Origin of the sequence: Citrobacter sp. Cy070 (assembly GCF_030332245.1) — a bacterium.
Taxonomy (GTDB): Bacteria; Pseudomonadota; Gammaproteobacteria; order Enterobacterales; family Enterobacteriaceae; genus Citrobacter; species Citrobacter youngae.
In genome coordinates this window covers 1-57,671 of record NZ_JAOWIG010000065.1, presented here as the reverse complement: position 1 = coordinate 57,671, position 57,671 = coordinate 1, and the positions used below count along the sequence as shown (strand labels likewise).

Below are 57,671 nucleotides of genomic sequence, written 5' to 3'. Positions count from 1 at the left end.
CAAAATCAAACGTATAGATATTCATCTATAGCCACCATCCCGACGCCAGTTACTCCACAGACCACCGATATGCAGGGTCTTCCTCAACCTGTTTCCCCTATCCCGCCAGCAAAATTTTATATTCCTGCGGTCCAGGCATCGTTTACCACCCCCAGCTAAATACTCGTCTTAAGTATAGCCCTGCCTCAGTGTGCGTAATACGTCAGGAATGAACTGTTCATCGTTTAGACAAAGAGAGATACATCACATTTTTGTGCAATCCTATGACTGCGTTTCGGAAACAGTATGAAACAGGTTGGCCATAACTTTCTGAAAAATAATAGATCCGATATTTATCTGATTTTTTCAATATAAAAATCATATCAATAACCGCATTTATCATATTGGATTTGTAATTGAAGCCTCCACAAAATGCATGCAACTAAATAGTCTCTGGAGTCGATATGTCCATGTCTGTTGTCAACGATACCCCGTATGAAGCGGCTGAAATTCTGCGTTCTGCAAAACCCAATTTTCATCCACGTATCGCTCTGATACTTGGGTCAGGTCTGGGGGCTCTTGCCGATCGCATGGAAAATAAAACCACGCTTTCATATCAACAATTACCTGGGTTTCCGGTCAGCACTGTAATCGGCCATGCCGGGGAAGTGGTGATGGGAACGCTTTATGGTATCGACCTCATCTGCATGAAGGGACGTGGGCATTTTTATGAAGGGCTGGGAATGGGCATCATGACCCATGCCGTACGTACCTTTAAACTGTTGGGCTGCGAATTTTTATTCTGTACCAACGCCGCGGGTTCGCTGAACGTAGATATTCCTGCAGGTAGTCTGGTCGCCCTCAACGATCACATCAACACCATGCCATCTACCCCACTTGTCGGGCCGAACGATGAACGCTTTGGTCCTCGCTTCTTTAGCCTCGCTAACGCATACGATCGCGAACTGCGCCAGCAGCTTCACGGTGCCGCAGAGCAGTTGGGTATCACGCTTCATGAAGGGGTTTTTGTCTCTTATCCTGGACCTAATTTTGAGACGGCTGCGGAGATTCGCATGATGCAGCGTATGGGCGGCGATGTCGTCGGTATGTCGGTGGTACCGGAAGTGATAGCTGCACGCCACTGTGGCCTGAAAGTACTGGCCGTTTCAGCCATCACAAATATGGCTGAAGGTCTCAGTGATGTTGAGCTTTCCCATGAACAAACGCTGAAATGCGCTGCCATGGTAACCGAAGATTTTATTCGTTTGATCAGCCAGTTCCTCAAGCAGTACGCCTGATCGTGGTTCCGTAGACGGACAGGTCGCCCTGCTCCGTCTGGAGAAAAGTTATGCCAGACAATCAGTTTTCTCGCGCAAATCTCAATGCCGTTTCGTACCTGAGCTATTACTTTGTTGGCGCACTGGTGTCGACACTGGGGATTGTGCTTGGGCCACTTTGTGCCGCTTTTCATAAAGACCCCAGCTTTATCGGGCAGGTCTTTACTCTGATGAACATCGGAATGTTTGTGCCTATTATGCTTGGCGGCATTCTGATGAAAAAATGGGGGCTGAAAAAACCATTAGTTATTGCTGCAACGCTCACCGTGATTATCAGCGTAGTACTTTTTATCCAACCAACCTTAACGCTGTTTAGCGTTGCAGTGGCCGGAATTGGTGCCTGCGGGGGCGTGTTTATGACCATCGGCAGTTATCTGGTGGTCCGTATTAATCCCGATGAAAAGAGCCGCTCTTCCAGCCTGATTTTTACCGATTTCTTTTTCAGCTTTGCCGGAGCAACCCTTTCCTTACTGTTAGCCTGGATGTTTAAACTGGGTGCCAGTTGGATTGCGATGTATGGGATTATGGGCGGTCTGGGCGCGTTGATGTTGGCACTTACCCTGCGTTGTCGCTTCCCATCGACAGAGGCTGCGCAGCCGCAGCAACACGAGAAAACGGAAGAGTCAGAACCCTGGGGGATCTCTGTCTATTTGATCTGTTTTACTCTCTTTGCTTTCCTGCTGGCTGAACCCATTTTTACCATGTGGACACCGGGCTACCTGCAATCGCGTTTTACACTTCAGGCGCAGGATGCCGCGCTATTCACTACTGTGTATTGGGTGACGAAAGCCATTGGCCTGTTCCTGAATCAGTTCACCGTGAAATGGATGAAACTGCGCACTTTCCTGCTGATCTGCGCAAGCATTGGTCTGGTCTCTATTGCGCTAATTGCCAACAGCAACAATACCACGCTGATTCTGATAGCGTGCGGCGTGTTTGGTTTCTTTAACTCCGGTTTATTCTCCGGCCTGATGAGCTATGGTTCACTGCAGGTGAGTCGCAGTTCACCAACCTTGATCTCCGCCTTGTTGACGTGCGGCACAGTGGGCACGCTACTGTTTGCCAGCGTCTCCTCCATGGTAAACAGCCACTTTGGTCTGCAGGGGGCGGTGAATACGTCAACTGTCGCCTATTGTGTGTTACTGCTGACGCTGGTTATCGCTGTCACCTGCAGCCAGGCCGAGCGTCTCGCCCGCCCGCCATCCGCTGCGGTTTGACAAGCTTTGGGGAGGACGGCATGATGCCGTTTCTCTCCCTCTCTTACGCGTAATCAGCATGATTGATCTCCAGGCCAATAGCCGAATTCGTCTTCGAACATTGCGTTATTTTCAGGTTCTCGCTGACGAGCTGCACTTTGGCCGGGCCGCGGCCCGGTTAAACATCTCTCAACCGCCGTTGAGTATGCAGATTAAAGAACTGGAAGAGATCCTTGAAACGACGCTATTTGAACGTACCAGCCGTAAAGTGGTTCTCACGCGAGCCGGGCAGGTATTGAAAACGGAAGTCGATCGTATCCTGAGTACCACCGATCAATCCCTCAATTATGTGCGACAGATTGGCCGTAGCGAACATCAGCATTTCAACATTGGGATAGTCGGTAGCGCATTGTGGGGAACGCTGCTGACACGTCTAAAGGACTTTAAGAAGCAACAGCCGTACGTAAACTGGAGTTTGCAGGAGCTTTCCCAACATCAGCAAATTGAAGCCTTGCATGCCCGGACGATTGATATTGCGATTAGCCGGAACGTACTGCCCCAATCCGAGACGAATATTCGTAGCCAATTGATTTCCCGCGAAGCGGTTGCTCTCGCCGTACCTGAACACGATCCTCTCTGCCAACACCAAAGCGTCTCACTGGCGATGCTCGCTGAACGCCCCATCATTTCGCTTTCATTCAATCAAAGCAATTTCGCCCGTCAGGTACATGACCGCTGTGTTGAGGTAGGATTTTATCCTCTGATTACCCACCAGGTTAACGAACCGCAAACAGCGCTGGCGCTGGTTAGCGCAGGAATTGGTCTCTCTTTGCTGCCAGAAACCTGCGGATTGATCCACTGGCCAGGCGTTCGTTTCTTACCGTTGAATGACCCTATTCCAGCCGATCTTTATGCCTACTGGTACGACGAACAGCTCTCCACATTAATGAACGCGTTTATCATGACATTACAGGGGCGGTAAAACTGAAACCGGAAGAGATATCCTCTTCCGGTTAGATGAGTTATGAATTGCTGGTCAGCGCATGCTGGTATTTGTGCAACATTCCCGTGAGTCGTTTCACTGGCTCCGTCACCTGAGGCGGGGCTTCCCAAAGCGTTAATTTTTCCTGGTAGATATCAAGCTCCTCCAGCAACTGACCAAAGTAGCGTCGGCGTTTGTCATCATTGACTGCAGAAATAACTTGATCGGCGGTACGGCGAAGCTGGCGATGAAACGCCGATAAATCGTCGTTTACCGGTACAGGCGCATCACGTAAACGCTGGTGAGCAATAATCATCGTCAGTGCCAGGCGGAACTTTGCCAGATCACCGGGGAATTTGTTCATCAGTAAAAACAGCTGCTGATACAACGCCGGAAGGTGGTTTTCTTTACGGCGCACAACATTGGTGGTCATTGCGGAGACCGCTGCCGACACAAACTGGTTAAGCAACACACGACCTGTTCTGTCACGCGAGTTATCCCGCACCAACAGAATAACGATAAACGCCAATACGCAGCCAACAATCTGCCCCAGTGCACTGTCGAGGAACTGACTAAAGTGGAACGTCATCGGGTTATCAAGCACGATAATGTTAATGGTGCTCGCCAGCGCCCCCATTGAGCCCAGACGCCGCTTCTGCACCTCAATACCCAGAAAGAATCCCAGCACCGCCAGACTCAGACACAGCAACAACATGCTTTGCTGGGTATTGGGGATAATCACCAGAAAATAGAGCGCCCCCAACGGCAATGCTGCCAGTGTGCCATAGATAAAGTCGATGGCCACCATGCGGGGGTTAGGCAAACGCATGGCCAGCGAGGTGACGACTGCTATCATGACCATCGCGCCGCTACCTGATGTCCAGCCGGTCCACAACCAGAATAAGGTTCCCAGCACACAGGACAGCGTAGTACGCCAGAAGTTGACCAGCGCATGGTGATGTTCGGCGGATTCCACCTTCACCACCGGTTCGCCTTGCAGGATCTCTTCTTCAATAGCGCTAATTTTGGTATTGCTGACCACACCGCGTTTCAACAGCAGGTAGCGCGTCGCCGCGCCGGCCCAGCTATAGATCGTCACTGGCGTATCACGCTCACCGGTCCAGACAATCACGCGGCGCATCCGCTTCAATTGTTTATGTACGTCCTGCACCGTTTCAACCGGCGTATCAAACAACTCGCGGAAGGTATCGGTGATCAGTTCTGGTCGGGTGTTCTGAATAAGATAGGTTTCGCAGGATTGCGTGATGAGCGTAAGCGACAGAGTATTCAATGCCTTGAGTCTGCGGTTAGCCCGCACCCAGCGCGAGGATTCCATGTTCAGGTTGCTGCGCATACCTTCCAGCGCCGCCGTACGACGAACTAAAGCGCCCCAGGCCTTGTCCACCTCTTCGCTATCGCCATGCTTTATACACAGCTGCATAAGCTGATATTGCGCCACCAGAAGACTGTCTAACTCGACATCTATCTCCTGTTTCACTGAACGGGGCGAAAAGAGCAGGTCGGCGATGATAGCGCAGACAATCCCCATCACAATCTCGCTGCAGCGTTCAAGCGCAAATTGTGGCGTCAGCAGAGGCTCCGCCTGAATGGTAATGACGATAATCAGAGCCGTGTAACCCGAAAGCCCCCAGGCATAGGAGTTTTCGATCTTTACCAGTGAAGAGATCCAGGTACAAAAACCGGCCCAGATACAACACACCAGGATCATCAATAGCGGGGCGCGGATCATGCTGATGATAATGATCAGTGCGGCAATACAGCCGATAAATGTCCCGACAATACGCAACATGCCGCGATAGCGGATAGCGCCTGAATAAGGTTCTCCGCCAGCGGCAAAGGCCGGGCCTGCCGCCACAATGGCTGCGGTCAGTACCGCCCAGCGAGGGGTCTCAAGCTGGAAGTGAAAGCCAACGAACAGCGCCAGTACAATCGCGCAGGCCAGTTTTACCGCAAAGCGGATATGCTGGTTGGCAATGGAGAAAATACCCATCGCGATTAACCAAACTCGCGCAGGCGATGCGCCATTTTACGGAAGAAAGATTCCTGGCTGGCATCGCGATCCTGCTTGCCGGTAATGACGACGGTCGCCGTCGTCCCGGCAGGCCACAAGGTTCCCTGCTGCTCATCAAGACGAATTCGCACCGGCACGCGCTGCGCCAGACGCACCCATTCAAGATTGGAATCAATGGTCGCCATACCCTTTGCGTCCCGCGTGCTGCTGGCATTCGTTACGCCAGCCGCCACGCTATCAACGGTGCCTTTCAGCACATTATTACTGCCAAGCGGGGTGATTTCAGCGCGATACCCTGGGCGAACGCCTTCCAGTTTGGTCTCTTCCATATACGCCAGTACATAGAATGAGTGCTGTTTTACCAGTGCCACCGCCGTGGAGCCGCGCGTAATAAATTCACCGCTATAGACGTTCAGGTTAGTCACCCATCCGTCTGCAGGCGCACGGATAACGGTACGTTCCAGATCTAATTTTGCCAGGTCGCGGGTCGCTTGTGCTTTCGCAAGCTGGTGTAATACGGTTTGCAGGACGTTGTTTGACTGGTCGATCTCTTCGCGAGACATAGCCTGCACGCCCAGTCGGTTACGACGACCGGCCTCCTGGCGTTTTTCCTGCGCCAGAACCTGATAATAAGCGACGTCAGCTTCGGCCTGCTCAAGGGCTTTCTTATAGCGTGGCTGGTCGATGGTGAACAGGATCTGATCCTTTTTCACCAGTTGGTTATCATGGATGTTAACGTTGGTAATAAGCCCCGCAACATCCGGCGCAATCGCGACGACATCGGCGCTGAAACGCGCATCACGCGTCCACGGCGACTCGGTGTAGAACACCCATGCGCGGAAAATAGCGATGAAGGCCAGAATGACCAGTATCACGGTAATGGCCGTGCGGGAGAGTTTTCTTGTTAGTGTTTTCACTTCAACCTCAAACGAACAGGCGCGTTATTAAATAGAACAGACAGCAATACAGCGCAGTGTTAAACAGAGCCGGATGCCAGACAAAATCATAGATGCCAGTCGGAACAAGCACCCGGCGCACCAGCCAGAAAATCGCCAGTGACAAAAGTAATTCGAAAAAAATCGGTGGGAAGGACAGACCAAACACCACGATAACGGGAAACAGACTCATGTTGACCTTGGTAACGTAAGAGAGTGCAGATGATAGATTTTCTAGCGTATGTCACCGCAGAGAAGGGCAAGGATGAGCCAGGCGAGAGCGACATAGCCGTTATTTGAATAATAATATATTAACGTAACTGTTATGCTGTTATCTATATTATGTGATCTAAATCACTTTTAAGCCAGAGTGAACAATGGAACGATTAAAACGTATGTCGGTGTTCGCCAAAGTTGTCGAACTGGGCTCCTTCACCGCCGCCGCAAGACAGCTACAAATGAGCGTTTCATCGATAAGCCAGACGGTCTCAAAACTGGAAGATGAGCTACAGGTCAAGCTGCTAAACCGCAGCACGCGTAGCATTGGGCTAACTGAAGCCGGTAAAATTTATTATCAGGGCTGCCGCCGGATGCTGCACGAAGCGCAGGATGTTCACGAGCAACTGTATGCTTTTAACAACACGCCCATTGGCACGCTGCGCATTGGTTGTTCTTCAACCATGGCACAAAATGTCCTCGCCGGACTGACCGCAAAAATGCTCAAAGAGTATCCTGGGCTGACGGTAAATCTGGTGACGGGAATACCGGCACCCGACTTGATTGCCGACGGTCTGGACGTGGTTATCCGCGTGGGTGCCCTGCAGGACTCCAGCCTTTTTTCGCGTCGTCTGGGGGCTATGCCGATGGTGGTCTGCGCGGCAAAAAGTTATCTCGCCCAGTTTGGTGTCCCGGAGAAACCCGCCGATCTCAGCAACCACTCGTGGCTGGAATACAGCGTTCGTCCGGATAATGAGTTCGAATTAATTGCCCCGGAGGGGATTTCTACCCGTCTGATCCCAGAGGGACGTTTTGTGACCAACGATCCGATGACGCTGGTGCGCTGGCTGGCGGCAGGCGCGGGCATAGCTTATGTACCGCTGATGTGGGTGATCAACGAGATCAACCGCGGCGAAGTGGAGATCCTGCTCCCCCGCTACCAGTCAGATCCACGTCCGGTGTATGCGTTGTATACCGAAAAGGATAAGCTGCCGCTCAAGGTGCAGGTGGTGATTAACTATCTGACGGATTATTTTGTCGATGTGGCGCAGCTGTTTCAGGGAATGTACGGTCGAGGAAAAGAGAAATAAAAAGAGTCCAGGCCAGATAAGGCGTTGACGCCGCATCTGGCAAGATGCCCGATAGCACTGGTGCTTATCGGGCCTGAATCATGATGTTACGCGGTGCCACCTACGGTCAGGTTATCCACCTTCAGCGTCGGCTGGCCCACGCCAACCGGCAGACTCTGTCCTTCTTTACCGCAAACACCCACGCCGTTATCCAGTTTCAGGTCGTTACCCACCATCGAAATCTGCTGCATTGCTTCGATACCGGAGCCTATCAGCGTCGCGCCTTTCACCGGTTTGGTCACTTTACCGTTTTCAATCAGATACGCTTCGGAGGTAGAGAACACGAATTTCCCGGAGGTGATATCCACCTGGCCACCGCCGAAATTAGGCGCATAAATACCGTATTCAACGGATTCGATGATTTCCTGCGGCGTGGATTTGCCCGGTAGCATATAGGTGTTGGTCATACGCGGCATGGGCAGATGCGCGTAAGATTCACGACGACCGTTACCCGTTGGTGCCACGCCCATCAGGCGCGCATTGAGTTTGTCCTGCATATAGCCTTTCAGAATGCCGTTTTCGATCAGCACGTTGTACTGACCCGGCGTTCCTTCGTCATCAATGGCTACTGAACCACGACGATCCGCCATCGTGCCATCATCAACGACGGTACACAATTCTGACGCCACCAGCTCACCCATGTGACCGCTGAATACCGACGTGCCACGGCGGTTAAAGTCACCTTCCAGACCATGACCGACCGCTTCATGCAGCAGAACGCCCGGCCAGCCAGCGCCGAGTACCACCGGCAGCGTACCGGCAGGCGCGGCTACCGCAGAGAGATTGACCAGCGCCATGCGTACGGCCTCTTTCGCCCATGCGTCAGCACGAACTTCGCCATCAAGGTCGCCAAGGAAATAGTCATAGCCAAAACGACCGCCGCCACCGCTGGCGCCACGCTCGCGTTTGCCATCCTCTTCAACCTGTACGCTTACGGACAAACGCACCAGAGGACGGACGTCAGCGGCCAGCGTACCGTCGGTCGCCGCCACCAGAATCAGTTCATACACACCGGTCAGGCTCGCCGTCACTTCCTGCACACGCTTGTCGGCGGCACGCGCCACGCTGTCTACGCGGCGCAGAATATCCAGCTTCTCTTCGCGGCTCATGCTCTGCAGGGGATCTACTGAGGTATAAAGTGCCTGATGCTCTACCGCCCCCAGCGTTTTTACTTTGCCATCACCGCTGTCGCGCACGATAGTACGCGCGGCATGAGCACTTTGCTCCAGCGCCAGCAGGCTAATCTGGTCTGCATAGGCAAACCCGGTTTTTTCGCCGCTGATGGCGCGCACGCCAACGCCCTGATCGATATTGTAAGAACCATCTTTAATGATGCGGTCTTCTAAAACCCAGGATTCGTGATAGCTCGACTGAAAATAGAGATCGCCGTAATCAAGACGGCGTTCGGCCAGTTGGCCCAGGATGGCAAACAGATCCTGATGTTTCAGGCCATTCGCCGCTAGCAATTGTTCACTTACCAGGTTCAGACTCATCGTTTTGCTACTCATTAGTTACTGTTGTAGGCCTGATAAGACGCGCCAGCGTCGCCATCAGGCGCTTCAATGCCCGGATGGCGGCGTAAACGCCTTATCCGGCCTACGGACTGCGGTAGAAGTTCTATGTTGAGATTGGGGCAATTACTCGCCCCCGTCAAATCATTGCTGGCTTTCTTTGCGCGGCTGGCGCAGAACTTCGTTGATCTGTGGCTTATCGACCGGACCGGTAATGCGATAGCGCAGAATTGAAACTTTGCTCCACAGCGGTCCCAAAACTTTACTGGCGGCAAATACCGCCGCGCCGACAATTGGGTTGACGGCAAACGCCGCGGCCACCCCAACGGTGGCAGAAATTTCAGGTGCGACAACGGCTTCCATATCCAGTTCGCGACGCACCAGATTCACCGAACCTTTCATGGCGATGTCAGCTTCCAGGCCATCCACCAGCGTATCATCAGTGTGCATCACACCGTCTTTGATCCACGCCGTACTGCGGATAGAGTCAAAGTAAAAACCTTCGCTGAACGTATCGCTAAAATCAAAACGCAGTTTACGTAATAGCGCATCAAAGCTCAGCAGACGTAACAGTTGTCCCGCATGTCCGGTGCTAAGTTCAGTCAATTCACCTTTGCCCAAACGGGTACGCAAAATCCCATTCAGTGAAGCTTCATCCGGATCCCAGGGCGGATTACGCCAGTGCAGATCGTACTCGACGTTAAAGGAAGAGTTACGAATCGGGGTAGATACGCCAAAGAAACCCGCGGCTGAATCAATCTTGTTGCCATTCAGCTTTCCTTTCAGTGACGTACGCTCCTTGCCCGGCACATTGACCCATTCGCCATCGGCGGTCAGCCGGGCAAACCCGGTATCCAACAGACCATTGCTCAACGTTAATGTGTCACCTTTTATCGCGACATCGGCATCAATGCGCCCATACTTTTGCCCCCACATCCAGCACTCTTCGCAGCGTATCTGCGCATCCGGCCAGCCACGGAAACTGACGTTACTGATAGCAGAGAACGGCGAGGCTGGCGTTGTATTTGGCGATGACGTTGCAGCGTTCGGGTTGTAATACAGGTACTTGATATTGGCAAGCCACGGAGCATTATTGCGCATAGCCAATGTGGCGTTAATCTCACGCCCCTGTGCCCGTACGCTGGTACCATTAAGCCCAGGTTCAGACACAATGCTCAGGTTATTCCACTGCTGGCCGCCCAGGGATAAAGAAGGCGTGCGCACCGCAATACGCTGCGGGAAGTTCGCATTACTTCCGACGTTATCTGCCGCGCCTTTCTGGAACAATGCCAGCCATTGCGCACCGTCCATGGGCGGAAGATTAAGTTCGATGCCCTGCTGGTCAGGAAGCGCTGGCACGGTACGGCTTTCCGAAGTCCAGATTGCGCGGTCAAGCGTCAGTTTCTGATTCAGCAACCAGTGGCTGTTAAAGTGGTTCTTGCTTCCGGCGTTACCGGTCAGATCGAAGCTGCGCAGGTTACCATCTGCCTTAACATTAACCGGTAGCGACTCACCGGCGACTTTGTTTAACGGAGCAGGTAAGTGACTGCTTACATTTTTCAGGTCGCCTTTCAGCTCAATGTTGTAGGTCGCTCCGGCATGATATGGCAGGTCAATGCCAACCTTACCGTTCCACGCCATACTGCCGCTTAAGGCATCATTCACCTGTGCGGGGAGTATCCCCATGCGAGTTGGCTGCCAGTCACCGTTCAGATTCACAGCAACCTGGTAAGCTTTTGCACCCTCGGTAGTGGAAAAGTCGACGTTCAGCGGCTGATTAAACCAGTTCGCCGTCATCGGCTCACTCTTGAGATCGCCGTTGATAAAGCTGAATTTACCGTTCAAATTCTTCAGCGTGCTGTCGAGCGGCTTGATAAACAGACTGTTATTACGCAGGTTCACGTCGCCTTTGGCCGTAACCAGCGAACCATCTAACGGGATATCAAGATGTAAGCGAGCACTCACATCACCGTCAATTTGCAGCTGTTCCAGCGTGGCACCAAGCGACTCTTTCAGCGGTGTTTCGTCGAAATAAGGCCCAACCGCTTTGCCCGGCCCGTTGATGTCGGCATCAATCAGCAGTTTTTCTTTTGCGTAGTCAGGGATATTTGCCGTCAGGTTAGTGGCTTTTACCCCCCCTAAATTGACGCTATCCGTCTTCATCCACAGGCCATCGTTAATGAAGTTCAGTTCAATATTGAGGTCAGTCAGTGCGGGCCAGTCCGGCTGGAAGGCAAATTTTGCATTACGCAGCGGCACCAGCACCTGGAACTGACCTTCGTTATGCAAATACGGGAACAGATGTGGGTTACCGCCATAAACCAGTGTTGCGTTATCCGCCTCACCGCCCTGAATTGCCCCACTGAGATAATCAACCAGCTCTTTTCCCATCAGATTTTCCGGGAAATAGCGCCAGGCCTGGGAGCCATCGTGAGTGCTAATCCCCGCCAGAATCCCCAGCCACGGTTCATCACCGGTTGGTTGCAGATAACGAAAACCGCCGCGCGCATGTACCGCTTTCGCTTTAACGTCAATATTGCGCCCGTCTAGCTGAAAGCCATTTTCATTCTTCAGCCAACTGAGCGTTGCCACGCCATCTTCTATCTCCAGCGGGGCACGAAAGACGGTTTCATACGGCATTTTTGCCTGCTTCATGGAGGCCGTTAATGCGCCATTTTCCACGCTGCCAGACAATGTACCGGAGAAATGTTCTGCCCCCGGCAGCAGCTTCCACTGTTTCCAGGCCAGATCGGTCCACGAGGACTGGAAACGGGTTTTTTCGGTCGCCTGTAACGGGATATCCAACGCCAACACATTTATCTTGCCGCTCGGTTGCGTGGCCCGCCAGATATCACCCAATGCCGGAGATAACTTAGCGGCCATCGGGCGTAGCCCCTCTAACCCGGCTAGCTCCAGGTTACTGGCGCGAATACGTAATTCGTCACTGCGCTTATTATTGGCACCCCCCACTTCCTGCCCGGGAAACCAGGCCAGCGTTAATGCCCCACTCGGCCAGGGTTTGTCATCCATCGTGATGCGCGTATCCGGGATAGCGAACAACCAACCGGAGTGCTCACGGCTGATATGCGCAGTCAGGTTATCGACGGACAGCGTGTGGATGTTGCTCTCTCCCTTCCAGCTTGCGCCGCCCTTTTTCAACCAGACATCGCCACCAGAGATTTCGCCTTTGTTGAGCGTCATCCAGCCTTCCAGGCTAAAGCGCGCAGTTTGCAGCGCAACATTGTCCTGCATCCATTTTCCCAACCACGGCTTAACGTCGATGTCGTCAGCCTGCAGCCAAACTCGACCATTATTCAGCAGGCCGTCATCATCACGCAGATCCATACGCACCTGCATAACACCGTGCTGCCCGGTCAGGCTGGAGAGGCTGACCTGGCCTTCAGCACGATGCCGGTTTTTACCGTTCAACCAGGTTAGCTGAGGGATCGCCAGTTCCGCACGCTGGCCTGACAGGGTCAAAAAACTAACCTGGCTGTCGCGAAGATCAAAATGATCAAACTGGCGCAGGAACAGATCGCTGATGTGGCTGGTTTCAATCCCGTCGCCGCTATCGCCGCGCTGGATCGGTGTATTGGTGCGCAACTGCAGTTGCCAGAAGGTGAGATCGCGAAACTGCCAGCGCATGTGCAGCAAACTTTGCCAGACATCCAGCGCCAGCGTGACACGCTTTACCGAGAATTCGCCACCGTCTTTCAGCTGTGCATGAATATCGCGAGCTTCGAGCGTAGGGCCAAAATTTTGCCAGTTAGCAGAAAGCTGGCTGGCGGAAACGGGCATACCGGTGGCAGATTCGATCTTGCCCAGAATGGTCGGACGCCAGCTATCGAGATGCGGTAGAGCAAGGCGCAGCCCACTGACCAGCAGCGCTGCGATGACAACGAATGCGGCTCCAGTGAGCAGTAAAATCCCCGGCAATCGCCTCACGCGCCTCTCCTTGTCTGCCAAAAAATGTGACTCACACCCCTTGAGTGAATATTGCCGGATAGCGGCGTTTGTGCCTTATCCGGCCTACATGCGCGGGTGCCACTACACGATTTACATCATTACCACGTCAAACTGCTCCTGGTTATAGAGCGGTTCGACTTGTACTTTGACCTGTTTGCCGACAAAGATTTCCACTTCCGCCAGCGCATGCGACTCTTCCCCTTTCAGGGTTTCAGCCACTGCCGGAGACGCATACACCAGGAAACGATCGGAGTCGTAAGCATGGTGCACGCGGACGATTTCACGCATGATTTCATAACATACGGTTTCGACCGTTTTCACCGTGCCACGTCCGTGGCAGGTTGGGCACTCGTTACACAGCACATGCTCCACGCTTTCACGCGTGCGCTTACGTGTCATCTCTACCAGACCCAGCTGTGAAAAACCGTTAATGCTGGTTTTTACGCGATCCTTGCTCAGCGCCTGCTCCAGAGAGTGCAGCACCCGGCGGCGGTGATCTTCATTATTCATGTCGATAAAATCGATAATGATTATGCCGCCCAGATTACGCAGACGCAGCTGACGTGCGATGGCCTGCGTTGCTTCAATATTAGTATTAAAGATAGTGTCGTCGAGATTACGATGCCCAACAAATGCGCCGGTGTTGATGTCGACGGTAGTCATCGCTTCGGTTTGGTCGATGATCAGATAGCCGCCGGATTTCAGCTCAACCTTGCGCTCCAGCGCGCGTTGGATTTCATTCTCAACGTCGAAGAGATCGAAAATCGGTTGGCGTCCGCTGTAATGTTCCAGTTTGCTGGTCATCTCCGGGATATATTCCGCCGTAAATTCCAGCAACGCTTCATAAGTCAGACGGGAATCAACGCGAATTCGGTCTAACTGAGCATCAGCAAAATCACGCAGAACGCGCTGTGCCAGTGCCAATTCACCATACATCTGGTAGCGCGTTTGTGGCCGCTTCTTACGCTCCATGACCTTCGTCCAGACACGCTTCAGGTAGGCAGCATCCGAAGCCAGATCCTCTTCACAGACGCCTTCAGCCGCCGTACGAATGATGAATCCGCCCTGTTCGTCGCAGTAATCCGCCACCACCTTTTTCAGGCGTTCGCGTTCGGTTTCGCTCTCGATTCGCTGAGAAACCCCCACGTGCGACGCCCCCGGCATAAAGACGAGATAACGGGAAGGTAGCGTGATGTCCGTTGTCAGGCGTGCGCCCTTCGTGCCCAGAGGATCTTTCACCACCTGTACCATCAGGTCTTGCCCCTGACGCACAAGTTCGGAGATATCGCGTACAGTGAACTGTTTTTGTTCTTCACCCGCTACGCATTCGGTATGCGGCATGATGTCTGATGCGTGGAGAAATGCGGCTTTATCCAGCCCAATATCTACAAAAGCCGCCTGCATACCCGGAAGTACACGACTTACACGACCTTTGTAGATATTGCCTACGATTCCGCGTCGCGCCTCACGTTCAATATGAATTTCCTGCAGAATACCGCCATCAATGTACGCCACCCGCGTTTCCGATGGCGTTACGTTTACCAACAATTCAGCCGTCATGTTTATCCCTTTTCTCACGCAGTGCGTTAAAATTGCTCAGCAACTCATACGTTTCTACCAGCGGTAAGCCGACTACGGCGTGATAGCTGCCATTGATCTTCCTGACAAAACAGCCACCCAACCCTTGAATACCGTATGCACCTGCTTTATCCATAGGCTCACCGCTGGCAACATAACCGGCGATGTCCTCATCTGTTAGTGTTCTGAATGTCACTTCCGTCACCACCAGACAGTCCAGGTTGTGCTGGCGATCGGCTAATGCGACAGCCGTCATGACCTGATGCGTTTTGCCTGACAGTTTGTGCAGCATCGCTGCTGCATGGTCGGCATCATGCGGTTTTTCCAGCACTTCGCCATTAAGGATAACAATGGTATCCGCCCCCAGCACAGGTAAATCGCGCACAGCCATTGCTACGCCTGCCTGCGCTTTTTCACGCGCCAGACGAACAACATACTGCTGAGCGCTTTCCTGCAGGTGCCGCTGTTCTTCAATTCCAGGAACCAGCCGTTCAAACGTAACACCAAGCTGAGCGAGCAACTCCTGACGACGTGGAGAACCTGAAGCAAGATACAGAGTATTCATATCAACCTTTATTGCACCGCAAACTGCTGGCGGACTTTACGCATCAGTAAGAATAGCCATGGCCAAAGCACACCATTTACTACACTACTCCAGAACACTTCAGGTCTGAAAGAGACGTTGATCACTAAAAACTCGGCCCAGAAAACAATAATATCCACGACCAGTGACAACAACATAACTACCAGCGCCTGCTGCCAGAGCGCGAGGTTACGGAAGAGCTGAAATTTCAGTGCGACCAGATAAGCAATGATACTCATCGACAATGCCCGCACACCAAGCGTAGAGCCGCTAATGAGATCCAGTATGGCACCCACGATAAATCCTGTGCCCACATTTACGCGATGCGGCAGCGCCAGGATCCAGTACAGCAGAATGAGCAGCACCCAGTTCGGCCGGAAAACGAGGATCTCGTCCGGCCAGGGCATGACTTGCAGCAGAAATGCAATTAGGAACGAGAGCCAAATGACCCAACGTCCCTGGTGACGGATGCTTGCCACTTACTGCCCTCCCGGCTTACGCGGAGCAGGTTGTGACGGCGTGGTTGTTGCAGGAACCGGCGTTACACCTGTCGCCGGAGCAGGAACTGGCGCAGGAGGCCCCATGGCATCCGGTGCCGGCAGGACTTGCGGCATCATTTGCATCAGACGTTCATTAGCTACACGGTGCACTTCTTCTGGCGTCATCGGGTTAGCACCATTACGATCGGCTCCCCACAGCAGCAGCAGATAGCGCAGACGCTGTAAACCCGCCGTCGGGCGCGCCTGAATCACGGTGTATGCGCGCTGGGTATCCAGCTTCACAGAGGAAACGACACCGACTGGATAGCCTTCAGGGAAACGCCCACCCAGACCGGAGGTAACCAGCACATCGCCAACGCGAATGTCAGTATTAGCCGGCAGGTGTTCAAGCTGAAGATCGTCCGTGCAGCCGTTACCGGCAGCGATCACGCGAATATCGTTACGCAATACCTGGATTGGCAGTGCATGCGTCGCGTCACAAATCAGCAGTACGCGGCTGGTCAGTTTGGCCACCGCAACAACCTGGCCCACTACGCCTTTATCGCTGATGACTGGCTGACCTTCATAAACGCCGTTAACACTCCCTTTGTCGATCACCACCTGATCGCTGTAAGGATCGTTAACCGTTGAGATGACCTGCGTCACCATCTTTTGTTCGTCCTGGCGCAGCGGCGATCCCAGCAGTTCACGCAAACGCGCGTTCTCCTGTTTATATTGCCCCAGCATCAGCAGTTCACTGTTTTTCAGCAGCAGTTCCTGACGCAACGCCCGGTTTTCAAGTTCGAGTTGGTCACGAGAAGCCAGCGTTTGCGAGACGCCGTCGAGTAATTCACGGGGACCATTAGAGATAAAGTAGAAAGGACTGACGGCGGTATCCATGTACGTTCGGATTTGACTAAACGTACCCAGGCGGCTGTCGGCAATAATAACGCCGAGCGCCACCAGCACCGCCAGAATAAGGCGAATCTGTAGCGACGGGCCACGGCTAAAAATTGGCTTCATAGTCTATGCGTATTCTCGCATCAGAGCGGAAGAGCAACCCAGGGCTACCCTTCCTGCATCCGATTACTCTTCGCTGAACAAGTCGCCGCCGTGCATATCGATCATTTCCAGTGCTTTACCGCCACCGCGAGCCACACAGGTCAGCGGATCTTCGGCAACAACAACTGGAATACCGGTCTCTTCCATTAACAGACGGTCAAGGTTACGCAGCAGCGCACCGCCGCCGGTCAGGACCATACCGCGTTCTGAGATGTCAGACGCCAGTTCTGGCGGACACTGTTCCAGTGCAACCATCACCGCGCTTACGATACCGGTCAGGGGTTCCTGCAGCGCTTCAAGGATCTCGTTAGAGTTCAGGGTAAAGCCACGTGGAACACCTTCTGCCAGGTTACGACCGCGAACTTCGATCTCGCGTACTTCGTCGCCAGGATAAGCAGAACCGATTTCGTGCTTAATACGTTCCGCGGTAGCTTCACCGATCAGAGAGCCGTAGTTACGGCGAACATAATTAATGATGGCTTCGTCGAAGCGGTCACCACCAATACGCACGGAGGAGGAGTAAACTACGCCGTTCAGAGAGATAACGGCGACTTCTGTGGTACCACCACCGATATCGACAACCATTGAGCCGGTTGCTTCAGAAACTGGCAGGCCCGCACCGATCGCTGCCGCCATCGGCTCTTCGATCAGGAACACTTCACGTGCACCTGCACCCTGAGCGGATTCACGGATGGCACGGCGTTCAACCTGAGTTGCTCCAACCGGTACACACACCAGTACGCGCGGGCTTGGGCGCATGAAGCTATTGCTGTGCACTTGTTTAATAAAGTGCTGGAGCATTTTTTCAGTCACGAAGAAGTCAGCGATAACGCCATCTTTCATTGGGCGAATTGCAGCGATATTGCCCGGCGTACGACCCAGCATCTGCTTCGCATCATGACCTACTGCAGCCACGCTTTTCGGCGAACCGGCACGATCCTGACGAATGGCCACAACGGAAGGCTCATTCAATACGATGCCTTGTCCTTTTACATAAATAAGGGTATTCGCGGTACCCAGGTCAATGGACAGGTCATTGGAAAACATGCCACGAAATTTTTTCAACATACTAAGGGATAATCCTGAAAGCTGGGGCGGAAAACAAAATCCGCTTACTTTACCAACCACACGCAGCAGCGACAAGGCGCAAAAATCATCTGCTACGGTGAAAATTAGTGCAGTTCGTTTCCTTTGTTACAAAACCGGCCTGAGTCCATCAGGGCTGAAAAACTCAGCAGCAGTCCTCGCTTTTGTTTGCAACCTGTCAAAGGTCATTCACCTGCATGTTTGCTGTTACAACCTGGCGAGCAGACAAGCACACCCCCAGAAGGCACAGCGCGCGTTATTCTACGTGAAAACAAATTAAACGGCAGGTTAAACCGAGTATCTTTGCGAATATTTTTTCACGTTTGTGTCAAGTGGCTGTGATGCGGCAAAAAAATCACCCTGCCCACCCGCGACTCCACGTTCTGTCAGGGTATGCCACTCGCTGCGCGAACGTACGCCCGTGGCATAAACCTGCGTTGGCGTTCCGGTACACGTCTCTACCAGGCTTTGAACCAGCAGCTGATTTTCCGTTCGCTTATCAATGTTTCTCACCAGACTGGGATGAAGCTTCAACAATTCGACATTCAGCTCTTTGATCCAACTGGTACTCACCAACGTTAAACCGGCCTGCGTAACGGCAATACGTACGCCAAGCGCATCCATCAATCGGATAACCGGTTGTAACCGGCTGATGTGTTGACAAACATCCGCCTCAGCAAGTTCAATAATTATGCGTTTACGTAGCGATTTTTCGCACTGCATCAGCGTATCTCGCAGCCAACGCTGAAAACGTGGGCGAATGAGCGATTCAACCGTCGTCTGCATCGCCAGGCTTTCCTGCGGCCAGTACCCCAACAACAGGATCAAACGGCTGATTTGCAGACGGTCATACTCTTCCGCCAGACCAAATTGCAGCACCATCGGCATATATTCCGCCGAAATAACCTCTTCGCTGCCATCGAAAATACGGCACATCAGCTCGCGATGGTGCACCCGCCCTTCACGCGTTACGGCAGGTTTTTGATAAATTCGCGGTCCGCCCCGACTGAGCATCTGTTCAATCAGCGTTCGCCAGCGCACATTGCCCCGGCCTTTTTCCGGCAGAGAGTCGTCATACACCGACCAACTGTTCCCGCCTTGTAATACTGAATTCCGGGTGGCGGCTTCAGCGTGATCCATAACTTGTTCAGTCGACTGACCGCTGCGACAGACACAAATGCCAATATGAACCATATCGGCACGATCGATCATTTTGTTAGCCGGAAGTGCATCCACCGCCTTTAAGAGTTGCCCGGCGATACTTTCCGCTTCTTTTAACGTGCGGTGTGGCAGCAGGATGGCAAAATCGCTTCGGTGGTAACGCGCTAACAGTGCGCCCGGATAGCGCATCATAAAGGTAGACAACAAATTGATAAGCGTTGAAATTTGTTCTTCCGCCTGGGTAATGCCCCAGCTCTCGCGTAGCAGCGTAAAGTCCGGCAAACGAACCATCATCACCACACCATGCGAGCCGACTTTTTCCTGATCTTCCAGCAGCGTCGCCAGTTGGTTATCAAAGAACAAGCGGTTGCTCAGCCCCGTTTTTGTATCCTGCGCGACATAGGACCGAATTAGCGTATCCAGCCTGCTGCGCTGCTCACGAGCATTTTGAATTTCGGTCAGTAGCATGTCGAGCGCACTACTGGTACGCGCTGGCCACTCATAGACCGTTCCCCGCACGTTTGGCCCGCGTTCACCGTTGAGGATCCGCGTTGAACGAATCTCCAGTAATTCCTGTCCGGAAAGTTGACGTTGAAGCCAGCGCACCGACAAAAACAGCATCAGGATAATAAAGCCTATCGATAGCGTGAGCGGTGCCGTAGTCATCAACGAATGGAAATAGTTGCCCATCGGATCCTGGTAAACCATACGCAGCGACATCCCCGGATGCTTGACCAATGGCACGGTGAGATTGCGATAAAGGTTATTCGTCCCCGCCGGGCGGTAGCTACTGGTTCGGGAATGGCTATAAACAACGCGGTCATCCTGAAGCAATTCAATACGGACGATATCAACCGAAATCATCAGTTCATCAATTTGCGGCGTTAAGGACACGACATCCCTGGTGACCAGATGGGTATCGATCGCCGTCGCGACGGCATGGACGCGGGTGGTGAACTTATATTGAATAGCGTTATAGAAACTCAGCGAGCAACCTATCAGCGTCACGAAAATCGTTAACCCGGTAAGCAGCGTGACAAAGGCTGAAAATTTCGTCGTTAATCGCATCCTTGTGTTAACTCCGACAGTGATGAATCAGGTGTGAAAGTGAAAAAGCGACACGAAAATGCAAAACTGAACGCGAAATCCGTCAATTTACACAAATAATGTGGGCATACTACCAAATCAGGTATATCTGGCAATTTATTGCGCAGAATCGGCATCATGTTTTAATTAGCGAGTATAGTCTTCACAGATAATTTTCCAATCCACTATATGAATTGAGGACAGGTTATGCAGGCTTTGATCTTAGAACAGCAGGACGGAAAAACCCTCGCATCCGTTCAACCCCTCGACGAAAATCAGCTACCTGAAGGCGATGTGACGGTGGATGTTCACTGGTCGAGCCTGAACTATAAAGATGCCCTCGCCATCACCGGTAAGGGTAAAATTATCCGCAATTTTCCGATGATTCCTGGTATCGATTTCGCCGGAACCGTACGCACAAGTGAAGATCCTCGTTTTCATGCAGGTCAGGAAGTCTTACTGACCGGATGGGGCGTGGGTGAGAATCATTGGGGGGGACTGGCCGAACGCGCTCGTGTGAAAGGCGATTGGCTGGTTGCGCTGCCAAAAGGACTGGACGGTCGCAAATCCATGGTCATCGGTACCGCCGGTTTTACTGCCATGCTGTGCGTCATGGCGCTTGAAGATGCCGGTATCCGCCCGGAAGACGGCGAAATCGTCGTCACTGGTGCCAGCGGTGGCGTAGGCAGTACTGCCGTTGCGCTGCTGCACAAACTGGGTTACCAGGTTGCGGCAGTATCGGGCCGCGAAAGCACCCACGACTACCTGAAAAGCCTGGGAGCCAACCGCATTCTGGGTCGTGATGAGTTTGCTGAATCTCGTCCGCTGGAAAAACAACTGTGGGCGGGTGCCATTGATACCGTTGGCGACAAAGTGCTGGCAAAAGTACTGGCGCAGATGAACTATGGCGGTTGTGTTGCCGCCTGTGGTCTGGCTGGCGGTTTTGCGCTACCCACCACGGTGATGCCGTTTATTCTGCGCAACGTGCGCTTACAGGGCGTCGACTCCGTGATGACGCCTCCGGATCGTCGTGCACAGGCCTGGCAACGTCTGGTTAACGACCTGCCAGAGTCGTTCTTTACCCAGGCAGCGACAGAAATCACGCTTGCCGATGCGCCGAAGTTCGCCGATGCCATCATCAATAACCAGGTGCAGGGCCGTACGCTGGTGAAAGTGAAATAAAACAATTTGCAGATACAAATTTACATTTAATTAACTAAATTTCTCTGCACATTGACGGACTCCCTGCCATAGTAACTACGCGCCAGTATGAGCCTTTGCGCGTATGTCGGGAGTCCGTTATGAAGAAAATACGTCCATTCACTGAAGCCGATGTAACAGCCGAGTCGGCTTTTTTTATGCAGCGCCGCCAGGTGCTGAAAGCGCTGGGTATCAGCGCCGCCGCTTTGTCTTTGCCCTTTTCTGCCGAGGCCGATCTTCTGAGCTGGTTTAAAGGCAATGACCGTCCGCCCGCGCCTGCCGGTAAACCCCTTGATTTCACCAAGCCGGCAGCCTGGCAAAATACACTTCCTTTAACACCAGAAGATAAGGTTTCTGGCTATAACAACTTCTACGAATTCGGCCTCGACAAAGCCGATCCTGCAGCCAATGCCGGCAGTCTGAAAACCGATCCCTGGACGCTGAAAATCAGCGGTGAAGTCGCTAAACCGTTGACGCTCGATCATGATGCCTTAACCACCCGCTTCCCACTGGAAGAGCGTATATATCGAATGCGCTGTGTTGAAGCCTGGTCGATGGTCGTACCGTGGATTGGTTTTCCTTTACATAAACTGTTAGCGCTGGTTGAACCCACCAGCAATGCAAAATATGTCGCGTTCGAAACACGTTATGCCCCTGAAGAGATGCCGGGACAGAAAGATCGCTTTATTGGCGGTGGGTTAAAATATCCTTATGTTGAAGGGCTACGTCTGGATGAGGCCATGCACCCGCTCACGCTGCTTACAGTGGGCGTGTATGGCAAGGCACTTCCACCACAAAATGGTGCCCCTATTCGCTTAACGGTGCCATGGAAATACGGGTTTAAAGGCATTAAGTCGATCGTCAGTATTAAACTGACGCGTGAACGCCCGCCAACCACCTGGAATATGGCTGCGTCCGATGAATACGGTTTTTATGCCAATGTGAATCCTCATGTCGATCATCCCCGCTGGTCACAAGCGACTGAACGCTTCATCGGCGCGGGCGGCATACTGGATGTACAGCGCCAGCCCACGTTGCTGTTTAACGGCTATGCAAAGGAAGTCGCTTCCCTGTACCGAGGTCTCGATCTGCGGGAGAATTTTTAAGTGCGCTTGACTGCAAAACAGATTACCTGGCTGAAAGTTTGCCTGCATCTTACCGGACTTTTACCGTTTCTCTGGCTATTTTGGGCGGTAAATCATGGGGGACTGAGCGCCGATCCGGTCAAAGACATTCAGCACTTTACCGGTCGGACAGCTCTGAAATTCCTACTGGCTACCTTGCTGGTGGCGCCGTTGGCGCGCTACGCTAAACAGCCATTATTGATACGCACTCGTCGCCTGTTAGGGCTATGGTGTTTCGCCTGGGCGACGTTACATTTAACCAGCTATGCGCTACTGGAATTAGGCATTAATAACCTGGCATTGCTGGGGCGGGAACTTACTACTCGACCTTATTTGATGTTGGGTATTTTCAGCTGGGTCATTTTATTCGCCCTCGCCTTGACCTCTACACAGGCAGCCCAGCGAAAACTGGGTAAATATTGGCAGTATCTGCACAACTTCGTCTATCTTGTGGCGATCCTGGCACCCATACATTATTTGTGGTCGGTAAAAATTATCTCTCCACAACCGATTATTTATGCCGCACTTGCAGCGGTGCTGTTAGCCTGCCGCTACAAGAAGTTTCGCCAGTGGTGGCGGTAGTTTCACGATATGTGCAGTACGTTGCAAAACACAGACGAACCCATGTTCTTTACATGCCAGCGGTTGATTATCTTCCCTGATAAGACCAGTATTTAGCTGCCAATTGCTACGAAATAGTTATAATGTGCGCCTTTGCTCTCCCCGGTAGCGTTTTTACAGCGCAGAAAGGGTGACAATCGCATATTGAAGGTATATTTTGTCTTTTACCCGAAAATGGCAGAAGATAGCCGCACAATGACTAACAAGTCTGGCAATCTCATATAATGGCCGCAGCACGCAGTGCAACGCCTGAGATGCGTGGCATCTTGTCACTCACTGTTATAAAAATGCTATACAGACGGCGGTAAAACGCCTGTCACAATCTCACTAAACAAAGAGTACGGAACCCACTCATGGATATTCGTAAGATTAAAAAACTGATCGAGCTGGTTGAAGAATCAGGCATCTCCGAACTGGAAATTTCTGAAGGCGAAGAGTCTGTACGCATCAGCCGTGCAGCGCCAGCGGCAAGTTTTCCAATGATGCAACAGGCTTATGCTGCACCAGTGATGCAGCAGCCAGCTCTGTCTAACGCTGTCGCACAAACTGCCACTCCAAGTATGGAAGCGCCGGCAGCAGCGGAAATCAGTGGTCACATCGTACGCTCCCCAATGGTTGGTACGTTCTACCGCACCCCGAGCCCGGATGCTAAAGCGTTCATCGAAATCGGCCAGAAAGTGAATGCGGGCGATACCCTGTGCATCGTTGAAGCCATGAAAATGATGAACCAGATCGAAGCCGACAAATCCGGCGTAGTGAAAGCGATTCTGGTAGAAAGTGGTCAACCGGTAGAATTTGACGAGCCGCTGGTCGTCATCGAATAACGAGGCGAACATGTTGGATAAAATTGTCATCGCTAACCGCGGCGAGATTGCCTTGCGTATTCTTCGTGCCTGTAAAGAACTGGGCATCAAGACTGTCGCCGTGCACTCAAGCGCGGATCGCGATTTAAAACACGTATTGCTGGCGGATGAGACGGTCTGTATTGGCCCGGCTGCGTCCGTAAAAAGCTATCTGAACATCCCGGCAATCATTAGCGCCGCTGAAATCACCGGCGCAGTGGCAATCCACCCGGGTTATGGCTTCCTCTCTGAGAACGCCAACTTCGCTGAACAGGTAGAACGTTCTGGTTTTATCTTCATCGGCCCGAAAGCCGACACTATCCGCCTGATGGGCGACAAAGTGTCCGCGATCACCGCGATGAAGAAAGCTGGCGTACCGACCGTTCCAGGCTCTGACGGCCCGCTGGGCGATGACATGGACGCTAACCGCGCTCATGCTAAACGTATCGGCTACCCGGTTATCATCAAAGCCTCCGGCGGCGGCGGCGGTCGCGGTATGCGCGTCGTGCGCAGCGATGCCGAACTGGCACAATCCATCTCCATGACCAAAGCGGAAGCGAAAGCGGCTTTCAACAACGACATGGTTTACATGGAGAAGTACCTGGAAAACCCACGCCACATCGAAATTCAGGTGCTGGCTGACGGTCAGGGTAACGCGATTTATCTGGCTGAACGTGACTGCTCCATGCAGCGTCGTCACCAGAAAGTCGTCGAAGAAGCACCTGCGCCGGGTATTACCCCGGAACTGCGTCGCTACATCGGCGAGCGTTGCGCCAAAGCGTGCGTTGATATCGGCTATCGCGGGGCAGGTACTTTCGAGTTCCTGTTCGAAAACGGCGAGTTCTACTTCATTGAGATGAACACCCGTATTCAGGTTGAACACCCGGTAACCGAAATGATCACCGGCGTTGACCTGATCAAAGAGCAGCTGCGTATCGCGGCAGGACAACCGCTGTCCATCAAGCAGGATGAGGTTGTGGTTAAAGGCCATGCGGTAGAATGCCGTATCAACGCCGAAGACCCGAACACCTTCCTGCCAAGCCCGGGTAAAATCACGCGTTTCCACGCGCCGGGTGGCTTTGGTGTGCGCTGGGAGTCTCATATTTACGCAGGCTACACAGTACCTCCGTACTATGACTCAATGATCGGTAAGCTGATTTGCTACGGCGAAAACCGCGACGTAGCGATCGCCCGTATGAAAAACGCATTGCAGGAACTGATCATCGACGGTATCAAAACCAACGTTGATCTGCAGATCCGCATCATGAATGACGAGCACTTCCAGCATGGTGGAACCAATATCCACTATCTGGAGAAAAAACTCGGACTTCAGGAAAAGTAAGCATGTATTAACCGAAAAGGCCGGAAATTCCGGCCTTTTGTTTTTCTCCCCTCCCGAACGCGCCATAAGGTACAATCCCCGCTTTCTTTATCCACAAGGGACAAAAAATGGACGCTCGTTTTGTTCAGGCCCATAAAGAGGCGCGCTGGGCGCTGTGGCTGACCCTTTTATATCTTGCCACATGGTTAGTAACCGCTTACTTACCAGATTCCACGCTCGGTTTTACCGGCTTACCGCACTGGTTCGAAATGGCCTGCCTGCTAACGCCGCTGGTTTTCATCGTACTGTGCTGGGCGATGGTGAAGTTTATCTATCGCGACATTCCGTTGGAGGATGACGATGCAGCTTGAAGTTATTTTGCCGCTGGTCGCCTATCTGTTGGTGGTCTTCGGTCTCTCTGTTTACGCTATGCGTAAGAGATCGACCGGTACTTTCCTGAACGAATATTTCCTCGGCAGCCGCTCGATGGGCGGGGTCGTGTTAGCCATGACGCTAACCGCAACCTACATTAGCGCCAGTTCGTTTATTGGCGGCCCTGGCGCGGCTTATAAATACGGATTGGGATGGGTGCTGCTGGCGATGATACAGTTGCCTGCCGTCTGGCTCTCTTTGGGGATCCTCGGGAAGAAATTCGCCATTCTGGCGCGCCGTTACAACGCCGTAACCCTTAACGACATGCTGTTTGCCCGCTACCAGAGCCGTCTACTGGTGTGGCTGGCAAGTCTTAGCCTGCTGGTCGCGTTTGTCGGAGCAATGACCGTACAGTTTATTGGCGGCGCACGTTTGCTGGAAACGGCTGCGGGTATTCCTTACGAAACCGGTTTGCTGATCTTTGGCGTCAGTATCGCATTGTATACGGCGTTCGGCGGATTTCGCGCCAGCGTACTGAACGACACCATGCAAGGCATGGTAATGCTGATTGGGACTATCGTTCTGCTGGTCGGCGTCGTTCATGCCGCCGGCGGCCTTAGCAATGCGGTAGTAACCCTGCAAACCATCGATCCGAAACTGGTCTCACCGCAGGGCGCGGATGACATTCTGTCACCCACGTTTATGACCTCATTCTGGGTACTGGTGTGTTTTGGCGTGATTGGACTTCCGCATACGGCGGTACGCTGTATCTCCTATAAAGACAGTAAAGCGGTACATCGTGGGATTATCATCGGCACCATCGTGGTGGCGATCCTGATGTTTGGCATGCATCTGGCGGGTGCGTTGGGGCGTGCGGTGATCCCTGACCTGACGGTACCGGATCTGGTGATCCCGACTCTGATGGTCAAAGTGTTGCCACCGGTAGCTGCCGGGATCTTCCTCGCGGCCCCCATGGCCGCGATCATGTCGACGATCAATGCCCAATTGCTGCAAAGTTCCGCTACGATCATTAAGGATCTGTACCTGAACCTTCGTCCGGAACAGTTGAAAAACGAAACCCGGCTGAAGCGCATGTCCGCTGTGATCACCCTACTGCTGGGCGCGTTACTGCTGCTGGCCGCCTGGAAACCGCCAGAGATGATTATCTGGCTCAACCTGCTGGCGTTTGGCGGGTTGGAAGCGGTCTTCCTGTGGCCGCTGGTGCTGGGCCTGTACTGGGAGCGAGCAAACGCGACTGGCGCATTGAGCGCGATGATTGTCGGCGGCGTGTTGTATGCCGTACTTGCTACCTTTAACGTTCAGTACCTGGGCTTCCATCCGATCGTGCCCTCGTTGCTGATAAGTTTGCTGGCTTTCCTGGTCGGAAACCGTTTCGGTTCTACCGTCCCGCAAGCTGCCATATTGACTACTGATAAATAAAGAGTTTTTCCATGCCATGGATCCAACTGAAACTGAACACAACGGGTGCTAACGCAGAAGAGTTAAGCGATGCACTGATGGAAGCGGGCTCCGTTTCCATCACTTTCCAGGATACGCATGATACGCCGGTGTTCGAGCCTCTGCCGGGCGAGACTCGCCTGTGGGGCGATACCGATGTTATCGGCTTGTTCGACGCAGAAACCGACATGAAAGAAGTCGTTGCCATTCTGGAGCAGCATCCGCTGCTGGGTGAAGGCTTCGCGCATAAAATCGAACAGCTTGAAGATAAAGACTGGGAACGCGAATGGATGGATAACTTCCATCCGATGCGCTTTGGCGAACGCCTGTGGATTTGCCCGAGCTGGCGCGATGTCCCGGATGAGAATGCCGTCAATGTAATGCTGGACCCGGGTCTGGCGTTTGGTACTGGTACTCACCCTACTACTTCTCTGTGTCTGCAATGGCTGGACGGTCTCGATCTTAACGGCAAAACGGTTATCGACTTTGGCTGCGGCTCCGGCATTCTGGCCATTGCGGCATTGAAACTGGGCGCAGCGAAAGCCATCGGCGTGGATATCGATCCACAAGCGATTCAGGCCAGCCGTGATAACGCCCAGCGTAATGGCGTTTCTGAGCGTCTGGAGCTTTATCTGCCGAAAGACCAGCCAGAAGCCATGAAAGCCGACGTGGTGGTCGCCAACATCCTCGCGGGCCCATTACGTGAACTGGCGCCGTTAATCAGCGTACTGCCCGTTGAGGGCGGTCTACTGGGGCTTTCTGGCATTCTTGCCAGCCAGGCGGAAAGCGTCTGTGAGGCCTATGCCGATCTCTTTACACTCGATCCGGTCATCGAAAAAGAAGAGTGGTGCCGTATTACCGGTCAGAAAAAATAATCGTCACGCGTTACTATCGCTAACCCCAAAATCGCTTTCGTTTTCGCAAAATGATTTGCGGAAATGAGAGCGAGATCGCATTACAAAGTCACTATTTGTACACAAAAACAGCTTTTTATCCTGATGTCCTGAGCCTGAGCGTAATAAAAAAAGAGAAGTTTTCGGAATTTATAAACGGATGATAAATTAGCGCAACTACGTATCCAAATGATTATTAAAGCTTTTAATTTGAAACTGTGTACTTAGTCAGCAATTCATTGATCCACCTCAGTGGATTGGTCAAAGTTTGGCCTTTCATCTCATGCAAAAAATGCGTAATATACGCCGCCTTGCAGTCACAGTATGGTCATTTCTTAACTCATGCGCATCGGACAATACCAGCTCAGAAATCGCCTGATCGCAGCACCTATGGCTGGCATCACTGACAGACCATTCAGGACGCTGTGCTATGAGATGGGAGCAGGATTGACGGTATCCGAGATGATGTCTTCTAACCCGCAGGTTTGGGAAAGCGACAAATCTCGTTTACGTATGGTGCACGTTGATGAGCCAGGAATTCGCACGGTGCAAATTGCCGGTAGCGATCCTGTTGAGATGGCTGATGCCGCACGTATTAACGTGGAAAGCGGCGCCCAGATTATTGATATCAATATGGGGTGTCCGGCTAAAAAAGTGAATCGCAAGCTCGCAGGTTCAGCCCTCTTGCAGTACCCGGATTTAGTGAAATCGATACTAACCGAGGTCGTCAATGCAGTGGACGTTCCTGTCACACTCAAGATTCGCACCGGCTGGGCTCCGGAACACCGTAACTGCGTAGAGATTGCCCAACTGGCTGAAGACTGTGGCATTCAGGCTCTGACCATTCATGGACGCACCCGCGCCTGTTTGTTCAATGGAGATGCTGAGTACGACAGTATTCGGGCAGTTAAGCAGAAAGTTTCCATTCCGATTATCGCGAATGGCGACATTACTGACCCGCATAAAGCCAGAGCTGTACTCGACTATACGGGGGCGGATGCCCTGATGATAGGACGTGCAGCTCAGGGAAGACCCTGGATCTTTCGGGAAATCCAGCATTATCTGGACACTGGGGAGCTGCTGCCCCCGCTGCCTCTGGCAGAGGTGAAGCGCTTGCTTTGTGCGCATGTTCGGGAATTGCACGACTTTTATGGTCAGGCAAAAGGGTACCGAATTGCGCGTAAACACGTATCCTGGTATCTCCAGGAACACGCTCCGGATGACCAGTTTCGGCGCACATTCAACGCCATTGAAGACTCCAGCGAACAGCTGGCGGCGTTGGAGGCATACTTCGAAAATTTTGCGTAAACAGAAATAAAGAGCTGACAGAACTATGTTCGAACAACGCGTAAATTCTGACGTACTGACCGTTTCTACCGTTAACTCTCAGGATCAGGTAACTCAAAAACCCCTGCGTGACTCGGTTAAACAGGCACTGAAGAACTATTTTGCTCAATTGAATGGTCAGGATGTTAACGATCTCTATGAGCTGGTACTGGCTGAAGTAGAACAGCCCCTGTTGGACATGGTGATGCAATACACCCGCGGTAACCAGACCCGTGCTGCCCTGATGATGGGCATCAACCGTGGTACGCTGCGTAAAAAACTGAAAAAATACGGCATGAACTGATACTAATCAGTTAAATGTTTGTTTTAAAAGGCGCTACTCGGCATGGGGATGCGCCTTTTTTATTATTGTTTATACAGATGTTTATACAGCTTTGGCTGAACAAACAAAAAAGCACCAGAACAATTCTGATGCTTTATGCCTTTAGTAACCAAAGTGTTTAGTACTCAGGAAGGTTTTCTAAGTTATCCTTGGATGTACCATTAGGTCTAGTAGTAATGTAATCAGTACCGTTGACACGGTCCTTAACCACTTTTTGACCTTTCTTCCACTTACCGTCATCACCTTTGAAAATGGTGTAAAAGGTATAGCCGCTATCGATTTTATTCACTACCCACTGCCGTGTTTCTGATGTCCCTTCTCCAACAGTATCGCCATTATCGACATGCACATACACATGGGTAATGTGAGTGTGTTTATCGTTATATCGGACTTTAGAAATAAGGTAATCAGCCCATTTATCAGTCATATTTCACCAGAAGTTTGAGCAGGAAAAGCCCTGCAATACATTTATAAGCAACAAAACAGACTCTTCCTATTCCACGACAGCAATGTAGTGATCTAGAGCAATTTTATATTCCTGATAACCTCAAGATAATTCTGCCTTTACGCTTTATGCTCAAATCCCATTAAATAAAGCCAGTCGCTCTTTGTGACTGTCGCTCATATCGAAAGCAAAATCTTCGTGTTCTGCCTGGAATGTGCCGAACGCCATGAGTGCAGAAACCGCCGGGTCTATCTTGTTGGAGGATTTCTTTTTGTTGGGTTTGATATTGGCGTTGGCGTCGGACTCCATCACCACGTTACCAATCGCCCAAGCCAGAACCGGATCGCCACGATGGCGCACCACCTTGCGGTTAACAAAAACCTCAAAAGATTTCGCTACCGGACTGAATTTCAGATAGGTTTGCGGGAACGGCTCCACATCGAGGCCAGCCCCCTGTAACTGGGTGCGCAAGTGTGTGGCGTTCCATGTATCGAAGCCCACCAGCCTGATATTGAAGGTTTCAGCGTCGCGCAGAATATCGTCACGGATGCGGTCATAGTCGATACAGTCGCCGGGTGTAGTGCGTATCCAGCCCGCTTTCACCCACTGGCGGTAGATGGCGCGGTTTTTGTTGGCGACGTTAAGCAGTTGCGCTTCTGGCAGATAATGACGGGTCAGCAAGCGGATCTCCCTGTCGAACGGGAAAGCGTAGCTCACGCTGGTAATGTCGCTGGTAGAGGACAGGTCAAACCCGGCGTAGCACTCCATTCCGGCCAGATCGTCTTCGGTATAGTCGAGCGCACAGGCATCCCATGCGCCGGCACCCATCCACGGCGTGGAGCCCTGGCACCAGATATTGAAACGCTTGGTCAGCATTTCCACCCATTGCGACGGTATGCCCCGCGCTTTCTGGATGGTGGACTCCAGTTTCGCCGCATCAACGGACACATGCAGGTTGGGGTTAGCCTTGATCCACATTTCCGGATGATCAACCTCGCTTTCGTCGTCCAGCTCGTAGATCAGGACAAACAGCGAATCGTTGCTCTCTTCCCCGGCTAGAATCTGGCAGCAGTAGTCATAATGCTGTTTACAGGCAGAGACAACGTTACTCCCGGCGGTCGTGATGGCGAACAAAATCGCCTCAGGACGTGCGCCCATACCCAGCTCAAGCGCGGAATAAACGCCGTTATCCGGGTGAAGGTGATATTCATCGACAATCGCCAGGCTGGGGTTAGTCCCTTCAATGGTGGCCGCTTTCGCCGCCAGCGGCTTTAACAGGCTGTTGCTCTTCGGGAAAATGACCTTATGCGCCTGAATATTGACGCGCTTTTTCAGCGGTTTTGACAGCAAGCACATCTGGCGGGCATCGTCGAATACGATTCGGGCCTGATCCCGGCTAACCGCCGCCGTGTAGATATCCTGCTGGCCCTTCTCCATCACCAGAAACCAGTTAGCCAGCATGGCGGCTACGGTGGATTTGGCATTCTTGCGCGGCACCTCAATAAAGGCGCTGCTGTACTTGCGGCGGCCTGACTCCCTGACCTTAAAGCCCAGAAGGTTAGCAAAGGCGAACTGCTGCCAAGGCTCCAGCTCGATAGGCTGGCCCCGCAGCGGGCCTTTGACGTGTGGACAGAGCCGGGAGAACGCGATAAACCGCTCTACGGTCGCCGTATCGAACTCATAACGGGGATCATTCAGGTCTGAAAAGTACCTTTCCACGGCCTGTTTTACGCGCTTACAGGCCGGAATTTCGCCAGTTTTTATCGCATTTGCGTACTCATTCCAGACGGTCAAGCTCGTCCTCCTCTTCCGTTTCCACCGGGTTACGGCGACGGCTTACCGGATCAAAGCCCAGCAGCGACGACATTTTAATCATGATTTTTTCAGCATCGGCCTTTGCACTCAGTGCCGGATTTCGGCTCTCTCCACCCTGGCTGTTAACAATGCTAAACCCACGGCTGGCAAGGTCTTCCACTGCTTTGCGGTACATCGAATAGTTGACGCAAAAAAGCTCAAGGTTGTTCCAGTCGGCGGGTGTCAGATCGCCACGCTCGGCCAGTTGCTTCGCTTTCGCTTTCCACTGCTGCGCGGCTAACTCATCAAGGTAAGCTGGCGGTTTTGGTGGTCTTGCCATAAAAATTTCTCGTTTCCATCGCGTTTTATTTTCAAAAAAATCACCGTGCGTAAAAATTTGAGGGGGCGGGCGGTGCCTAGCACCTTGAGGTTTGTCCTGAAAACCTCCCCCACCCCGTCCATGCAGTCCGTCAGCGGTTGCGGAAGCATTCCCGCAACTCCCGGTCACGCTCGCTCGTACCCTGCGCAGGATGGCGCTCTGTGCTTCTGGCTCTACCCTTCATGAACCCATCGCGGCAGCGCATAAGGGATCGGTACAGGTTCACCACCTCTTTCTCACTCATCGCGAGCCTCATACATCCAGTCATTACGCTGTGCTGCACGCTCTTCCTGCTCGCGGTACAGCCCAGCCTTGCGCCTCGCTTTGGTGGTCGGATCCTGCTGTGTGGTCTTCTGGTTGTGATGCGTCTGGCATAACGGCTGGTGGTTCCACTCAGGCCAGAACAGAACATCACCACCGCCGTCGATAGGAATGATGTGATCGACAATCTTTGCAGGAACGTAAAGGCCCAATTTCAGACACTCAACACACAGGGGGTGACGTTTCAGATACTGAGCGCGGTACTTCTCCCATGAGGCGGAGTAACCACGAGCGCGGCGGTGGCCACGCCTGGCATCCTCAGCCCGCCATGCTTCCCGTTTGTGCTCATCGCACTTGCCTGACTTCACCCGCTTATTGCATCCCGGCTCGGTGCACCGACGCATAGGTTTCCACGGCATCAGTACACTCCCACATCACGGTAGACAGACCACAGGGCAGAGATAGCCAAAGGAATTTCGGTACTCTCTACATCACTGATCATCGTGCGATATTCATACAATTGAGATACATACATGAGACAACCCACCTTGATCGCGGGGGTCATCACCAGCCCATCATCAAACCGTTTACCGATATGCTTTTGACAGACTTCGAGGGATGCAGAGATATAGGCCTCAATCAGCACATCTTCATAACTGTAATCATCTTCAATGCGGCAATGCATTTTTGCCTCTGACAGGGTGATTTCATTACTCATTACTAGGCTCCTCCACCTTGCCAGCACCGCTGATCTTCACTTCCTGTTTCCATGCCTGACTGAATTCGTCACCACCTTCACGCGGCGGCATCCCCTCGCGCTCGCGGGCTTCGTTCGGGCTCATGATCCCGTTTTTAATGCCTCGCTCGTAGGTAGCGTAACGTTCGGTTGGCGTGGCGCGGAGAAGGTCAGCGGAGTCAAACTCCACCTGATAGCGGATTCCCGGAACGGGAGAGGCCACCAGCAGCGCAGATTTAATTTGTTGTTCGAAGTTCGCCAGCCACGGGCGCATCGTCATAGTGAGGAAGGCGCGACTCGCTTCGCTGAAATTGCTATAGGTGCTGTTGCTGTATTCCTGCAGGAAGATAGGCGACACGTTGAACATGCGGGCAATGTCTTCAATTGTGAAGCGACGGGAGGCAAGCCATTCGGCATCCTGATTGCTCATGCCCAGCTGCTTGTAGTCCATGCCACCTTCAAGGATCGGCGTTTTCCCGGCATTTTTAGCCCCTTTGTAGCGATCCAGAGCATCCATTGCCTGTTTGCCCTTCACGCTGTCGAGCCATTCAGTCGTAGTGACTACGCCCGCCGCCATCATGCCATCTTTCATAATGCTTGCGCCGTGGCGCTGCTGGGCCAGACCTAACCCCAGCGCTTCACGGCAGATTGTGATCGGCGAGCGCCCCAGAAAACCATCATCGGTCGAGTAACGCAGGTGCAGAATCTCTTCCTGCAAGTAGGTGCGCACCGCCCCGGTAAACGGTTCAGTAACGGTGTATTTATATTTATGCTGGCCGATACGCTCAGGAACAACGCTCCCAGGCGCATACGGGTGCAGGGATTGCGGTTGCCCGTCTCGGCCCCACTGGATCACCGCATAGGCGTTACCGTTCAGCAGACAGTGACGCATCATCGTGCGTTTAAACTGGTAAGGCGTCTGGCAGTCGTTCGGCTGCTCGTTCAGGAGAAAATCTACCGGGTGATTGCTCAGCCATTCCCGCGCCTCACGCCCGTTATCATTACGGACGCGGTAAAGGTAGCAGGGCATTGTTGCCACGGCCTCACTGATAACTGACACGGCATTCATCACCGCAGGCAGAGATTCCGCAGTACCCGCAGACACATATTCGCCTGATCCGGTATTTGGAATCCCTGCCATCGCCAGAAACTCATCAATGGTCATGCTACGCTGCTCAGAGGGTTCAGACTTACGGCCAAATGGCCAGATATTCCACATATCAGAGCCCCGCTAATTCAGCCCAGCGGCGGCGGTTATCGCCAGCGCGGCGCAGTTCAGGATGTTGGGAGAACAGAGAACGGTGCGCGATTTCCACGCCAGACTCAGGATAAGCAGGCATAGAGGTAACGGTGATTTCCCGCAGTTCGGCAGCGGTCACGGTGCGCAGGTATGGAGACTGGCCGATATCCCACGCCTCTTTCAGCGCACGGAAACCGAAGCTCATACCGGAGATATCCCCGCGCTCCACCAGCTCCAACACATCATTCCCAAGCTGGGTGTTCGGCGGGGTCAGCTCGAAGCGCAGCCCGGTATCGTCTTCGGACAGCACCAGCGTGCCGGATTTGGTACGCCCCAGCAGTTGGGTATAGTTATGCTCGTACAGCGCACGCACATCACTACCGGATGCCAGGCTGTCTTTAAACGCCCCCGGCGCGAACTGCTCACGAAATTCATCCCAGATAATTTCTGACAGGCTGTTCCATCGCACGGCATAGCCCACCAGCTTTTTATTGCTGGCGCTCAGATCGGAGGTGCGGATTTCAAAATCTATTGTTTTCATTACTGGACTCCACAGATGGCAAAAAGGGGCCGAAGCCCCTTAAACGTCAGATCAGGAACCGGAGCCGGAAAGCTCAAGCACCTTAATGGCGTTGGAATCCACTACACCGCCGCCCAGGTATTTATCGGTATGCACCTTGTAGAAACCCGGTTCGGTGATGTTGTCAGGACGGGTACGCACGCCAGTGGTGTGATCCACGATGAAGTAACCGCGTTTGAAGTCGCCCACAGCAAGGAATGCTTTACCCGCAGTCGCATCCGGCATGGTTTCCAGATACTGAACCGGACGGCCCAGCAGCGTATCGGGAGAACCGGCAACCAGACGATCGCGCCAGATGTAATCCCCGTTACCGTTTTTCAGCTTTTGCAGCGTGGCGGCGGTGTTGGAGTTCATCACCCATACGGCGTTCTTGCGGTATTTGGCTTTCAGCTTGTACAGCAGGTCGATCAGACCATCAGAGGAAACGTCAGCGGCTTCCATCTTCTCCAGCGTGCCGAACGGACGGGTTTTATCGGCAGTGGCCGCGCGAGGGTAAGACAGGAAGCCTTTGGATTTTTTATCACCGTCGCCGTTCACAAAGTCGCTTTCTTCGGTAGCGGTGAAGGTGTCGGCGATTTCAGAAGACAGCCAGCCCAGAATATCCACCTCGGAGAAGTCGAGAATCTCCTGAGTGGTTTTCGGGTAGGCGTAGATCGGGTTGAGTTTGATATCAACGCGCTCCATCTTCGGCGTGCTGGTTTCGGTACGTGGTTCACCTTCTGTGCCGCGATTAACGGTAGTGCCGCCTACAGATACCAGCTTCTGGTATTCGTTGGTTTTGGTGGTCTTCACCGTTGCGATGGAGCGCATGACGCTATCATCCTGCAACTGGCGCATAATCTCTTTGTCCAGCTCAGGGATAACGGTATAGCCACCGTCAGCCTGCACCAGCGTGGAGAGAGAGCGGGTATCACCGGTCATGATGTAGTGGCGCAGCTCATCGTTGCTTACACCTTTACCTTCAACAGAAGTACCAGGCAAATTGCGCTGATCGTCGGCGACGGCCTCAAGGCGGGTAATTTCAACTTCAAGCGCATCAGCCTGGGCGCGGAGTTCATCGAACTGTTTGCCCTCTTCATCGTTCAGGCTTCGCTTTTCGCTGTCAGCTTTTTCCAGCAAGGAACGCATCTGGGTTTTGAGTGCGGCTTTCTGCTGGCGTAATTCAAGTAATTTCTTCATGGAGTGGTTTCCGTAACAATTAACGTTGAGACGTGAAACCAGCGCTTGGAGGGATGTCCACCTGGAAAGGAAACCGTCGCAGAACGGGAAAAAACCAGGTGGACAGTGGCGGCTCACGTCTGAGTGCCACTCTTCAAGATATACATAATAATCAATGAGTAAACACCTCTATGTTGTCGCAAACAGCAGCGAAAACAGGAGAACAAATAATTTACAAAAGCAGGAATAAACCATATTGTTTTGAGGTTTACTTTTTACTCTGGACGAGGGATTAACATGTCTGACCACAACATCATGCAGGCTCTTTTTAACCAGCAGCGCATTCAGATAATGCATATCGGAAAGCATCACGATGAGTTCAGCAATGCTTACCTGTATGCTTGGGAGTCTGGAGTTTATCCAGCTCTCCATGATACGGACGGTAGCATCCCGCAAAAACCCCATGAACCCTTTGCTGATTTTTTCACTACCTCAAAGGAAAAAACACTTTTTCTTGCCAAGCGACTTGATGATGCATGGATAAAAAAAGAAAGGCTCACCTTCTACGCGCTAGAGGATGAACTTCAGGTTCGATACAAGCCTGAATGGGAACGAGGTGATCTCTTAGGAATTTGCCGATATTTTTACCTCGACCGTCGTTTCGATCAGAAGTTCTGGGAGACGCTGATTACTAACGGAGAATGCCCCTCAGAAGCCCACGGCATTATTGATGTATTCGAACGGGGAGAAGATATTTATTTCATGTAGTCTTGACGGCCTGGAGAAACCAGGCCTTTTTTTGCTAAGCAGGATGATTATTCTTTATCCAGCCCCCACTGATAGAAAGCCCAGCTTGCTGTTGATTGTGCGCTATGGATAGCGTTCTCAAGGCCAGAGGTTGGGTACGACAAATCAGCCGCCATCCTCTGTAGAAGATCGAGGTAAGCGCTGGCGTCTTTCGACAACTCTTGCCCACCTTCTTCCAGCCCAGACTGGTACGATTCCAGATCAAGCTTTTCAGAAGTGACAAACGCACTCAGAGCCAGAAAATCCGTCACTGTAATCTCATCTTTATTTGAAAGCTCATCAACGGCGCTGTAGAGAAACTTAAGATCGCTCATATGCCCGTTATCTTTGCCAATCAGTTTCATTAATGACCTCTTTATTTTTCACGTATATATACAAAACTATGTTAGTTCAGTTGGTTCAGTTGGTTCAATTTGTAAAGATGATTGTTTTATAAGGATTATTTTCCGTTGAGTGAACCAACAAAGCCCCGATTTGAACCAACATTGGGTATTTTCATGTTGGTTCAGTCCATAAGGTTCTAAAATGTTGGTTCAAACTGCCCGTTTGTTGGTTCAAAACTACTATTTGTTGGTTCAGTGTTGGTTCATTTTTTTGAAATTAAATCCATATAAAACAGCCATATGAACATAACAAATAGAGACTGAACCAACTGAACCAACATTAATGCCCCTCACATGTGTAATTTATTCTTCTCCTTCTTCCGCAACCTGGTGAAGCACATAAACGTTGATTTGACGCCCATCAATACGCGGGGATTTCTGCTGGTATCCACGCCCGCTGGACGGCTCAGAAAGCAATCCAGCAGAGGCAAGCACGCGGGCAAACTGCCTGGCGTTAAAGCCCTGAGCTATCTCCTTCTCAAACGTTGCGGGGAACGTATAGAACACCAGCGGCGCATCATCATGGCTGCTTTTGCGCTTTCGATACCCGGCCAGATCGCGAATCGGCATACTGGACGGATCATAGGGCAACGGTGCAAAGCGGCTTAAACCGTAGGCATTCAGGAACGCCTCGCACTGCTCGATGATCTGCTGGTGCTCTTTGTTACCTGTGCCGAACTCTTTCACCCAGGCGTTAAAGCTATGCTGGATAGCGTCACGGCTGGCCTGTTCACCCCATCCGGTGATTGATGCACCAGTTACCAGCGCGGCTTCGAGGATTGCAAAGCGTTCGGCCACGCGGTGTACCTGCTCACCGTAATCCGCCGGGATAAGGCCGCGCCAGCGCGTTTGCGCGTCACGCACCGCCTGTTTAGCCTCCTGCTGGTTAGCCGCCAGCCATTTAACCCACTCACGCCCCGCCGCCCCGTGGTTATCAATCCAGGCTTCTTTCAGTGCGTCAGCATGAGCCTTGCCGTTTGGCAGACCGTTAAAGGCCGTCGATTTCTCCATAGGGATGTTGAGCAAGCGCACCAGTTGGCCCGCTTTCACTTTCAGCCCACCAGCAGCCAGGAAGGTTTCAATATCCATTTCCCCGGTGCTGATCGCCACAGTGCGCCAGCGTTTAAGCTCCCGATTGCCGCCCTCTTTGGCTCCCTGCAACTTTCCGGCACCGTTAAACAGGGTGTAAGCAGACGTGGCAACATCTTTGGCACTGCTGCCCTGTCCTACCTCATCAAGCGGTAACAGGCTGTCGTTATGCGCCTCCGCTTCGTTTGCTATGCCAAGCGCAGTACCGTACCAGGTAAGCCGCAACGCATCAGGCTCACCCCACAGGCTGCTCGCAATATTGGCGGTAGTGGTCTTACCGGCGCTCGACTGCTCGAACAAATGGACGCCGAAACCATCAGCACCCACCAGGCCAATAAGCGGCGCGGATAATGCCGCTGCCACGCCCAGCATCATGGACGGATTGCCCCCGGCCAGACGGGCGACGGAATCCCGCCAGGTGGCAGCAGTACCAGCAATGGCATACCCGGAAGATGCAGCGCTGCGACCGTTAAAGAGAATGGGCGTCTCTGGATCACCAATCACTTCACCATCAGGCATGATATATGCGCCATGATGCCAGCCAGTGGTATGGGTGATAATCCATTCCCGATCAGTGCCGCTTTGCTGCAACCAGTCGGCCAGAATCGCCCGGAAGGTGCTTTTAGTGGTCACATTCACCCCACCAGCTTTAAGTGAGCGCCAGCCGTCGCGCTCACCGATATCAGCACAAGGGATCGCCCTGGTAATATCTTCGTGGCCACGCGGCGAACGCCAGCGCAAAACAAGATAGCGCTCTGCCCCGTCACTACCGGAGCCGACCACCTCAAGAGGCGAGCACAGCCACGTTTCGTTATTGATGATCTCGCCACTATCCTTGTCCACCTTTGGCGTGATCCAGTACAGGCCATCGCTGCGGCTCTCCACGCGGGGTTTAAGTTCATCACCCTGTTCAGGCTTTGGCTCCCGTTTTTTCACAGGCAGGTTCACCACAATACTTTCCCCGCGTTCGGCCTCTTCCTTGAGACGTGGAAGCCTTCCAGTCCAGTCCTCCTTTGGCTGAGGCTCAAACATGCCATTAAACAGCCGGGCTTCTTTCACATCCGCCAGCGCCAGTTTGGTTGCAATAGTGCTAATCTGCATTTCGGAAAGCTCGCCAGCGCGGATCACACGAACACTGCGACGGCCGTTATCAACGATGTTTAACCGTTCCAGTTCCGCAAGTTGCCTTTTACCCAAATAAACAGGCGGTACATCATCCCATGCCCTTTTACCTTCGCTCTCGATCCAGTGCTGCACATGTGAATAGGCATCTTCACCCGCAAAGATAATCGCCTCTGTAAATTTATCTTTCGGCAGGAATTTAATATTCGGGGCATTCTTCATCTTCATCAGTGCAACACCTTATTGGACATATCCGCGCCCAGGTCTTCATGCAGGTACTCAAGGTGGCAGCTTTTCACTATCTGCAACCCCATTTCGTTAATATCGCCATCGTCGGTAAAGCAGGTCAGCAGAATATCGCGCAGCCGGGTTAGTCCTTGATCACGGCCAAACTCTTTAGCACAACCGAAAACCATTGTTTTCGCCAACACGTTATAAGTGGCTACTGGTTCCAACGTGAAGCGATAACGGGCCATATACTTATCGCTTTCCACCAGCAATGTCGCCGAACCGGTCTCCGCTATCTGATGAGCAATAACGCTTTCAGTCAGCTTACTGAACAACGATCCCAGCACTTCAAAAATATCGGTCATTGTGGGATACCTCCGCTCATCTGAAATTTTCCAAGTAATGGGTGATACCAGTACGCCGATCCATATTTGCGCTTCGCGCTTCGCAGAACCTGCCTCGCCACCTCTCTGAATTTGCTATCCGGCGCAATAAAGCCACCAGCTTTCATCCTGACCAGCATCACGCCCGTGTTTTTTGCCAGCTCTTCGGCTTTTTTCGTCGATATGCCGAACTCAGCCGCCAGCGTGGCGACCGGAGCCATACCGGGAGGAATATCTCCCCCCTGGCTTTCGGTGAGTGTGCGCACCTGCTGTTCTAACTCCAGGACGCGGTTAACCAGCAAATCGACACGGTTTTCCAGCTCGTTAAATTTCAAGAGACTGATCATGATTGCTCCCCCGCGTTATTACGCTGGGTACGCACATAATCCGCAGCATCACTACTCTGATTGAGTGCTTGCGCCATTCTGGGAAGGTGACGCAATGCATGGCTTACAAGGATCAAATCACGCCGGGCATCTTCATCGGAATAGTCCTCTGCATTGGTTGCATCAAACGCCAGATTGCCGATCAGTGTGAGCGCACTATTGATGGCAAATGCGCCAGCAGAATATAAATCGCTGGATTCAGCCAAAGCCTCATCAGTGAAGTTTTTAAAATCAGGAGTGCTCTTAACAAGCTGATGGTAAATATCACGCATGGGTCACCTCACTTGCCGCTTTTAGTTCACGAACGCGGGACAACGACATGCTGATCAGATCCATCGCAACGCTGTACTCGGTTTCATCATCAAAATTCATATACAGCGATGTTAAGAGCAACGCTTCCAGGCGGCGCAGTTCATCTTCAATGTCAATTTCCGACCATTTGACCTTACGCATGACGCACCTCCTGAATCGCGGCGCTGTCGAACTCCCACCCGCGGCGGGTGGTGTAATCGAAGAACACAACGCGGCAAGGAGCCTGAGCGCGGATTTTGGCGGCAAAAACTAAATCCCAGCCGGGGAAAGCGGCGCGGGCTTTAGCTTCCGTGTCAGCATCAAAGCGAAGCACTACTGGGGTGCATTCAGGAGTGTGATCTGGGGTTGCCAGGAATAACCATGTAAATTCCGGGCGAGTTTGGGTAGACTGATTGTCAGCCATAACTGTTACCTCACTTAACGGTTTGTGGTCAGAGGCCCGGTTAGTGTTCCTAGCACTTCCGGGCTTCGCACTTGATAGGTGTATGTCACCATCAGCATTCAAACTAGCCCAAAGTGAAATACACTTCAAGCCTTTTTCTTTTATTTTTTTTGCGTATACTGACATACACCTAACATAAGGAGTTTCAGTAATGGCAACAGGTGCGAAGAACGCAAAGTCACAAATGACTACAGTTCGAATCCCCCATGATGTGATGGAAGATATCGAGCTTTTTAAACATGAAGGTGAAAGTACCGCAGGGTTTCTTGTCACTGCTGCGAAAGGCGAAATCAAACGCCGCCAGCGCCAAAAAGCAAAAGAAGAACCAAAAGGCTGAATATAATCAGTGGGCGCAAAATTGTGCTGGCTCATTCTTTGACCACCAGCATTAACCCTGGTATGCTGTTTCTGCTTAAGTTTTTGGTAGTGACATTGGCAGCTCTGCAAAGCTGCCTTTGTTTTATTCAGCGTCAGCATTCGGCACCTCCGGCAATACACCACCAGCGATCAGTTTCTTCGTTAACCACTGCTCACCTTTCCCTGTCAGCATCGTTGTGAATGAGGCTCTTACCTCGCCATTCGTTTCATACGTTCCCTGGCGAACGGCAAAATAACCGCTATCGATAAAACGCTGCATAGGCAGGTTGTGGCGCTGACCGCCGTTGATGAGAATCCCCTGTTGCCTCATCCAGCCGAATAATTTGATGGGGCCAAGCCCTACGGCTTTGGCATAGTTGGGAATGGAAATACCCTTGTTGATCTCCGCCACGCGATCAGCGAAATCAACTTTTGGCGCAGCGGCCACCAGACGGTTTTCAAGTTCGCTTGCCTTTTCGGCCAGATCAGCAGCAAGGCGCAGGGCTTCCGGCAACGTCTGGGGGATATTAGCGGCGGCTTTTGCCTGGCGTTCGCAGTTGATGAAGTAGCGGCGCACCTCCCGCCCTTTTTCGTTGCGCTCAACCATTGCCAACTCTTTACCCATGTCGATGGTGATCAGGTAATCATGTGCAATTTGTTGGCGATATTTTGCGCTCCCCGAAACGGGGGCGCTCAAATTTTCTACCACAGTAAAATCTACGCCAGCAGTAAAACCATACTGGCTGATACGCCCCTTAATCCATGTGGTGAAATCACGCCCAACGCCGAGAAACGCATGGAGTTTTTTAGCACTGACCAGCGATACCGCCACGCCGCCAATATTTCCGGGGTTAACCGGAACCAACTCATTTAATTTTTGCATAGCGCCCCCCTTACGCGGATTTACGGTTGTAAGGGGTGTTGACGTTCTCAACAGCAGGCGGATTGCGAACCCACCAAAGAACATCTGACAAAAGCCAGGCGCAACTATTACGGCCAAAGTGGCAGCGTGGCGGGAATTTACCTTCATTCTCCATATACCAGCGAGTGGAACGGGAAAGGCTGGTTATTTCGAAGCATTCACTTTCACGAATACGACGATCAAACTTAATGCCATATTCTGCGAGAATGTTGCGGCGTTGCTCAGGTGTTGGCGGGTTAAAAATAGTATTTGACATGTTTCCTCCACTTTACGCAATCAGAAGGAGCCTTTCCTGTCTGTTCTTGCGTTGTGGGGGAAGTATTTGTCTAAAGTTAATTAATAAAAATGGCGTCTAAAATTTAAAAAAGTGTGTTTAATTCTAAAAAGGGTAATCTAATGATTAGAACACCCTTTCTAACGTTTAGAAGCTACTACAATTAAAACTTAAAGTGCCTACTTATGTATGACGTAATTGTGTCAACGCTCTTGACCGGGCATTGTCCGTCAGGGAATAAGTGCACTCTGTCGGAAAGTTCTCTGGCCCATGCTGAGAAATTGTAGCTCCCATCTTTTTTCAAGCACTTTTCATTGAAAATATCAGCACTTGTTTCTTTGAATTTTATTGCAGCACTTAAAATTAATAGTTCATTTCGTGCATGTTTTTCTTTTGCACTTTCTGAGCGTTTATTAATACTATTTTTTGAATCAGAGTCTAAATCAGGTCGTTCAATATCATTGAGCATTGGCAGCTTATCGAAATCAAGGCCGCTTTCCATAAGCCGTTTAATATCATAATTAGTAACCCATAAATCATCATACCCGGCTTCAAACTCATAAGGGTCAAAATTAAACCTCTTGCCATTAGCCTGATCGATAAAAGGTTGGGCTGGCAGAATTTGAATTACTGGAGTTTCACCGCCCGTGAGGCACGGGAAAAATCCGGGGAAAAAATTCTTCACAGGTAAAGATGACTCAAACTGATCGGGCATTACCCGCCACAGACCTAATGCAAAGCCATATCCGACAAGGAACCCTTTACTTTCTTGTTCCGTAAAGATGTCTGAACCAGATAATAGTTTATCCGGTTCAAAATAACGGCCATTAGTAAATTCAATAAAAGAGTGATTCGTTATCGCGCGGGTTTGCCCTGACATAGCATTAAAAGTACGAGGAAAATATAGTGATGAATACCAATCCTTTACATCACTAAAATCTTCACGAAGAAGGATTCGGCAGTGAAACCTTTTCAGCATCATGCTTATTTCGATTTTATTTTCAATAGCAAGGTTGATCAAATCTGACGGTTCACCCCCCAGAAATGATGCACCTCTGGACAATCTGCAATATGAAAATGGAATCTTTATTTCTTTTTCTGCCATAACGTTACCCTCAACGCCCCTAATTAACTCGCGAGCCAGGCGGGTAGGGTTTCCCGCTTTTCGGTTGGCCGACCTAGGCTCGCAAGACCAGTTTAATCTCTATTCGCTACAGTTAACAGAACCACATTTTGATGATTACCCGCAAGAAGTTCTAAGCGGTCATACCACTTATTCAGCGCGTCCAGTTTCTCCGGCAGGTACAGACTACGGTTATAAATCGCCATAACCCCTGGCATTGAGTGGCCCAGCAACTGTTCAACAACGTGCGGAGCGATACCCATATTATTCATATGAGTTGCAAGCGTTCGCCGTAGATCATGCAATGTCCAAGGTTCAGAATGCCCCAGTTTTTTATAAACACTACGGCCCCACTGGCTAACCGCTTCGCTATTCTTCACAACCCCAAGAAGGTAGCCGGATGATTTTGTTTCATCGTGGAGCATTTCAATAAATGAACGCATCGCCTCCGGAACTGGACGCACAATCTTTTCACCACCTTTACTATGCGCTTTTGGTACTGTCCACATCCACGCCTCCATATCCCATTCGGCCCACTCTGACAATCTGGCCTCCTGGGTGCGGCAACCAAACAAAGTGGTGATCCTGAGCAAGTTTGTGTAGTAAGGCAGAAAAGTATCGCCGGACGATATAGCAGCCCACAATCCCCCAACCTCTCTATCTTTCAGTACCCGATCTTTTTTCGCCTGCTTTTTACCAACATCGGGAATACTCAAATCCTCAAGGGCGGTACTGACGGCGTAACGGCGAACGCGGCAGAATTTCAGAGCCTGCTTACACATCTGGAATACATAACCCGCAGCAACTGGCGTTTTCTTTTTCATCCTGTCAAAGCAGTCAAGCCAGTATCGGGTTTCGCAGTCAGCGAGCGCCATTTTCCCAATGTAAGGGTAAATATGTTTGCGTAGCTCCGCTTTATGCCGCTCAACGTTTGCACGGTTTTCTTCCGCATATTCGCGTATCCAGTATTCGATAGCTTCCTGCACCGTGACCGGTTTAAGCGTTTCCTGAGTAGTTAGCGCCAACTGGTGCTTTGGGTCTTTACCAGAGGCCAGCCACTGACGACATTTATCACGCGAGGAACGGGCCTCTTTGAGACTCATATCAGGGTAGCGTCCCAGAGTCAGCCGATGCAGCTTCTGCCCGTCGAGTCGGTAAGTAAACACCCAGCTAATGCCACCAGCTTTCGTTACCTTAGCGCTCAACCCAGCACCATCGGCATAAAACTCAATCTTACTGGCCGGGATGCCATGTAATCCCTTTAACTTCCTGTCGCTCAGTTTGTTAAGTTCGCCAGCCATAGACCACCACCCAGCCCAAAGTGTTTATACAAATGTTTATACAGAATTGCTTGCATAATAGCATAAACAACAAAAAGCACTGGAACAATGTACAGTCATAATTTCACATAACTAATTGATTTTAAATAAAATACAAAAACCACCCCAAAGCATGAAAACAGCTAATCTGACAGTACGGCATGAACTGATACTAATCAGCGAAATGTTTGTTTTAAAAGGCGCTACTCGGCATGGGGAAGCGCCTTTTTTATTCGCGTCACACGGAGGCTTTGGTGATGAAAGCGAGATGTGAACCTGTCTACTTTGGTGATGAATCAAAAAAGATAATCCAGGGTGATGCGCTGACTGAACTGAAAAAGCTGCCGTCTGAAAGCATCGATCTGATCTTTGCCGACCCACCTTATAACATCGGGAAAGACTTTGACGGGTTGGTAGAATCCTGGGACGAAGAGAGCTTTCTGGCCTCGCTGTTCGAGTGCATTGATGAATGCCATCGAATATTAAAGCCACAAGGCACCATGTACATCATGAACAGTACGGAGAACATGCCGTACATCGACCTCAAATGTCGACAGCTTTTTACCATCAAGAGCCGTATTGTGTGGGCCTATGATAGCTCAGGGGTACAGGCCAAAAAGTACTTTGGCTCCATGTATGAACCGATCCTGATGATGGTCAAAGACCCAAAAAGTTATACATTTAACCGTGATGATATTTTGGTTGAAGCGAAAACCGGGGCGAAACGCGCGCTAATAGACTACAGAAAAAACCCACCTCAGCCCTACAATCATAAAAAAGTACCCGGTAATGTCTGGGAGTTTCCACGTGTTCGCTACCTGATGGATGAATACGAAAACCACCCCACGCAGAAACCCAAAGCCCTGCTGGAGCGCATCATTCTGGCTTCCTCCAACCCAGATGACAAAGTGCTGGATCCGTTTGCCGGTAGCTTCACAACCGGTGCCACTGCCGTGGAATTAGGTCGCAAGTTTGTCGGGATTGAAATCAATGCCGAATACGTAAAAATGGGGCTCAGAAGATTGAGTATTGGTTCTCATTTTTCAGAGAATGAGCTTGCAAAGGTGAAAAAGCGCAAGACGAAAAACCTGTCTAAAAAGAGTCGATTACCGGAAAAGAGCGGTGGAATTTCAGCAAAGTAAAAGCATTGTAAGTCTGCTTTTCAGCTTTTAGATTTCGTGTATATTCCCTGCACGCTTGGGCATGAATACACAGGATTTGGTAATGATTCGCAAGTATTGGTGGCTGGTTGTTTTTGCTGTCTTTGTTTTTCTTTTTGATGCGCTGCTCATTCAGTGGATAGAGTTGATGACAACAGAGCACGATAAGTGCCGGAATATGAACTCAGTAAACCCCCTCAAGCTGGTCAACTGTATCGACCTCGAATAGTACGTCCGGTGACTTACCGTTCTGCAACTGCCGTCAGTCCATGGCGGCAGAAACTAGCCAGCCTGATCCTCACCCTGAATCAATTGCAGCATGCAGCCATCAGGGCTTAACATTTTTAATACATTATCAACTAATACTGGCGCTTGTTTATAAAGATCATAACTCATTGGATTAATGAGCCAGTTTTTAACAATGCCACTAAAACTCCCATGAAGAATAATTATTATAACGTCTAAATCAAGGCTGGTTGCGATAAGCCCGTCGTCCATACATTTCTGCAAGGCAATGCGCATACCCAGATGGTTGATACCAATTTTTTCACGAATAGTCTGTTCCGATATCATATCATTATGGAATTCACATTTATGATATAAAATCTGCATTAATGCCTGCTGTCGAGGATTCTCAGCAATATATTGCAAACCCACAACTAATCTTTCTTGTAGCCGCTGTAGTGGGTTATCTCCCCAACGGCCCACGAGCCGCTCCTGAATAAGATCGCGCAAGGGCGGCTGCTGTAACCAAAGCTCATTAAAAAGCTGCGTTTTATTTTCGAAATGCCAATAGAGCGCTCCCCGCGTAACGTTGGCCGCGTCCGCAATGTCGTTGAGCGTCGTATTGCTTACGCCGCGCGCGGCAAACTGCGCTATCGCTGTTTCAATCAGGTGCTGCCGCGTTTTGAGAGCATCAGCTTTCGTTCTTCTGGCCATGGTTCCGACTGTCCGGAGTAGAGTGGAGAATGATTAACTTTCTTATCTAATATTTGCTAAACGAAATAAATGTATCACTTAGCGTTTATTTAGACGAGGTCTAAAAGCGTTAATTGCTGACATTGCACACGAATAAACAAAGCATATAAAAACTTTAAATACATTCACCAGCCAAATACTTATTTCAATATGTATTTATGCGCATCATAGTATTGCTATTAACACCATAATAAAACAACAGAGTATTAATCTTTTTTTGTTTTTATGTGCCGTGTGTCGCGCCCATAAATAAGTATTGCTTACATCGCAAGCTAATAATTTGTAGGATAGCCAACTATTATTTTTCTTGTGCGCGTTATCGCCTCTGCGTTACCCGGTTAATAACGAGCGTTCGGTTTTTTAAGGAATAGAAATGACGAAAAATGCCAGGTTTTCACTCCTGCCCTCATTCATCATCATCTCCGCTGCATTACTCGCCGGTTGTAACGATCAGGGAGAAACACAAGCTCATCCCGCAGAGCCGCAGGTGACTGTCCATGTCGTCGAAAAGGCGCCCTTAGCCGTGACGACCGAATTACCCGGGCGCACAACGGCATTTCGTATCGCAGAAGTCCGTCCTCAGGTTAGCGGGATTGTACTTAAACGGAATTTCACTGAGGGAAGCGATGTTGAAGCCGGTCAGTCGCTTTATCAGATCGACCCCGCGACTTACCAGGCTGACTATGACAGCGCCAAAGGCGAGCTGGCAAAGAGTGAAGCGGCGGCAGCTATCGCGCATTTAACGGTAAAACGTTATGTTCCGCTGGTAGGCACTAAGTACATCAGCCAGCAAGAGTACGATCAGGCCATTGCTGATGCCCGCCAGGCCGATGCATCCGTAATCGCAGCAAAAGCCGCGGTCGAAAGCGCACGTATTAACCTGGCCTACACCAAAGTGACATCGCCCATTAGCGGACGGATCGGTAAATCTAACGTCACCGAAGGCGCATTAGTCACGAATGGCCAGGCGACTGAGCTTGCTACCGTTCAACAGCTTGATCCTATTTATGTCGACGTAACACAGTCCAGTAACGACTTTATGCGCCTCAAACAGTCAGTTGAGCAAGGGAGCCTGCATAAAGACAGCGCCAGCAGTACCGTCGAACTGGTAATGGAAAATGGTCAGTCGTACCCGCTGAAAGGCTCTTTGCAATTTTCTGACGTGACGGTTGATGAAAGTACCGGATCCATCACCCTCAGGGCCGTCTTCCCTAACCCGCAGCACACGCTGCTGCCGGGCATGTTCGTGCGTGCGCGCATTGATGAAGGTGTTCAGCCAAATGCCATTCTCGTTCCGCAGCAGGGGGTAACGCGTACGCCTCGCGGCGATGCCACCGTGATGGTCGTTAACGATAAAAGTCAGGTTGAGTCTCGCGCCGTTGTTGCCGCACAAGCCATTGGCGACAAGTGGCTCATCAGCGAAGGTCTGCAACCGGGTGACAAAGTTATCGTGAGCGGCTTACAGAAAGCACGTCCTGGCGTCCAGGTTAAAGCAACTGCCGACACCGAAATCTCTGCCACGAAAGCCCAATAAGGTAACCGGACATGGCTAACTTTTTTATCAGGCGTCCTATCTTTGCCTGGGTACTGGCCATCATTCTGATGATGGCGGGTGCTCTGGCAATCATGCAGCTCCCCGTGGCGCAGTACCCAACCATTGCACCTCCTGCGGTCGCTATTACCGCAACCTATCCAGGTGCGGATGCGCAGACGGTACAAGATACTGTTACGCAGGTTATCGAACAGAATATGAACGGTATCGATAACCTGATGTATATGTCCTCCACCAGCGATTCCGCTGGAAGTGTGACCATCACGCTGACCTTCCAGTCCGGTACCGACCCCGATATCGCCCAGGTTCAGGTGCAAAATAAACTGCAGCTCGCCACACCTTTACTGCCGCAGGAAGTCCAGCAGCAGGGGATCGGCGTTGAGAAATCCAGCAGCAGCTTTTTAATGGTCGCGGGGTTTGTTTCTGATAACCCGCAAACCACACAGGATGATATTTCCGACTACGTTGCCTCTAACGTTAAAGACTCAATCAGTCGTCTTAATGGCGTGGGTGACGTACAGCTGTTTGGTGCACAGTATGCTATGCGCATCTGGCTGGATGCGAGCTTGCTGAACAAGTACCAGCTTACGCCGGTTGATGTGATCAATCAGTTGAAGGTCCAGAACGATCAGATAGCCGCAGGTCAGTTAGGCGGTACGCCAGCATTACCTAACCAGCAGCTTAACGCTTCTATCATTGCGCAAACGCGACTGAAAGATCCTGAAGAGTTCGGCAAAGTCACTTTACGCGTAAACAGCGATGGTTCAGTTGTTCACCTGAAGGACGTTGCACGGATCGAGTTGGGTGGTGAGAACTACAACGTGGTGGCGCGTATTAACGGTAAGCCTGCGTCCGGCCTCGGTATTAAGCTGGCAACCGGGGCAAACGCGCTGGATACCGCTAACGCTATCAAAGCCAAACTGGCTGAGTTGCAACCGTTCTTCCCGCAGGGAATGAAGGTGGTCTATCCGTACGACACCACGCCGTTTGTGACCATCTCCATCCACGAAGTGGTAAAAACGCTGTTTGAGGCGATCGTGCTGGTGTTCCTGGTCATGTATTTGTTCCTGCAGAACATCCGGGCAACGCTCATTCCAACCATCGCTGTCCCCGTCGTATTGTTAGGCACATTTGCCGTACTTGCCGCGTTTGGCTACTCAATAAACACCCTGACGATGTTCGGGATGGTGCTCGCCATCGGTCTATTGGTCGATGATGCGATAGTGGTAGTGGAAAACGTCGAACGTGTGATGATGGAAGATAATATGCCGCCTAAAGAGGCGACGGAAAAATCCATGTCACAAATTCAGGGAGCGCTGGTCGGCATCGCCATGGTGCTGTCTGCGGTCTTTATCCCGATGGCTTTCTTTGGTGGGTCGACAGGTGCTATCTACCGGCAGTTCTCCATCACCATTGTTTCCGCCATGGCGCTTTCTGTTCTGGTCGCGCTGATCCTGACTCCCGCACTTTGCGCAACGCTGCTGAAGCCGGTATCGGCTGAACATCACGAGAAAAAAAGCGGTTTCTTTGGCTGGTTTAATGCCAAATTCGATCACAGCGTCAACCACTACACCAATAGTGTCAGCGGTATTGTGCGTAAAACCGGGCGTTACCTGGTTGTCTACCTGATCATCGTGATCGGAATGGCGGTGCTGTTTATGCGTCTGCCGACCTCCTTCCTGCCGGAAGAAGATCAGGGCGTATTTATGACTATGATTCAGCTCCCGGCGGGGGCAACACAAGAGCGCACCCAGAAAGTGCTGGATCAGGTCACCCAGTATTATCTGAACAATGAGAAAGCTAACGTCGCAAGCGTCTTCACGGTTAACGGCTTTAGCTTCAGCGGTCAGGGACAAAACTCAGGTCTGGCGTTCGTCAGCCTCAAGCCCTGGGATGAGCGTAGCGGAGAGGAAAACAGCGCCGAAGCGGTTATTGCACGCGCCACTCGCGCCTTCAGCCAGATCCGCGATGGTCTGGTCTTCCCCTTCAACATGCCGGCGATTGTTGAATTGGGTACTGCAACCGGCTTCGACTTCGAGCTGATCGATCAGGGCGGTCTGGGACATACAGCATTAACGCAAGCCCGTAACCAACTGCTGGGTATGGTGGCTAAACACCCAGATTTGTTAGTCCGCGTGCGTCCGAACGGCCTGGAAGATACCCCTCAGTTCAAACTGGATGTCGATCAGGAGAAAGCACAAGCACTGGGCGTTTCGCTGTCGGACATTAACGAGACCATCTCTGCATCGTTGGGCGGCTATTACGTCAATGACTTTATTGACCGCGGCCGAGTGAAGAAAGTGTACGTTCAGGCGGATGCTAAATACCGCATGCTGCCAACGGACATCAGTAATCTGTATATCCGCAGTGCCAATGGCGAAATGGTTCCGTTCTCTGCGTTCAGCGCATCGCATTGGGTTTACGGCTCACCGCGCCTGGAGCGTTACAACGGCATGCCATCGATGGAAATACTGGGGGAAGCCGCGCCGGGTCGAAGTACGGGTGAAGCAATGGCACTAATGGAAAGCCTCGCAGAAAAGCTGCCAAACGGTATTGGTCATGACTGGACGGGTATGTCTTATCAGGAACGACTGTCGGGTAACCAGGCACCTGCACTTTATGCCATCTCGCTAATCGTCGTCTTCCTTTGCCTGGCCGCGTTGTATGAGAGTTGGTCGATTCCCTTCTCCGTCATGCTGGTTGTACCGCTCGGTGTGGTAGGCGCACTGTTAGCTGCATCAGTGCGTGGGATGAATAACGACGTCTACTTCCAGGTGGGTCTGTTAACCACTATTGGCCTCTCGGCGAAGAACGCCATCCTGATCGTCGAATTTGCCAAAGACCTGATGGATAAAGAGGGCAAAGGATTGATAGAAGCCACTCTGGAGGCGTCGCGCATGCGTCTTCGTCCAATCCTGATGACATCCCTGGCGTTTATTCTGGGGGTTATGCCTCTGGTTATCAGCCATGGTGCAGGTAGCGGTGCGCAGAATGCTGTTGGTACCGGTGTTATGGGGGGGATGCTCACCGCAACATTGTTAGCGATCTTCTTCGTTCCCGTCTTCTTCGTTGTCGTTAAACGGCGTTTTAGCCGGCACCACGAATAATTTGTAAAATAAAGGCGTCCATAGACGCCTTTTTACATGATGATGAGTTCTTTATTTATTAATGAGATAGACATTTAATTTTGCTGAAGCATTGCAGAACAAACTTTCAGGTGCCCCATTTTATCCATTATTTTTACAATCCACATGAATTGAGATTATTCCTCATGTCAGTCTTTTTTTAAGCAGTGGTAAAATAGCAGTCGAGTTCGCAGATGGCTGAGCGTTTACCTTTGCTCAATTAGCGAAACGCTTATTTTTGAGGTAACACCATGAAAAGATTAATACCCGTTGCACTGCTTACCGCATTACTGGCTGGCTGTGCACACGATTCCCCTTGTGTGCCTGTCTATGACGATCAAGGGCGTCTGGTTCATACCAATACCTGTATGAAAGGCACCACGCAGGATAACTGGGAAACTGCAGGAGCGATAGCCGGTGGTGCAGCCGCTGTTGCCGGCTTGACGCTTGGGATAGTTGCCTTGACGAAATAAAAAATCATAAAAGCGCGGCCGTTACCGCGCTTTTAGCAATACGAATTAAATCTTAATATAAGACAAAATGTTAGTTCATGGCATCATTCATAAAATAAAATTATTATAGATTCGCTTCACATATCCATGAACTCAAATTAGCATTTTCTGTATTCTTCGTTATAACGCACATCCCTTTCATTATTCTCACGCTACGGATATTCACGCCCGAAATCGTTATCATGCGTCCTGTCTTATTTTTAAATTTTTTGCGCCGAAATGTGGCTTACGTTTCAATTTTGCACCACTTCAGGGCGCTGCATTTATTCTTTCCTGTCTACACTCTGCATATTGCGTCGAATAATCGTGCGCAAAAACCTGGCACTACCTTTGCTTAGAAGAGTATGGCCATAGCCACAGACAGGTAAAAGACGTTTTCAGAACGTTTCCATAACAATAATTCCTCCACACAGGATGCTCTATGAAAAAGATGATAATAGCCAGCCTGGCTGCGGCCGGCGTGCTGCTTGCGGTTGCAAATCAGGCACATGCCGGCGCAACTCTCGATGCCGTACAGAAAAAGGGTTTTGTGCAATGTGGTATCAGTGATGGCCTGCCTGGTTTTTCTTACGCTGATGCAAGCGGTAAGTTCTCAGGTATTGATGTCGATGTATGTCGTGGCGTTGCCGCTGCCGTATTTGGTGATGACAGCAAAGTAAAATATACCCCACTCACCGCCAAAGAACGCTTCACCGCGTTACAGTCTGGTGAGGTCGATATGCTTTCCCGTAATACCACATGGACCTCTTCTCGCGATGCCGGAATGGGAATGTCTTTCACTGGCGTAACGTATTACGACGGCATCGGTTTTCTTACCCACAATAAAGCGGGCCTGAAGAGCGCTAAAGAGCTGGATGGCGCAACGGTTTGTATTCAGGCAGGAACAGATACTGAACTGAATGTGGCCGACTACTTTAAAGCCAATAAAATGAAGTATACCCCTGTCACCTTTGACCGTTCTGATGAGTCCGCTAAAGCTCTCGAATCAGGGCGCTGCGATACACTTGCCTCCGACCAGTCTCAGTTGTACGCCCTGCGGATCAAGCTGAGCACCCCCGCAGAATGGATTGTACTGCCAGAAGTTATTTCTAAAGAGCCACTGGGGCCAGTCGTGCGTCGTGGTGACGACGAGTGGTTCTCGATTGTTCGCTGGACGTTGTTCGCTATGCTGAACGCCGAAGAGATGGGGGTTAACTCGAAAAATGTTGACGAAAAAGCGGCAAATCCTGCAACACCGGATATGGCGCACCTGCTAGGTAAAGAGGGGGATTATGGCAAGGATCTGAAACTTGATAACAAATGGGCTTATAACATTATCAAGCAGGTAGGTAACTACTCGGAGATCTTTGAGCGTAACGTTGGATCGGAAAGCCCGCTGAAGATCAAGCGTGGGCAGAACAACCTCTGGAATAACGGTGGCATTCAGTATGCACCACCCGTGCGCTAATGCGCAGTGATGCAACGAGCGCCGCAACTGCGGCGCTCAGCCCAGAGTCATAGTTACCGAGGTTTTCTTATGTCCCATCGCCGCTCAAACGTAAAAGGATCGTTATCCTTTTCTAACCCTGCGGTCCGCGCCTGGTTATTTCAAATACTCGCTGTGATTGCGGTCGTTAGCATTGCGATCTATCTCATTCATAACACCATTAATAACCTGAGCAGTCGCGGTATTACCTCGGGATTTTCTTTTCTCGAACGCAGTGCCGGATTTGGTATCGTCCAGCATCTGATTGATTACGAGCAAGGCGATACATATGGCCGCGTCTTTATCGTCGGTCTGCTTAATACGCTATTAGTCTCTGCGTTGTGCATTGTTTTCGCATCATTTCTCGGCTTTTTTCTCGGGTTGGCACGGCTGTCGGATAACTGGTTACTACGAAAGCTCTCTACGATTTATATCGAAACGTTCCGCAATATCCCGCCATTGCTGCAGATCTTCTTTTGGTATTTTGCCGTATTGCGGAATTTGCCCGGACCGCGGCAGGCTGTTAGTGCCCTGGATCTGGTCTTTCTGAGCAATCGCGGGCTCTACATTCCGGCACCACAGATGGGAGAAGGCCTGATTACCTTCTGTGCCGCAATCATGCTTGCCGTCATCATCACCATTGGGTTATTTCGCTTCAACAAAATGCACCAGACCAAAACAGGCCAGTTGCGCCGAACATGGCCAACAGCCCTGATGCTAATCGTGTTTCTACCGATGATTTCACATTGGATTTTCGGTGCGGCGCTGCACTGGGATATCCCTGAACTACGCGGGTTTAACTTCCGTGGCGGTATGGTGCTTATTCCCGAACTGGCTGCCCTGACGCTGGCGCTTTCGGTGTATACCTCAGCGTTTATTGCTGAAATTATCCGGGCGGGGATTCAGGCTGTTCCTTATGGCCAACATGAAGCAGCACGCTCGCTGGGCCTGCCAAATCCGGTAACGCTGCGCCAGGTGATCATCCCACAGGCGCTGCGCGTCATCATTCCCCCATTGACCAGCCAGTATCTGAATATCGTCAAGAACTCCTCTCTCGCAGCCGCCATTGGCTATCCGGATATGGTGTCATTGTTTGCCGGTACTGTGCTCAATCAAACAGGACAGGCCATCGAAACTATCGCCATCACCATGTCGGTGTACCTGATCATCAGCCTGAGCATTTCTCTGTTGATGAATATTTATAACCGCCGCATCGCACTGATTGAGCGCTAAGGAGCCATGATGACAAAAGCACTGCTGTCTCGCCCCGCGCGCCCGAGCAGTAACCAGGCAAGTCGCATTCTATTTTGGGTACGTAAAAACCTGTTCTCTAGTTGGTCAAACAGCCTGCTCACATTGCTATGCGTGTGGCTTATTTGGTCGTTCCTTCCCCCGCTGTTGAACTGGGCATTCCTGCAGGCCAACTGGGTCGGTTCTAGCCGGGCCGATTGTACAAAAGCAGGGGCTTGCTGGGTTTTCATCCATGAACGCTTCGGGCAATTTATGTATGGACTGTATCCACACAATCAACGCTGGCGCGTCAATCTGGCTCTGATTATTGGTCTGCTTTCCTTCATCCCGATGTTCTTGAAAATCATCCCCCACCGTGGCCGCTATATCGCCGTCTGGGCCGTCATTTATCCAGTGGTGGTTTGGTGGCTGATGTACGGGGGTTTTTTCGGGCTTGAGCGCGTAGAAACTCGCCAGTGGGGTGGGTTAACACTGACGCTTATCATCGCATCCGTGGGTATTGCAGGCGCGCTTCCGTGGGGCATTTTACTGGCGTTAGGCCGCCGTTCTCATATGCCGATCGTGCGTGTTTTATCGGTCATTTTCATTGAGTTCTGGCGTGGTGTGCCGCTTATAACCGTCCTGTTTATGTCCTCAGTCATGCTCCCGCTATTTATGTCGGAGGGTACAACTATCGACAAACTTATTCGGGCACTGGTTGGTGTCATTCTCTTCCAGTCAGCCTATGTTGCTGAAGTGGTACGCGGAGGATTACAGGCCTTACCAAAAGGTCAATATGAAGCGGCTGAATCACTGGCGCTTGGGTACTGGAAAACGCAGGGGTTGGTTATTCTTCCCCAGGCGCTGAAGCTGGTCATTCCCGGCCTGGTCAATACCATCATCGCGCTATTCAAGGATACCAGCCTGGTCATTATCATCGGCCTGTTTGATCTCTTTAGCAGCGTCCAGCAAGCAACTGTCGACCCGGCCTGGCTGGGAATGTCGACAGAAGGATATGTTTTCGCTGCACTGATTTACTGGGTTTTCTGTTTCAGCATGTCGCGTTATAGCCAGCATCTGGAAAAACGTTTTAACACCGGGCGTACACCGCACTGAGGAATTTATGAGCCAACTAGTAATGCCGTCCACTGACGCGATGATTACGCTGGAAAACGTCAACAAATGGTATGGGCAGTTTCATGTCCTGAAAAATATCAACCTGCAGGTAAAACAGGGAGAACGTATCGTATTGTGCGGGCCTTCTGGTTCCGGAAAATCGACGACTATTCGCTGTATTAACCATCTGGAAGAACATCAGCAAGGGCGTATTGTCGTGGATGGAATCGAGCTCAACGAAGATATCCGCAATATCGAACGTGTCAGACAGGAAGTTGGCATGGTCTTTCAGCACTTTAATCTTTTCCCTCATTTAACGGTTCTGCAAAACTGCACACTGGCTCCTATTTGGGTGCAAAAGATGCCGAAGAAAGAAGCCGAAGTGCTGGCAATGCACTACCTTGAGCGGGTCCGCATTGCTGAACATGCACATAAATATCCCGGGCAAATTTCCGGTGGTCAGCAACAGCGTGTCGCTATTGCGCGCTCGCTGTGCATGAAACCCAAAATCATGCTGTTTGACGAACCCACGTCAGCGTTAGATCCCGAAATGGTAAAGGAAGTGCTGGATACGATGATTGGCCTGGCGCAATCGGGAATGACAATGCTGTGTGTAACACATGAAATGGGGTTCGCCCGCACGGTAGCGGATCGGGTGATCTTTATGGATCTTGGAGAGATTGTCGAACAGGCGCCTCCAGATGAATTTTTTGCCCATCCTAAATCCGAACGAACCCGTGCCTTTTTGTCGCAGGTTATACATTAACGCCCAATTGCCTGCACGTATCAGACCGACAGAAATATCAACCTCGTGGGGCCGGATAAAACGTTTACGCGTATCCGGCCTCTTTTCCGTGATACGTTAAAAACGCAAAAAGGCCCAGTCTTTCGACTGGGCCTTTCGCTTTTATTTGATGCCTGGCAGTTCCCTACTCTCGCATGGGGAGACCCCACACTACCATCGGCGCTACGGC

Annotated in this window: 57 protein-coding genes (1 of these 57 running past the window's edge); 25 read left to right on the top strand and 32 right to left on the bottom strand. The window is 51.3% G+C overall.

Annotated features, from left to right (window positions below; translation table 11 throughout):
- Positions 1–25, bottom strand: the start of a protein-coding gene (locus OGY19_RS10860) for a barstar family protein (protein ID WP_048213449.1). Its footprint begins 260 nt before the window's first position; only the first 25 of its 285 coding nucleotides appear in the window; it begins with the start codon at positions 23–25; its stop codon lies off the left edge, out of view.
- Positions 26–443: 418 nt separating this feature from the next.
- Between OGY19_RS10860 and xapA the strand changes: the two genes are divergently transcribed.
- The 3 genes from xapA to OGY19_RS10845 are packed head-to-tail and all read left to right on the top strand — an operon-like array spanning position 444 to position 3,494.
- Complete coding sequence (gene xapA / locus OGY19_RS10855) at positions 444–1,277, top strand: xanthosine phosphorylase (RefSeq protein ID WP_048213450.1); 834 nt, start codon at positions 444–446, stop codon at positions 1,275–1,277.
- 50 nt (positions 1,278–1,327) lie between these two features.
- Positions 1,328–2,533, top strand: coding sequence for an MFS transporter TsgA (gene tsgA, locus OGY19_RS10850; RefSeq protein WP_061068701.1), 1,206 nt, complete (start codon positions 1,328–1,330; stop codon positions 2,531–2,533).
- A 58-nt stretch (positions 2,534–2,591) separates the two neighbouring features.
- Positions 2,592–3,494 (top strand): LysR family transcriptional regulator, encoded by a 903-nt coding sequence (locus OGY19_RS10845; RefSeq protein ID WP_048213452.1) that lies wholly within the window; start codon positions 2,592–2,594, stop codon positions 3,492–3,494.
- A 40-nt stretch (positions 3,495–3,534) separates the two neighbouring features.
- Here OGY19_RS10845 and aaeB read toward each other — a convergent pair whose 3' ends face one another.
- The 3 genes from aaeB to aaeX are packed head-to-tail and all read right to left on the bottom strand — an operon-like array spanning position 3,535 to position 6,654.
- Positions 3,535–5,505, bottom strand: coding sequence for a p-hydroxybenzoic acid efflux pump subunit AaeB (gene aaeB / locus OGY19_RS10840; protein WP_048213453.1), 1,971 nt, complete (start codon positions 5,503–5,505; stop codon positions 3,535–3,537).
- A 5-nt stretch (positions 5,506–5,510) separates the two neighbouring features.
- Entirely contained in the window at positions 5,511–6,443 is a 933-nt protein-coding gene (aaeA, locus tag OGY19_RS10835; RefSeq protein WP_003025174.1) for a p-hydroxybenzoic acid efflux pump subunit AaeA, read from the bottom strand.
- Between the two features lie 7 nt (positions 6,444–6,450).
- Positions 6,451–6,654, bottom strand: a complete 204-nt coding sequence (gene aaeX / locus OGY19_RS10830; protein ID WP_003025177.1) for a p-hydroxybenzoic acid efflux pump operon protein AaeX — start codon at positions 6,652–6,654, stop codon at positions 6,451–6,453.
- A gap of 184 nt (positions 6,655–6,838) precedes the next feature.
- On the opposite strand from aaeX, the gene aaeR reads away from it, so the two are divergent.
- Positions 6,839–7,768: an HTH-type transcriptional activator AaeR gene (gene aaeR, locus OGY19_RS10825; protein ID WP_038634351.1), complete on the top strand. Its 930-nt coding sequence runs from the start codon at positions 6,839–6,841 to the stop codon at positions 7,766–7,768.
- Positions 7,769–7,854: 86 nt separating this feature from the next.
- On the opposite strand, the gene tldD is transcribed toward aaeR, so the two are convergent.
- The 8 genes from tldD to csrD all read right to left on the bottom strand — a co-directional run bounded on the left by tldD (position 7,855) and on the right by csrD (position 20,301).
- Positions 7,855–9,300 carry a metalloprotease TldD gene (gene tldD, locus OGY19_RS10820; RefSeq protein WP_003025183.1) on the bottom strand — a complete coding sequence of 482 codons (1,446 nt, stop codon included), beginning with the start codon at positions 9,298–9,300 and terminating at the stop codon, positions 7,855–7,857.
- 162 nt (positions 9,301–9,462) lie between these two features.
- Complete coding sequence (gene yhdP / locus OGY19_RS10815; RefSeq protein ID WP_116361146.1) at positions 9,463–13,263, bottom strand: AsmA2 domain-containing protein YhdP; 3,801 nt, start codon at positions 13,261–13,263, stop codon at positions 9,463–9,465.
- Positions 13,264–13,374: 111 nt separating this feature from the next.
- Complete coding sequence (rng, locus tag OGY19_RS10810; protein ID WP_003828822.1) at positions 13,375–14,844, bottom strand: ribonuclease G; 1,470 nt, start codon at positions 14,842–14,844, stop codon at positions 13,375–13,377.
- Positions 14,834–15,427, bottom strand: coding sequence for a Maf family protein (locus tag OGY19_RS10805; protein WP_115601386.1), 594 nt, complete (start codon positions 15,425–15,427; stop codon positions 14,834–14,836). The genes rng and OGY19_RS10805 overlap by 11 nt, the downstream gene beginning before the upstream one ends.
- An 8-nt stretch (positions 15,428–15,435) precedes the next feature.
- Positions 15,436–15,924, bottom strand: a complete 489-nt coding sequence (gene mreD / locus OGY19_RS10800; protein WP_040234168.1) for a rod shape-determining protein MreD — start codon at positions 15,922–15,924, stop codon at positions 15,436–15,438.
- The gene (gene mreC / locus OGY19_RS10795) at positions 15,925–16,947 is read right to left on the bottom strand and encodes a rod shape-determining protein MreC (RefSeq protein ID WP_040234170.1); all 1,023 of its coding nucleotides are present in this window, start codon (positions 16,945–16,947) and stop codon (positions 15,925–15,927) included.
- Positions 16,948–17,010: 63 nt separating this feature from the next.
- A complete protein-coding gene (mreB, locus tag OGY19_RS10790) occupies positions 17,011–18,054 on the bottom strand; it encodes a rod shape-determining protein MreB (protein ID WP_000913396.1) in 1,044 nt (347 codons plus the stop codon).
- Between the two features lie 306 nt (positions 18,055–18,360).
- Positions 18,361–20,301: an RNase E specificity factor CsrD gene (gene csrD / locus OGY19_RS10785; RefSeq protein WP_048213458.1), complete on the bottom strand. Its 1,941-nt coding sequence runs from the start codon at positions 20,299–20,301 to the stop codon at positions 18,361–18,363.
- Positions 20,302–20,526: 225 nt separating this feature from the next.
- Between csrD and acuI the strand changes: the two genes are divergently transcribed.
- From acuI to fis, 10 genes are all read left to right on the top strand, one after another.
- On the top strand, positions 20,527–21,501 hold the full coding sequence (gene acuI, locus OGY19_RS10780; protein WP_061068705.1) for an acrylyl-CoA reductase (NADPH): 975 nt from the start codon (positions 20,527–20,529) through the stop codon (positions 21,499–21,501).
- Between the two features lie 119 nt (positions 21,502–21,620).
- On the top strand, positions 21,621–22,625 hold the full coding sequence (gene msrP, locus OGY19_RS10775; protein ID WP_048213460.1) for a protein-methionine-sulfoxide reductase catalytic subunit MsrP: 1,005 nt from the start codon (positions 21,621–21,623) through the stop codon (positions 22,623–22,625).
- Positions 22,626–23,225: a protein-methionine-sulfoxide reductase heme-binding subunit MsrQ gene (msrQ, locus tag OGY19_RS10770; RefSeq protein WP_048213461.1), complete on the top strand. Its 600-nt coding sequence runs from the start codon at positions 22,626–22,628 to the stop codon at positions 23,223–23,225.
- A gap of 392 nt (positions 23,226–23,617) precedes the next feature.
- The gene (gene accB, locus OGY19_RS10765; protein ID WP_005121378.1) at positions 23,618–24,088 is read left to right on the top strand and encodes an acetyl-CoA carboxylase biotin carboxyl carrier protein; all 471 of its coding nucleotides are present in this window, start codon (positions 23,618–23,620) and stop codon (positions 24,086–24,088) included.
- Positions 24,089–24,098: 10 nt separating this feature from the next.
- Complete coding sequence (gene accC, locus OGY19_RS10760; protein WP_003025213.1) at positions 24,099–25,448, top strand: acetyl-CoA carboxylase biotin carboxylase subunit; 1,350 nt, start codon at positions 24,099–24,101, stop codon at positions 25,446–25,448.
- Between the two features lie 107 nt (positions 25,449–25,555).
- Entirely contained in the window at positions 25,556–25,798 is a 243-nt protein-coding gene (locus tag OGY19_RS10755) for a YhdT family protein (RefSeq protein ID WP_048213462.1), read from the top strand.
- Positions 25,788–27,239, top strand: a complete 1,452-nt coding sequence (panF, locus tag OGY19_RS10750; protein WP_048213463.1) for a sodium/pantothenate symporter — start codon at positions 25,788–25,790, stop codon at positions 27,237–27,239. Before OGY19_RS10755 ends, panF begins: the two co-directional genes overlap by 11 nt.
- Before the next feature lie 11 nt (positions 27,240–27,250).
- Positions 27,251–28,132 (top strand): 50S ribosomal protein L11 methyltransferase, encoded by an 882-nt coding sequence (gene prmA, locus OGY19_RS10745; protein WP_003025221.1) that lies wholly within the window; start codon positions 27,251–27,253, stop codon positions 28,130–28,132.
- A 360-nt stretch (positions 28,133–28,492) separates the two neighbouring features.
- Positions 28,493–29,458, top strand: a complete 966-nt coding sequence (gene dusB, locus OGY19_RS10740) for a tRNA dihydrouridine synthase DusB (RefSeq protein WP_003025224.1) — start codon at positions 28,493–28,495, stop codon at positions 29,456–29,458.
- A gap of 25 nt (positions 29,459–29,483) precedes the next feature.
- Entirely contained in the window at positions 29,484–29,780 is a 297-nt protein-coding gene (gene fis / locus OGY19_RS10735; RefSeq protein ID WP_000462905.1) for a DNA-binding transcriptional regulator Fis, read from the top strand.
- A gap of 157 nt (positions 29,781–29,937) precedes the next feature.
- On the opposite strand, the gene OGY19_RS10730 is transcribed toward fis, so the two are convergent.
- The 8 genes from OGY19_RS10730 to OGY19_RS10695 all read right to left on the bottom strand — a co-directional run bounded on the left by OGY19_RS10730 (position 29,938) and on the right by OGY19_RS10695 (position 36,433).
- On the bottom strand, positions 29,938–30,246 hold the full coding sequence (locus tag OGY19_RS10730; protein WP_001547818.1) for a DUF3892 domain-containing protein: 309 nt from the start codon (positions 30,244–30,246) through the stop codon (positions 29,938–29,940).
- A gap of 150 nt (positions 30,247–30,396) precedes the next feature.
- Entirely contained in the window at positions 30,397–32,058 is a 1,662-nt protein-coding gene (locus OGY19_RS10725; protein ID WP_286596473.1) for a terminase large subunit, read from the bottom strand.
- Positions 32,042–32,398, bottom strand: a complete 357-nt coding sequence (locus OGY19_RS10720; protein WP_000113647.1) for a phage terminase small subunit P27 family — start codon at positions 32,396–32,398, stop codon at positions 32,042–32,044. The genes OGY19_RS10725 and OGY19_RS10720 overlap by 17 nt, the downstream gene beginning before the upstream one ends.
- Before the next feature lie 275 nt (positions 32,399–32,673).
- Entirely contained in the window at positions 32,674–33,117 is a 444-nt protein-coding gene (locus OGY19_RS10715) for an HNH endonuclease signature motif containing protein (RefSeq protein ID WP_214574028.1), read from the bottom strand.
- Positions 33,117–33,416 (bottom strand): head-tail connector protein, encoded by a 300-nt coding sequence (locus OGY19_RS10710; RefSeq protein WP_048977713.1) that lies wholly within the window; start codon positions 33,414–33,416, stop codon positions 33,117–33,119. Before OGY19_RS10710 ends, OGY19_RS10715 begins: the two co-directional genes overlap by 1 nt.
- Entirely contained in the window at positions 33,409–34,653 is a 1,245-nt protein-coding gene (locus OGY19_RS10705) for a phage portal protein (RefSeq protein WP_286596470.1), read from the bottom strand. The genes OGY19_RS10710 and OGY19_RS10705 overlap by 8 nt, the downstream gene beginning before the upstream one ends.
- Position 34,654: 1 nt before the next feature.
- The gene (locus OGY19_RS10700; protein ID WP_000848269.1) at positions 34,655–35,215 is read right to left on the bottom strand and encodes an HK97 family phage prohead protease; all 561 of its coding nucleotides are present in this window, start codon (positions 35,213–35,215) and stop codon (positions 34,655–34,657) included.
- Positions 35,216–35,266: 51 nt separating this feature from the next.
- Positions 35,267–36,433, bottom strand: coding sequence for a phage major capsid protein (locus tag OGY19_RS10695; RefSeq protein WP_286596468.1), 1,167 nt, complete (start codon positions 36,431–36,433; stop codon positions 35,267–35,269).
- Between the two features lie 276 nt (positions 36,434–36,709).
- Between OGY19_RS10695 and OGY19_RS10690 the strand changes: the two genes are divergently transcribed.
- A complete protein-coding gene (locus OGY19_RS10690) occupies positions 36,710–37,180 on the top strand; it encodes a hypothetical protein (protein WP_039671529.1) in 471 nt (156 codons plus the stop codon).
- A 47-nt stretch (positions 37,181–37,227) separates the two neighbouring features.
- Here the strand turns inward: OGY19_RS10690 and OGY19_RS10685 are convergent, their stop codons facing one another.
- The 7 genes from OGY19_RS10685 to OGY19_RS10655 all read right to left on the bottom strand — a co-directional run bounded on the left by OGY19_RS10685 (position 37,228) and on the right by OGY19_RS10655 (position 41,525).
- Positions 37,228–37,563 carry a hypothetical protein gene (locus OGY19_RS10685; RefSeq protein WP_023293261.1) on the bottom strand — a complete coding sequence of 112 codons (336 nt, stop codon included), beginning with the start codon at positions 37,561–37,563 and terminating at the stop codon, positions 37,228–37,230.
- A gap of 342 nt (positions 37,564–37,905) precedes the next feature.
- Entirely contained in the window at positions 37,906–40,041 is a 2,136-nt protein-coding gene (locus tag OGY19_RS10680; protein ID WP_286596466.1) for a DUF927 domain-containing protein, read from the bottom strand.
- The gene (locus tag OGY19_RS10675; RefSeq protein WP_161647783.1) at positions 40,041–40,406 is read right to left on the bottom strand and encodes a hypothetical protein; all 366 of its coding nucleotides are present in this window, start codon (positions 40,404–40,406) and stop codon (positions 40,041–40,043) included. Before OGY19_RS10675 ends, OGY19_RS10680 begins: the two co-directional genes overlap by 1 nt.
- Entirely contained in the window at positions 40,403–40,771 is a 369-nt protein-coding gene (locus OGY19_RS10670; RefSeq protein WP_286596463.1) for a hypothetical protein, read from the bottom strand. Before OGY19_RS10670 ends, OGY19_RS10675 begins: the two co-directional genes overlap by 4 nt.
- Positions 40,768–41,082 carry a hypothetical protein gene (locus OGY19_RS10665; RefSeq protein WP_004150967.1) on the bottom strand — a complete coding sequence of 105 codons (315 nt, stop codon included), beginning with the start codon at positions 41,080–41,082 and terminating at the stop codon, positions 40,768–40,770. Before OGY19_RS10665 ends, OGY19_RS10670 begins: the two co-directional genes overlap by 4 nt.
- A complete protein-coding gene (locus OGY19_RS10660) occupies positions 41,075–41,263 on the bottom strand; it encodes a hypothetical protein (protein WP_286596460.1) in 189 nt (62 codons plus the stop codon). Before OGY19_RS10660 ends, OGY19_RS10665 begins: the two co-directional genes overlap by 8 nt.
- Complete coding sequence (locus OGY19_RS10655) at positions 41,256–41,525, bottom strand: host cell division inhibitor Icd-like protein (protein ID WP_286596458.1); 270 nt, start codon at positions 41,523–41,525, stop codon at positions 41,256–41,258. The genes OGY19_RS10660 and OGY19_RS10655 overlap by 8 nt, the downstream gene beginning before the upstream one ends.
- 190 nt (positions 41,526–41,715) lie before the next feature.
- Here OGY19_RS10655 and OGY19_RS10650 point away from each other — a divergent pair, with 190 nt between their 5' ends.
- Positions 41,716–41,901 carry a YlcI/YnfO family protein gene (locus OGY19_RS10650; RefSeq protein WP_271661431.1) on the top strand — a complete coding sequence of 62 codons (186 nt, stop codon included), beginning with the start codon at positions 41,716–41,718 and terminating at the stop codon, positions 41,899–41,901.
- A gap of 123 nt (positions 41,902–42,024) precedes the next feature.
- Here the strand turns inward: OGY19_RS10650 and OGY19_RS10645 are convergent, their stop codons facing one another.
- The 4 genes from OGY19_RS10645 to OGY19_RS10630 form a co-directional block, all read right to left on the bottom strand.
- Positions 42,025–42,804: a phage antirepressor KilAC domain-containing protein gene (locus tag OGY19_RS10645; protein WP_286596452.1), complete on the bottom strand. Its 780-nt coding sequence runs from the start codon at positions 42,802–42,804 to the stop codon at positions 42,025–42,027.
- A gap of 10 nt (positions 42,805–42,814) precedes the next feature.
- Positions 42,815–43,099 (bottom strand): helix-turn-helix transcriptional regulator, encoded by a 285-nt coding sequence (locus OGY19_RS10640; protein ID WP_286596450.1) that lies wholly within the window; start codon positions 43,097–43,099, stop codon positions 42,815–42,817.
- 181 nt (positions 43,100–43,280) lie between these two features.
- Positions 43,281–44,222, bottom strand: a complete 942-nt coding sequence (locus OGY19_RS10635; protein WP_286596448.1) for a hypothetical protein — start codon at positions 44,220–44,222, stop codon at positions 43,281–43,283.
- A gap of 92 nt (positions 44,223–44,314) precedes the next feature.
- Positions 44,315–45,541 (bottom strand): tyrosine-type recombinase/integrase, encoded by a 1,227-nt coding sequence (locus tag OGY19_RS10630; protein ID WP_174501327.1) that lies wholly within the window; start codon positions 45,539–45,541, stop codon positions 44,315–44,317.
- Between the two features lie 275 nt (positions 45,542–45,816).
- On the opposite strand from OGY19_RS10630, the gene yhdJ reads away from it, so the two are divergent.
- Positions 45,817–46,701, top strand: coding sequence for an adenine-specific DNA-methyltransferase (gene yhdJ / locus OGY19_RS10625; RefSeq protein ID WP_048213509.1), 885 nt, complete (start codon positions 45,817–45,819; stop codon positions 46,699–46,701).
- Between the two features lie 82 nt (positions 46,702–46,783).
- Complete coding sequence (locus tag OGY19_RS10620; protein ID WP_048213464.1) at positions 46,784–46,948, top strand: DUF2556 family protein; 165 nt, start codon at positions 46,784–46,786, stop codon at positions 46,946–46,948.
- 53 nt (positions 46,949–47,001) lie between these two features.
- Here the strand turns inward: OGY19_RS10620 and envR are convergent, their stop codons facing one another.
- A complete protein-coding gene (envR, locus tag OGY19_RS10615) occupies positions 47,002–47,658 on the bottom strand; it encodes an acrEF/envCD operon transcriptional regulator (protein ID WP_061068709.1) in 657 nt (218 codons plus the stop codon).
- A 412-nt stretch (positions 47,659–48,070) separates the two neighbouring features.
- Between envR and OGY19_RS10610 the strand changes: the two genes are divergently transcribed.
- The 7 genes from OGY19_RS10610 (at position 48,071) to OGY19_RS10580 (ending at position 57,463) form a co-directional block, all read left to right on the top strand.
- Positions 48,071–49,231 (top strand): efflux RND transporter periplasmic adaptor subunit, encoded by a 1,161-nt coding sequence (locus OGY19_RS10610; protein ID WP_101741930.1) that lies wholly within the window; start codon positions 48,071–48,073, stop codon positions 49,229–49,231.
- An 11-nt stretch (positions 49,232–49,242) separates the two neighbouring features.
- Positions 49,243–52,356, top strand: coding sequence for an efflux RND transporter permease subunit (locus OGY19_RS10605; protein ID WP_115601385.1), 3,114 nt, complete (start codon positions 49,243–49,245; stop codon positions 52,354–52,356).
- A gap of 269 nt (positions 52,357–52,625) precedes the next feature.
- Positions 52,626–52,847, top strand: coding sequence for a putative periplasmic lipoprotein (locus OGY19_RS10600; RefSeq protein ID WP_048213468.1), 222 nt, complete (start codon positions 52,626–52,628; stop codon positions 52,845–52,847).
- Between the two features lie 460 nt (positions 52,848–53,307).
- Positions 53,308–54,333 (top strand): amino acid ABC transporter substrate-binding protein, encoded by a 1,026-nt coding sequence (locus tag OGY19_RS10595; protein WP_115601384.1) that lies wholly within the window; start codon positions 53,308–53,310, stop codon positions 54,331–54,333.
- A gap of 69 nt (positions 54,334–54,402) precedes the next feature.
- Positions 54,403–55,584, top strand: coding sequence for an amino acid ABC transporter permease (locus tag OGY19_RS10590; RefSeq protein WP_101741933.1), 1,182 nt, complete (start codon positions 54,403–54,405; stop codon positions 55,582–55,584).
- A gap of 9 nt (positions 55,585–55,593) precedes the next feature.
- A complete protein-coding gene (locus tag OGY19_RS10585) occupies positions 55,594–56,697 on the top strand; it encodes an amino acid ABC transporter permease (protein ID WP_101741934.1) in 1,104 nt (367 codons plus the stop codon).
- Positions 56,698–56,704: 7 nt separating this feature from the next.
- A complete protein-coding gene (locus OGY19_RS10580) occupies positions 56,705–57,463 on the top strand; it encodes an amino acid ABC transporter ATP-binding protein (protein ID WP_061068714.1) in 759 nt (252 codons plus the stop codon).
- The last annotated feature ends 208 nt before the right edge of the window (positions 57,464–57,671 follow it).

Excerpts from the sequence above, each read along its gene's own strand:
- xapA (WP_048213450.1), top strand. The coding sequence starts at position 444 with ATGTCCATGTCTGTTGTCAACGATACCCCGTATGAAGCGGCTGAAATT.
- tsgA (WP_061068701.1), top strand. The coding sequence starts at position 1,328 with ATGCCAGACAATCAGTTTTCTCGCGCAAATCTCAATGCCGTTTCGTAC.
- OGY19_RS10845 (WP_048213452.1), top strand. The coding sequence starts at position 2,592 with ATGATTGATCTCCAGGCCAATAGCCGAATTCGTCTTCGAACATTGCGT.
- aaeB (WP_048213453.1), bottom strand. The coding sequence starts at position 5,505 with ATGGGTATTTTCTCCATTGCCAACCAGCATATCCGCTTTGCGGTAAAA.
- aaeX (WP_003025177.1), bottom strand. The coding sequence starts at position 6,654 with ATGAGTCTGTTTCCCGTTATCGTGGTGTTTGGTCTGTCCTTCCCACCG.
- aaeR (WP_038634351.1), top strand. The coding sequence starts at position 6,839 with ATGGAACGATTAAAACGTATGTCGGTGTTCGCCAAAGTTGTCGAACTG.
- tldD (WP_003025183.1), bottom strand. The coding sequence starts at position 9,300 with ATGAGTCTGAACCTGGTAAGTGAACAATTGCTAGCGGCGAATGGCCTG.
- rng (WP_003828822.1), bottom strand. The coding sequence starts at position 14,844 with ATGACGGCTGAATTGTTGGTAAACGTAACGCCATCGGAAACGCGGGTG.
- OGY19_RS10805 (WP_115601386.1), bottom strand. The coding sequence starts at position 15,427 with ATGAATACTCTGTATCTTGCTTCAGGTTCTCCACGTCGTCAGGAGTTG.
- mreC (WP_040234170.1), bottom strand. The coding sequence starts at position 16,947 with ATGAAGCCAATTTTTAGCCGTGGCCCGTCGCTACAGATTCGCCTTATT.
- mreB (WP_000913396.1), bottom strand. The coding sequence starts at position 18,054 with ATGTTGAAAAAATTTCGTGGCATGTTTTCCAATGACCTGTCCATTGAC.
- csrD (WP_048213458.1), bottom strand. The coding sequence starts at position 20,301 with ATGCGATTAACGACGAAATTTTCAGCCTTTGTCACGCTGCTTACCGGG.
- acuI (WP_061068705.1), top strand. The coding sequence starts at position 20,527 with ATGCAGGCTTTGATCTTAGAACAGCAGGACGGAAAAACCCTCGCATCC.
- msrP (WP_048213460.1), top strand. The coding sequence starts at position 21,621 with ATGAAGAAAATACGTCCATTCACTGAAGCCGATGTAACAGCCGAGTCG.
- accB (WP_005121378.1), top strand. The coding sequence starts at position 23,618 with ATGGATATTCGTAAGATTAAAAAACTGATCGAGCTGGTTGAAGAATCA.
- accC (WP_003025213.1), top strand. The coding sequence starts at position 24,099 with ATGTTGGATAAAATTGTCATCGCTAACCGCGGCGAGATTGCCTTGCGT.
- OGY19_RS10755 (WP_048213462.1), top strand. The coding sequence starts at position 25,556 with ATGGACGCTCGTTTTGTTCAGGCCCATAAAGAGGCGCGCTGGGCGCTG.
- panF (WP_048213463.1), top strand. The coding sequence starts at position 25,788 with ATGCAGCTTGAAGTTATTTTGCCGCTGGTCGCCTATCTGTTGGTGGTC.
- prmA (WP_003025221.1), top strand. The coding sequence starts at position 27,251 with ATGCCATGGATCCAACTGAAACTGAACACAACGGGTGCTAACGCAGAA.
- dusB (WP_003025224.1), top strand. The coding sequence starts at position 28,493 with ATGCGCATCGGACAATACCAGCTCAGAAATCGCCTGATCGCAGCACCT.
- fis (WP_000462905.1), top strand. The coding sequence starts at position 29,484 with ATGTTCGAACAACGCGTAAATTCTGACGTACTGACCGTTTCTACCGTT.
- OGY19_RS10730 (WP_001547818.1), bottom strand. The coding sequence starts at position 30,246 with ATGACTGATAAATGGGCTGATTACCTTATTTCTAAAGTCCGATATAAC.
- OGY19_RS10720 (WP_000113647.1), bottom strand. The coding sequence starts at position 32,398 with ATGGCAAGACCACCAAAACCGCCAGCTTACCTTGATGAGTTAGCCGCG.
- OGY19_RS10715 (WP_214574028.1), bottom strand. The coding sequence starts at position 33,117 with ATGCCGTGGAAACCTATGCGTCGGTGCACCGAGCCGGGATGCAATAAG.
- OGY19_RS10710 (WP_048977713.1), bottom strand. The coding sequence starts at position 33,416 with ATGAGTAATGAAATCACCCTGTCAGAGGCAAAAATGCATTGCCGCATT.
- OGY19_RS10705 (WP_286596470.1), bottom strand. The coding sequence starts at position 34,653 with ATGTGGAATATCTGGCCATTTGGCCGTAAGTCTGAACCCTCTGAGCAG.
- OGY19_RS10700 (WP_000848269.1), bottom strand. The coding sequence starts at position 35,215 with ATGAAAACAATAGATTTTGAAATCCGCACCTCCGATCTGAGCGCCAGC.
- OGY19_RS10695 (WP_286596468.1), bottom strand. The coding sequence starts at position 36,433 with ATGAAGAAATTACTTGAATTACGCCAGCAGAAAGCCGCACTCAAAACC.
- OGY19_RS10690 (WP_039671529.1), top strand. The coding sequence starts at position 36,710 with ATGTCTGACCACAACATCATGCAGGCTCTTTTTAACCAGCAGCGCATT.
- OGY19_RS10685 (WP_023293261.1), bottom strand. The coding sequence starts at position 37,563 with ATGAAACTGATTGGCAAAGATAACGGGCATATGAGCGATCTTAAGTTT.
- OGY19_RS10680 (WP_286596466.1), bottom strand. The coding sequence starts at position 40,041 with ATGAAGATGAAGAATGCCCCGAATATTAAATTCCTGCCGAAAGATAAA.
- OGY19_RS10675 (WP_161647783.1), bottom strand. The coding sequence starts at position 40,406 with ATGACCGATATTTTTGAAGTGCTGGGATCGTTGTTCAGTAAGCTGACT.
- OGY19_RS10670 (WP_286596463.1), bottom strand. The coding sequence starts at position 40,771 with ATGATCAGTCTCTTGAAATTTAACGAGCTGGAAAACCGTGTCGATTTG.
- OGY19_RS10665 (WP_004150967.1), bottom strand. The coding sequence starts at position 41,082 with ATGCGTGATATTTACCATCAGCTTGTTAAGAGCACTCCTGATTTTAAA.
- OGY19_RS10660 (WP_286596460.1), bottom strand. The coding sequence starts at position 41,263 with ATGCGTAAGGTCAAATGGTCGGAAATTGACATTGAAGATGAACTGCGC.
- OGY19_RS10655 (WP_286596458.1), bottom strand. The coding sequence starts at position 41,525 with ATGGCTGACAATCAGTCTACCCAAACTCGCCCGGAATTTACATGGTTA.
- OGY19_RS10650 (WP_271661431.1), top strand. The coding sequence starts at position 41,716 with ATGGCAACAGGTGCGAAGAACGCAAAGTCACAAATGACTACAGTTCGA.
- OGY19_RS10645 (WP_286596452.1), bottom strand. The coding sequence starts at position 42,804 with ATGCAAAAATTAAATGAGTTGGTTCCGGTTAACCCCGGAAATATTGGC.
- OGY19_RS10640 (WP_286596450.1), bottom strand. The coding sequence starts at position 43,099 with ATGTCAAATACTATTTTTAACCCGCCAACACCTGAGCAACGCCGCAAC.
- OGY19_RS10635 (WP_286596448.1), bottom strand. The coding sequence starts at position 44,222 with ATGGCAGAAAAAGAAATAAAGATTCCATTTTCATATTGCAGATTGTCC.
- OGY19_RS10630 (WP_174501327.1), bottom strand. The coding sequence starts at position 45,541 with ATGGCTGGCGAACTTAACAAACTGAGCGACAGGAAGTTAAAGGGATTA.
- yhdJ (WP_048213509.1), top strand. The coding sequence starts at position 45,817 with ATGAAAGCGAGATGTGAACCTGTCTACTTTGGTGATGAATCAAAAAAG.
- OGY19_RS10620 (WP_048213464.1), top strand. The coding sequence starts at position 46,784 with ATGATTCGCAAGTATTGGTGGCTGGTTGTTTTTGCTGTCTTTGTTTTT.
- envR (WP_061068709.1), bottom strand. The coding sequence starts at position 47,658 with ATGGCCAGAAGAACGAAAGCTGATGCTCTCAAAACGCGGCAGCACCTG.
- OGY19_RS10610 (WP_101741930.1), top strand. The coding sequence starts at position 48,071 with ATGACGAAAAATGCCAGGTTTTCACTCCTGCCCTCATTCATCATCATC.
- OGY19_RS10605 (WP_115601385.1), top strand. The coding sequence starts at position 49,243 with ATGGCTAACTTTTTTATCAGGCGTCCTATCTTTGCCTGGGTACTGGCC.
- OGY19_RS10600 (WP_048213468.1), top strand. The coding sequence starts at position 52,626 with ATGAAAAGATTAATACCCGTTGCACTGCTTACCGCATTACTGGCTGGC.
- OGY19_RS10595 (WP_115601384.1), top strand. The coding sequence starts at position 53,308 with ATGAAAAAGATGATAATAGCCAGCCTGGCTGCGGCCGGCGTGCTGCTT.
- OGY19_RS10590 (WP_101741933.1), top strand. The coding sequence starts at position 54,403 with ATGTCCCATCGCCGCTCAAACGTAAAAGGATCGTTATCCTTTTCTAAC.
- OGY19_RS10585 (WP_101741934.1), top strand. The coding sequence starts at position 55,594 with ATGACAAAAGCACTGCTGTCTCGCCCCGCGCGCCCGAGCAGTAACCAG.
- OGY19_RS10580 (WP_061068714.1), top strand. The coding sequence starts at position 56,705 with ATGAGCCAACTAGTAATGCCGTCCACTGACGCGATGATTACGCTGGAA.